General features: G+C 65.0%; 54 protein-coding genes (2 of these 54 running past the window's edge). 27 read left to right on the plus strand and 27 right to left on the minus strand.

Annotated features, from left to right (window positions below; translation table 11 throughout):
* A protein-coding gene (locus BMX85_RS18525) for a sigma-70 family RNA polymerase sigma factor (protein ID WP_090321452.1) crosses the window boundary here: on the minus strand, positions 1–527 show its 5' end (the start). It extends 766 nt beyond the left edge of the window; only the first 527 of its 1,293 coding nucleotides appear in the window; it begins with the start codon at positions 525–527; its stop codon lies beyond the left edge, outside the window.
* A gap of 165 nt (positions 528–692) precedes the next feature.
* On the opposite strand from BMX85_RS18525, the gene BMX85_RS18530 reads away from it, so the two are divergent.
* A complete protein-coding gene (locus BMX85_RS18530) occupies positions 693–1,655 on the plus strand; it encodes an MBL fold metallo-hydrolase (protein WP_090321454.1) in 963 nt (320 codons plus the stop codon).
* Between the two features lie 134 nt (positions 1,656–1,789).
* Here the strand turns inward: BMX85_RS18530 and BMX85_RS18535 are convergent, their stop codons facing one another.
* On the minus strand, positions 1,790–2,845 hold the full coding sequence (locus BMX85_RS18535) for an alkene reductase (protein WP_090321458.1): 1,056 nt from the start codon (positions 2,843–2,845) through the stop codon (positions 1,790–1,792).
* Between the two features lie 10 nt (positions 2,846–2,855).
* Positions 2,856–3,146: an ArsR/SmtB family transcription factor gene (locus BMX85_RS18540; protein WP_090321461.1), complete on the minus strand. Its 291-nt coding sequence runs from the start codon at positions 3,144–3,146 to the stop codon at positions 2,856–2,858.
* Positions 3,147–3,321: 175 nt separating this feature from the next.
* Here BMX85_RS18540 and BMX85_RS18545 point away from each other — a divergent pair, with 175 nt between their 5' ends.
* Together BMX85_RS18545 and BMX85_RS18550 are read left to right on the plus strand one after the other, a co-directional pair.
* Positions 3,322–4,383, plus strand: coding sequence for a hypothetical protein (locus tag BMX85_RS18545; RefSeq protein ID WP_090321464.1), 1,062 nt, complete (start codon positions 3,322–3,324; stop codon positions 4,381–4,383).
* Between the two features lie 97 nt (positions 4,384–4,480).
* Entirely contained in the window at positions 4,481–4,972 is a 492-nt protein-coding gene (locus BMX85_RS18550) for a DUF2306 domain-containing protein (protein ID WP_090321467.1), read from the plus strand.
* 60 nt (positions 4,973–5,032) lie between these two features.
* Here the strand turns inward: BMX85_RS18550 and BMX85_RS18555 are convergent, their stop codons facing one another.
* Together BMX85_RS18555 and BMX85_RS18560 are read right to left on the minus strand one after the other, a co-directional pair.
* On the minus strand, positions 5,033–5,644 hold the full coding sequence (locus tag BMX85_RS18555) for a winged helix-turn-helix domain-containing protein (RefSeq protein ID WP_090321472.1): 612 nt from the start codon (positions 5,642–5,644) through the stop codon (positions 5,033–5,035).
* A 102-nt stretch (positions 5,645–5,746) separates the two neighbouring features.
* Entirely contained in the window at positions 5,747–6,106 is a 360-nt protein-coding gene (locus BMX85_RS18560) for a DUF1304 domain-containing protein (RefSeq protein WP_090321476.1), read from the minus strand.
* Positions 6,107–6,223: 117 nt separating this feature from the next.
* Between BMX85_RS18560 and sugE the strand changes: the two genes are divergently transcribed.
* Entirely contained in the window at positions 6,224–6,541 is a 318-nt protein-coding gene (sugE, locus tag BMX85_RS18565; RefSeq protein WP_090321481.1) for a quaternary ammonium compound efflux SMR transporter SugE, read from the plus strand.
* A gap of 9 nt (positions 6,542–6,550) precedes the next feature.
* Here the strand turns inward: sugE and BMX85_RS18570 are convergent, their stop codons facing one another.
* The 3 genes from BMX85_RS18570 to BMX85_RS18580 all read right to left on the minus strand — a co-directional run bounded on the left by BMX85_RS18570 (position 6,551) and on the right by BMX85_RS18580 (position 11,455).
* Complete coding sequence (locus BMX85_RS18570) at positions 6,551–7,510, minus strand: M14 family metallopeptidase (protein WP_090321485.1); 960 nt, start codon at positions 7,508–7,510, stop codon at positions 6,551–6,553.
* A 310-nt stretch (positions 7,511–7,820) separates the two neighbouring features.
* Complete coding sequence (locus BMX85_RS18575) at positions 7,821–8,192, minus strand: hypothetical protein (protein WP_090321489.1); 372 nt, start codon at positions 8,190–8,192, stop codon at positions 7,821–7,823.
* A complete protein-coding gene (locus tag BMX85_RS18580; RefSeq protein ID WP_090321492.1) occupies positions 8,189–11,455 on the minus strand; it encodes an nSTAND1 domain-containing NTPase in 3,267 nt (1,088 codons plus the stop codon). Before BMX85_RS18580 ends, BMX85_RS18575 begins: the two co-directional genes overlap by 4 nt.
* Positions 11,456–11,799: 344 nt before the next feature.
* On the opposite strand from BMX85_RS18580, the gene BMX85_RS18585 reads away from it, so the two are divergent.
* The 4 genes from BMX85_RS18585 to BMX85_RS18600 are packed head-to-tail and all read left to right on the plus strand — an operon-like array spanning position 11,800 to position 14,167.
* The gene (locus BMX85_RS18585) at positions 11,800–11,997 is read left to right on the plus strand and encodes a hypothetical protein (RefSeq protein ID WP_090321498.1); all 198 of its coding nucleotides are present in this window, start codon (positions 11,800–11,802) and stop codon (positions 11,995–11,997) included.
* Between the two features lie 40 nt (positions 11,998–12,037).
* Positions 12,038–12,679 carry a DUF1906 domain-containing protein gene (locus tag BMX85_RS18590; protein ID WP_090321501.1) on the plus strand — a complete coding sequence of 214 codons (642 nt, stop codon included), beginning with the start codon at positions 12,038–12,040 and terminating at the stop codon, positions 12,677–12,679.
* On the plus strand, positions 12,679–12,969 hold the full coding sequence (locus BMX85_RS18595) for a hypothetical protein (protein ID WP_090321505.1): 291 nt from the start codon (positions 12,679–12,681) through the stop codon (positions 12,967–12,969). Before BMX85_RS18590 ends, BMX85_RS18595 begins: the two co-directional genes overlap by 1 nt.
* A gap of 37 nt (positions 12,970–13,006) precedes the next feature.
* Positions 13,007–14,167 (plus strand): acyltransferase family protein, encoded by a 1,161-nt coding sequence (locus BMX85_RS18600; protein ID WP_090322217.1) that lies wholly within the window; start codon positions 13,007–13,009, stop codon positions 14,165–14,167.
* Here the strand turns inward: BMX85_RS18600 and BMX85_RS18605 are convergent.
* The 3 genes from BMX85_RS18605 to BMX85_RS18615 all read right to left on the minus strand — a co-directional run bounded on the left by BMX85_RS18605 (position 14,164) and on the right by BMX85_RS18615 (position 16,229).
* Positions 14,164–14,628, minus strand: a complete 465-nt coding sequence (locus BMX85_RS18605; RefSeq protein WP_090321508.1) for a hypothetical protein — start codon at positions 14,626–14,628, stop codon at positions 14,164–14,166. The two genes, BMX85_RS18600 and BMX85_RS18605, sit on opposite strands and share 4 nt — an antisense overlap.
* 74 nt (positions 14,629–14,702) lie before the next feature.
* Positions 14,703–15,584: a pirin family protein gene (locus tag BMX85_RS18610; protein ID WP_090321512.1), complete on the minus strand. Its 882-nt coding sequence runs from the start codon at positions 15,582–15,584 to the stop codon at positions 14,703–14,705.
* A gap of 45 nt (positions 15,585–15,629) precedes the next feature.
* On the minus strand, positions 15,630–16,229 hold the full coding sequence (locus BMX85_RS18615; protein WP_090321515.1) for an FMN-dependent NADH-azoreductase: 600 nt from the start codon (positions 16,227–16,229) through the stop codon (positions 15,630–15,632).
* A gap of 139 nt (positions 16,230–16,368) precedes the next feature.
* Between BMX85_RS18615 and BMX85_RS18620 the strand changes: the two genes are divergently transcribed.
* A complete protein-coding gene (locus BMX85_RS18620; RefSeq protein WP_090321518.1) occupies positions 16,369–17,271 on the plus strand; it encodes a LysR family transcriptional regulator in 903 nt (300 codons plus the stop codon).
* A gap of 8 nt (positions 17,272–17,279) precedes the next feature.
* On the opposite strand, the gene asd is transcribed toward BMX85_RS18620, so the two are convergent.
* On the minus strand, positions 17,280–18,125 hold the full coding sequence (asd, locus tag BMX85_RS18625; protein ID WP_218147375.1) for an archaetidylserine decarboxylase: 846 nt from the start codon (positions 18,123–18,125) through the stop codon (positions 17,280–17,282).
* A 234-nt stretch (positions 18,126–18,359) separates the two neighbouring features.
* Between asd and BMX85_RS18630 the strand changes: the two genes are divergently transcribed.
* The 4 genes from BMX85_RS18630 (at position 18,360) to BMX85_RS18645 (ending at position 23,248) form a co-directional block, all read left to right on the plus strand.
* A complete protein-coding gene (locus tag BMX85_RS18630) occupies positions 18,360–20,618 on the plus strand; it encodes a TonB-dependent receptor plug domain-containing protein (RefSeq protein WP_229210557.1) in 2,259 nt (752 codons plus the stop codon).
* Between the two features lie 57 nt (positions 20,619–20,675).
* Positions 20,676–21,590: a LysR family transcriptional regulator gene (locus BMX85_RS18635; RefSeq protein WP_090321526.1), complete on the plus strand. Its 915-nt coding sequence runs from the start codon at positions 20,676–20,678 to the stop codon at positions 21,588–21,590.
* A 114-nt stretch (positions 21,591–21,704) separates the two neighbouring features.
* Complete coding sequence (locus BMX85_RS31080) at positions 21,705–22,253, plus strand: H-NS histone family protein (protein ID WP_229210558.1); 549 nt, start codon at positions 21,705–21,707, stop codon at positions 22,251–22,253.
* A gap of 380 nt (positions 22,254–22,633) precedes the next feature.
* On the plus strand, positions 22,634–23,248 hold the full coding sequence (locus BMX85_RS18645) for an LON peptidase substrate-binding domain-containing protein (protein ID WP_090321533.1): 615 nt from the start codon (positions 22,634–22,636) through the stop codon (positions 23,246–23,248).
* Between the two features lie 18 nt (positions 23,249–23,266).
* Here the strand turns inward: BMX85_RS18645 and BMX85_RS18650 are convergent, their stop codons facing one another.
* The 3 genes from BMX85_RS18650 to trpS are packed head-to-tail and all read right to left on the minus strand — an operon-like array spanning position 23,267 to position 25,601.
* Positions 23,267–24,226, minus strand: coding sequence for a DMT family transporter (locus BMX85_RS18650; RefSeq protein ID WP_090321536.1), 960 nt, complete (start codon positions 24,224–24,226; stop codon positions 23,267–23,269).
* A gap of 11 nt (positions 24,227–24,237) precedes the next feature.
* A complete protein-coding gene (locus tag BMX85_RS18655; RefSeq protein ID WP_090321539.1) occupies positions 24,238–24,519 on the minus strand; it encodes a DUF1294 domain-containing protein in 282 nt (93 codons plus the stop codon).
* 23 nt (positions 24,520–24,542) lie between these two features.
* A complete protein-coding gene (gene trpS / locus BMX85_RS18660) occupies positions 24,543–25,601 on the minus strand; it encodes a tryptophan--tRNA ligase (protein ID WP_090321542.1) in 1,059 nt (352 codons plus the stop codon).
* Between the two features lie 253 nt (positions 25,602–25,854).
* Between trpS and BMX85_RS18665 the strand changes: the two genes are divergently transcribed.
* Complete coding sequence (locus BMX85_RS18665; protein ID WP_090321546.1) at positions 25,855–26,139, plus strand: CCDC90 family protein; 285 nt, start codon at positions 25,855–25,857, stop codon at positions 26,137–26,139.
* 24 nt (positions 26,140–26,163) lie between these two features.
* Here the strand turns inward: BMX85_RS18665 and BMX85_RS18670 are convergent, their stop codons facing one another.
* From BMX85_RS18670 to BMX85_RS18680, 3 genes are all read right to left on the minus strand, one after another.
* A complete protein-coding gene (locus tag BMX85_RS18670) occupies positions 26,164–26,976 on the minus strand; it encodes a substrate-binding periplasmic protein (protein ID WP_090321549.1) in 813 nt (270 codons plus the stop codon).
* On the minus strand, positions 26,973–28,241 hold the full coding sequence (locus BMX85_RS18675) for a TCR/Tet family MFS transporter (protein ID WP_090321553.1): 1,269 nt from the start codon (positions 28,239–28,241) through the stop codon (positions 26,973–26,975). Before BMX85_RS18675 ends, BMX85_RS18670 begins: the two co-directional genes overlap by 4 nt.
* A 71-nt stretch (positions 28,242–28,312) precedes the next feature.
* Positions 28,313–28,972 (minus strand): HD domain-containing protein, encoded by a 660-nt coding sequence (locus BMX85_RS18680; protein ID WP_090321556.1) that lies wholly within the window; start codon positions 28,970–28,972, stop codon positions 28,313–28,315.
* Positions 28,973–29,213: 241 nt separating this feature from the next.
* Between BMX85_RS18680 and BMX85_RS18685 the strand changes: the two genes are divergently transcribed.
* A complete protein-coding gene (locus BMX85_RS18685) occupies positions 29,214–29,708 on the plus strand; it encodes a chemotaxis protein CheW (RefSeq protein WP_090321559.1) in 495 nt (164 codons plus the stop codon).
* Positions 29,709–29,781: 73 nt separating this feature from the next.
* The gene (locus tag BMX85_RS18690; RefSeq protein WP_090321564.1) at positions 29,782–31,410 is read left to right on the plus strand and encodes a methyl-accepting chemotaxis protein; all 1,629 of its coding nucleotides are present in this window, start codon (positions 29,782–29,784) and stop codon (positions 31,408–31,410) included.
* Positions 31,411–31,443: 33 nt separating this feature from the next.
* Here the strand turns inward: BMX85_RS18690 and BMX85_RS18695 are convergent, their stop codons facing one another.
* The 3 genes from BMX85_RS18695 to BMX85_RS18705 form a co-directional block, all read right to left on the minus strand.
* Positions 31,444–32,142: a ribonuclease HI family protein gene (locus BMX85_RS18695; RefSeq protein ID WP_090321567.1), complete on the minus strand. Its 699-nt coding sequence runs from the start codon at positions 32,140–32,142 to the stop codon at positions 31,444–31,446.
* 11 nt (positions 32,143–32,153) lie between these two features.
* Entirely contained in the window at positions 32,154–32,954 is an 801-nt protein-coding gene (locus BMX85_RS31500; RefSeq protein WP_307173784.1) for a hypothetical protein, read from the minus strand.
* Positions 32,955–33,189: 235 nt separating this feature from the next.
* Positions 33,190–33,417: a hypothetical protein gene (locus BMX85_RS18705; RefSeq protein ID WP_090321570.1), complete on the minus strand. Its 228-nt coding sequence runs from the start codon at positions 33,415–33,417 to the stop codon at positions 33,190–33,192.
* A 201-nt stretch (positions 33,418–33,618) separates the two neighbouring features.
* Between BMX85_RS18705 and BMX85_RS18710 the strand changes: the two genes are divergently transcribed.
* The 10 genes from BMX85_RS18710 (at position 33,619) to BMX85_RS18755 (ending at position 47,716) form a co-directional block, all read left to right on the plus strand.
* Positions 33,619–36,960 (plus strand): penicillin-binding transpeptidase domain-containing protein, encoded by a 3,342-nt coding sequence (locus BMX85_RS18710; protein WP_090321573.1) that lies wholly within the window; start codon positions 33,619–33,621, stop codon positions 36,958–36,960.
* Positions 36,961–37,059: 99 nt separating this feature from the next.
* Positions 37,060–38,415, plus strand: coding sequence for a hypothetical protein (locus BMX85_RS18715; RefSeq protein WP_090321576.1), 1,356 nt, complete (start codon positions 37,060–37,062; stop codon positions 38,413–38,415).
* Positions 38,416–38,426: 11 nt separating this feature from the next.
* The gene (locus tag BMX85_RS18720) at positions 38,427–39,014 is read left to right on the plus strand and encodes a hypothetical protein (protein WP_307173789.1); all 588 of its coding nucleotides are present in this window, start codon (positions 38,427–38,429) and stop codon (positions 39,012–39,014) included.
* 6 nt (positions 39,015–39,020) lie between these two features.
* A complete protein-coding gene (locus BMX85_RS18725; protein ID WP_090321581.1) occupies positions 39,021–40,154 on the plus strand; it encodes a hypothetical protein in 1,134 nt (377 codons plus the stop codon).
* Positions 40,151–41,209, plus strand: coding sequence for a hypothetical protein (locus BMX85_RS18730; RefSeq protein WP_090321586.1), 1,059 nt, complete (start codon positions 40,151–40,153; stop codon positions 41,207–41,209). Before BMX85_RS18725 ends, BMX85_RS18730 begins: the two co-directional genes overlap by 4 nt.
* A gap of 99 nt (positions 41,210–41,308) precedes the next feature.
* Positions 41,309–43,579 (plus strand): hypothetical protein, encoded by a 2,271-nt coding sequence (locus BMX85_RS18735; RefSeq protein WP_090321589.1) that lies wholly within the window; start codon positions 41,309–41,311, stop codon positions 43,577–43,579.
* Between the two features lie 35 nt (positions 43,580–43,614).
* The gene (locus BMX85_RS18740) at positions 43,615–45,936 is read left to right on the plus strand and encodes an SUMF1/EgtB/PvdO family nonheme iron enzyme (RefSeq protein WP_090321594.1); all 2,322 of its coding nucleotides are present in this window, start codon (positions 43,615–43,617) and stop codon (positions 45,934–45,936) included.
* A 57-nt stretch (positions 45,937–45,993) separates the two neighbouring features.
* Positions 45,994–46,338, plus strand: a complete 345-nt coding sequence (locus BMX85_RS18745) for a zinc ribbon domain-containing protein YjdM (RefSeq protein WP_090321598.1) — start codon at positions 45,994–45,996, stop codon at positions 46,336–46,338.
* A gap of 81 nt (positions 46,339–46,419) precedes the next feature.
* Complete coding sequence (locus BMX85_RS18750) at positions 46,420–46,818, plus strand: OsmC family protein (protein WP_090321602.1); 399 nt, start codon at positions 46,420–46,422, stop codon at positions 46,816–46,818.
* A gap of 4 nt (positions 46,819–46,822) precedes the next feature.
* Positions 46,823–47,716, plus strand: coding sequence for a pirin family protein (locus BMX85_RS18755; RefSeq protein WP_090321607.1), 894 nt, complete (start codon positions 46,823–46,825; stop codon positions 47,714–47,716).
* A 49-nt stretch (positions 47,717–47,765) separates the two neighbouring features.
* Here the strand turns inward: BMX85_RS18755 and BMX85_RS18760 are convergent, their stop codons facing one another.
* Positions 47,766–48,839 (minus strand): SDR family oxidoreductase, encoded by a 1,074-nt coding sequence (locus tag BMX85_RS18760; RefSeq protein ID WP_090321610.1) that lies wholly within the window; start codon positions 48,837–48,839, stop codon positions 47,766–47,768.
* A 106-nt stretch (positions 48,840–48,945) separates the two neighbouring features.
* On the opposite strand from BMX85_RS18760, the gene BMX85_RS18765 reads away from it, so the two are divergent.
* Positions 48,946–49,851, plus strand: coding sequence for a LysR family transcriptional regulator (locus tag BMX85_RS18765; protein WP_090321613.1), 906 nt, complete (start codon positions 48,946–48,948; stop codon positions 49,849–49,851).
* Here the strand turns inward: BMX85_RS18765 and BMX85_RS18770 are convergent.
* The 5 genes from BMX85_RS18770 to BMX85_RS18790 form a co-directional block, all read right to left on the minus strand.
* Positions 49,848–51,422, minus strand: coding sequence for an FHA domain-containing protein (locus BMX85_RS18770; protein WP_090321616.1), 1,575 nt, complete (start codon positions 51,420–51,422; stop codon positions 49,848–49,850). The genes BMX85_RS18765 and BMX85_RS18770 overlap by 4 nt on opposite strands.
* 138 nt (positions 51,423–51,560) lie before the next feature.
* Entirely contained in the window at positions 51,561–52,571 is a 1,011-nt protein-coding gene (locus BMX85_RS18775; protein ID WP_090321620.1) for a protein phosphatase, read from the minus strand.
* A gap of 119 nt (positions 52,572–52,690) precedes the next feature.
* Entirely contained in the window at positions 52,691–53,185 is a 495-nt protein-coding gene (locus BMX85_RS18780) for an SH3 domain-containing protein (protein WP_090321625.1), read from the minus strand.
* Positions 53,186–53,195: 10 nt separating this feature from the next.
* Positions 53,196–54,779: a hypothetical protein gene (locus BMX85_RS18785; protein WP_090321628.1), complete on the minus strand. Its 1,584-nt coding sequence runs from the start codon at positions 54,777–54,779 to the stop codon at positions 53,196–53,198.
* A 3-nt stretch (positions 54,780–54,782) separates the two neighbouring features.
* Positions 54,783–56,282, minus strand: partial view of an FtsW/RodA/SpoVE family cell cycle protein gene (locus BMX85_RS18790; RefSeq protein WP_090321632.1) — the 3' portion only. It continues 981 nt past the right edge of the window; only the last 1,500 of its 2,481 coding nucleotides appear in the window; its start codon lies beyond the right edge, outside the window; its stop codon occupies positions 54,783–54,785.

The following is a 56,282-nucleotide window of genomic DNA, read 5'->3' on the forward strand; positions in this document are numbered from 1 at the left end:
GCGCCATGCAGCTCCCGCAGCCGCGCGCCGACGTCGTCGAAGACCTGGCGGTTGGCGCGCGTCAGGTATTGCTTGACCGAGCTGGCCGACACCCGCAGGCGCGCGGCGATCTGGTCGTAGGTCAAGCCTTCGAGCTGCGCCAGCAAAAACGCCTCCTTGACGGCGCGCGGCAGGCCGTCGAGCGCGCGGTCGATTTCCTGCAGCGCCTCGATCGCCATCAGGCGCTGCTCGGGGGATGGCACGTGGGCGTCGGGCAGGGCGGCCAGCGCCTCCAGATAGGCGGTCTCCAGCACGTGGCGGCGGTGGCGGTGCGCCAGCAGGCGGCGCGCGACGGTGGCGAGGAAAGGGCGCGGCTCCCGGATATCGCCCGCGTAACCGGTCGTGATGACGTTGACGAAGGTATCCTGGGCCAGGTCGGAGGCGTCGCTGCTGTTGTTCAGCCTGCGCTGGAGCCAGCCCCGCAGCCAGGTGTGGTGATCAAGGTAGAGATTCTCGACGGGATTGGAGGTAAGCTGATCGACGGACACCGGTTGCGTTTAAATGAGAATGATTATTATTTATCATAGGCGAACGGCGGTGTTTTGTCGACAGCTTTTTGCGGCCGGCGGTGCCGGATTGCCACGGCCCGGCGCAAGCTGAGTGCATTTGAGGTATTGTAGCGATCCTGATAATTCTCACAAAAAAGGGCTCCCATGATCTCGACAACCTTGACCCAACGTGCCGCCGTCGTCGTGGCGATTGCCGGCGTCTTCGCCGCCGCGGCGGTCCAGGCCGCCGCGCCAATGGCCAAGTTCCAGGCGCCGGGCTTTTATCGCACCACGCTGGGCGACTTTGAAGTGACGGTGCTGAACGACGGCACCTTGGACCTGCCGGTCAACAAGCAGCTCAAGCAGCCGCAGGCCAAGACCGACGCGGCGCTGGCCAAGGTGTTCGAAAAGAGCCCGATCCAGACGTCGGTCAACGGTTTCCTGATCAACACCGGCAGCAAGCTGGTGCTGATCGACACGGGCGCGGCCAGCCTGTTCGGTCCGACGTTGGGGCAGTTGCTGGGCAACCTGAAGGCGTCCGGCTACAAGCCGGAGCAGGTCGACGAGATCTACATCACGCACATGCACAGCGACCACGTTGGCGGTCTGGCCAGCAACGAGCAGCGCGTGTTCCCGAACGCCATCGTCCGCGCGGGCAAGCTCGACGCCGATTACTATTTGAGCCAGGCCAATCTGGACAAGGCGCCGCCGGAAGGCAAGGACAGCTTCCAGGGGCCGATGTTGTCGGTCAATCCGTATGTGAAGGCCGGCAAGTTCCAGCCGATCGTCGCCAACACCGAATTGGTGCCGGGGATCAAGTCGTACTTCAACGGCGGACACACGCCCGGCCACATCACGTACGTGATCGAGAGCAAGGGCCAGAAGCTGGTGTTGCTGGGGGACTTGTTGCACGTGCAGGGCGTGCAGTTTGACGATCCCGGCGTCGGCATCGATTTCGACACCGACAGCACGATCGCCATCGCCGAGCGCAAGGAAGCGTTCGCGGCGGCAGCCAAGGGCGGATATTTGATCGGCGCCGCGCACCTGTCGTTCCCGGGGTTGGGCCACGTGCGCGCGCACGGCAAGGGCTATCAGTACGTGCCGGTCAATTACACCCAGCCGCGCTAATCCACCGGGGTCAAGTCTGTCATTCGGACACGAACTGGACCTCAATCCACCGGGGTCAAGTCTGTCATTCGGACACGAACTGGACCTCAGCATCGCTGAGCTCGTGTCCGAATGACAGACTTGACCCCCGGGGGTTAGGCCAAGGCTGGGTAGTCGGTGTAGCCGACGCCGTCCTGGCCGTAGAAGGTTTCCGGCTTCCATTCGTTGAGCGGCGCTTCGGTCTGCAGGCGGCGCGGCAGGTCCGGATTCGAGATGAAGGCTTTGCCGAAGGCGACCGCGTCGGCCGTGCCGGCGTCCAGCAACTTCTGCGCGGTCTGCTTGTCCATGCTTTCGTTGGCGATGTAGACGCCGCCGAATTCCTTCTTCAGCAACGGCCCCAGGCTGTCCTCGCCCACCGCTTCACGCGCGCAGATGAAGGCGATCTTGCGCTTGCCCAGCTCGCGCGCGACGTAACCGAACGTGGCCGCCGGATCGGAGTCGCCCATGTCGTGCGCGTCGCGGCGCGGCGCCAGGTGCATGCCGACCCGGTCGGCGCCCCAGACGTCGATGCAGGCGTCGGTCACTTCCAGCATCAGGCGGGCGCGGTTTTCGATCGAGCCGCCGTAGTTGTCGCTGCGCTGGTTGGTTTTGTCTTGCAGGAACTGGTCGAGCAGGTAGCCGTTGGCGCCGTGGATTTCCACGCCGTCGAAGCCGGCCCGCTTGGCGTTTTCCGCGCCTTTTTTGTAGGCGGCGACGATGCCGGCCAACTCAGCCGTTTCCAGCGCGCGCGGCACCGGATAGGCGCGCATCGGACGCAGCAGGCTGACGTGGCCCTCGGCCGCGATCGCGCTCGGCGCCACCGGCGCGTCGCCGTTCAGCAGCTCGGGATCGGAGATGCGGCCCACATGCCACAGTTGCGCGAAGATCACGCCGCCGGCCTTGTGCACCGCCGCCGTCACTTCCTTCCAGCCTTCGACCTGCTCGTCCGACCACAGGCCCGGGGTGTCGGCGTAACCGACGCCTTGCGGCGTGACCGAGGTCGCCTCGCTCAGGATCAGGCCGGCGCTGGCGCGCTGCTCGTAGTACTTGGCCATCAGCGCGTTCGGCACGCGGGCGCCGCCGATGGCGCGCGCGCGCGTCAGCGGCGCCATGATGATGCGGTTTTTCAGCGTGAGGTCGCCGATGGTGATCGGGTCGAAGAGGTTAGCCATGTCGAATTTCCTATAGTGTCATTTGGTCGATGAAGGCCTGGATGGTCGCTTCGTCGCGTTTAAAGTAGTTCCATTGCCCGACCCGGTGGGACGTGATCAGGCCCGCCTTGAGCAGAATGGACAAGTGGGCCGACACGGTCGATTGCGACAGCGCGGCGCGATGGTCGATCTGGCCCGCGCACACGCCGAACTTGTGCGGGTGCGCCTGGTCCGGAAAGTACTGCTCCGGGTCCTTCAGCCACGCCAGGATCTGGCGCCGCATCGGGTTGGCGAGGGCTTTGTGGATCGCGTCTATGTCCATCTGAGGTTTACCTGGGTCAAAAAATGAAATCGTCCTGTGACGATATATGTATCGCTTTTTTCCGATTTCAATATCGGCATCTTACGATATAAACGAAATTCGTGCTTGCGGCTGGCTTGCGGCCGAAAAATCCATTATGTTACTGGAACATTGATCGAATTCTAACGGGGGCTGTATGTCGAGTCATTATCTGGATGTGGCCATCGGCTTGTCGTACACCTTCCTGGCCGTCAGCCTGCTGTGCAGCGCGACGCGCGAGGCGATCGCCTCGTTGTTCCAGACGCGCGCCAAGGTGCTGCTCGACGGCGTGTTGACCATGCTGCACGAGTCCGCCGGCAAACCGCGTCTGCGCGGCATCATTCCATCGATTAAGCGGCTGCTGCGCGTCGACACCGGCTTCGGGCTCGACAAGCTGGGCGCCGGTTCGCTGACGGCCGCCGTCATGGCGCATCCGCTGATCCAGGGCATGGCGCAGCGCGGCCGCATGCCGTCGTACATTCCATCGACCATCTTCGCGCGCGCCTTCGTGTCGACGCTGACGTCCAAATACGGCAAGAAGCAGACGGCGGCGATGCTGCTGGCGCAGGTCGGCAACGAGGGCTTGACCCGCACCTTGCTGGCGATCATGGGGGAGGGCCCGGACGACGTGGCGGCGCTGGAAAACGCCGTGCGCATCTGGTACGAAACGGTGATGGAGCGCATCACCGGCTGGTACAAGCGGCGCTCGCAGCTGGTGCTGTTTTGCGTCGGCCTGTTCTACGCCGCCTCGATGAACATCGACGCGATCGAGTTGAGCAAGCGCCTGTGGGGCGACGACCAGGTGGCGGCCCAGCTGGCGCAGCAAGGCGCCGACGCTGTCGCCAGCGGGCGCGTGAAGCCGCCGGCGCCGCCGGGCGCCGACGCGCCGGCCGCGACGCCGATGGAACGGGCCGTCATCGCCAAAAAAGAATGGCAGACGGTGGAAAAGCTGCCGATCGGCTGGCCGTCGGCGCGCTTCGACGCCGCCGCCGGCAACGGCGCCGCCGCGTTCCTGGGCGCGCTGGCGTTCGCGCTGATGGGCTGGGTCGTCACCGCCTTCGCCTCGTCGCTGGGCGCGCCGTTCTGGTTCGACGGCATCGGCTGGCTGCTGGCGCTGCGCGGCAGCGGCTCGCGTCCGCAGACCGAAACCACGCCGGTGGTGGTGCAGACCATCGCCTTGCCGAGCATGTCCGTGGTCCAGCCACCGCTGGGGAGCTGATCTCCGGTTCACACCAATTTATATTGTTTTACTCGCGCTCCCGATGCTGCGCGCCTAACATGGCTTACCCGCGATCCCCGCGACCAAGGAGCCCACCATGTTCGGCCTGACCACACTTGGCGTCATCCATACACTTATCAGCCTGGTCGCCGTTGGCGCCGGCATCGTCGGCTTCGTCCGCGACAAGCGCATCGACCTGGGCAACGGCGCCGGCAAAACCTATCTGGTGATGACCATCCTGACCTGCCTGACCGGCTTCGGCATCTTCCAGCATGGCGGCTTCGGCAAGCCGCACGCGCTCGGCGTGATCACCTTGCTGGTACTGGCCGTGGCGTGGAAAGTCGCCGCCAAACCGGCGCTGCAGACGGTGCTGCTATCGCTAACGTTCTTCTTCCACATGATCCCGGCGGCGACCGAGACCCTGACCCGCGTGCCAATGGGCGCGCCGATCCTGCCGAACGCCGAGGCGCCCGAGCTCAAGCTCATCACCGGCGTGATGTTCCTGCTGTTCGTCATTGGCGCGACCTTGCAGGTGCGCCGGCTGAATCAGCTGGCCCGCAGGCCGATCGGTAGCGCCGCTGCGGCTTGAAGACAGCGCGGTGCGCGGACCTTGCTCAAGCCCTCATGGGCTGGCAATAATGAGCGCATGTCATCGCCGCCGCACGCCGTGACCTCGGCGGCGGCGGGTTTTTCGGTCGTCCGCGACCGGGGCGATGTCCGCAAAGTAGATGCGCGTGCCCAAGATCGGCAACAACGCCTCAGCGACCATCAGCGCGACCGCGCTGTTGTCCATGCCGCCTGCGCCGACGATGGTGATGCACTGATGCTCGTGGCAGAGCGTCGTCAATTGTTTGAGGCTGGGGTCGCGTCTGACAATCTCGCTTGGAAGCTTCAGGTCACGGGGCGCCATGGCGGCGTGGGCGGAACGGGTGACCGGCGCGACGAAACTGTAGCCCCGGCCGACGATGTTCTCAATATAGCGAAGGCCGCTCTGGTCGCCGGATAGCGCCTTGCGCAAGGTGCCGATATGCACGCGCAGGTTGTTTTCCTCGACGACCGTGCTGGGCCAGACGCGGGCGATCAGTTCTTCCTTACTGACGACTTCCCCGGCCCGTTCGAGCAAGGCCAGCAACAAGTCGAAGGCGCGCCCGTTCAGCGGAACCGTTCGGCCATCTTTGAGCAGGGTTCGGCTGGATGGCGCCAGCAAGTAAGGGCCGAATGACAGCTCCGGTTTGATTGGCGTACAACTGGCCTGTTGCATAAGCGGCTCCCGGTGCAGGTGTGCAGCGATTGTTTCATGGCTGTGTATGAAATGACAATCTGCATTTGGAGGGAGCTTCGTTGCCGAAGGTTCCGCTCGGAATCAGGCCGCGAAATGCAGCGCCAGCGCGATCACCGCCGGCAGTGTCTGGATCAGCAGGATGCTGCGCTTGACCGTCAGGCCGCCCCATACGCCGGCCACCGCCACGCAGCACAGGCCGAACACCGTGAAGGCCGAGGCGATCGCCGGATTCGGGTGGACGAAGCCGACCACCAGCGCGGCGACCAGAAAACCGTTGTAGCAACCCTGGTTGGACATCGCCGGCCGCACGATGTCGGCTTTCTCCTTGCTCAGGCCGAATACCTTGCGCCCGCGCGTGTCGAACAGCGCCGTCTCCAGCAGGACAATATAGATGTGTATCAGTGCCACGATGGCGGTGACGATCTGGGCCAGTAAAAGCATGGTCGCTCCTTTTTTTAGTTGAGCGCTGATTATCACCGAGGCAAGGCCGGCATGGACATAATTTTGTTGCAACTGGTATAGTTTCGGCTCACGGCCCTGCCGCATACTGGAGTAGCAATGACCTGGATCATCCTCATCATCGCCGGCCTGCTGGAAGTCACCTGGGCTGTCGGACTCAAATACACGCACGGCTTCACCAAGCTGATGCCGACCTTGTGGACCTTGACCGCGATGCTGGGCAGCATAGGCATGCTGGGCCTGGCGCTGCGCTCGCTGCCGCTGGGGACGGCCTACGCGATCTGGACCGGCATCGGCACGGTCGGCACCGTCATCTACGGCATCGTCGCGCTGAACGAGCCGGCCAGCGCGGTGCGGCTGGCGTGCATCGCCATGATCGTCGGCGGCATCATCGGGCTCAAGCTCACCACTACTTGATTACGATGATCAGAAGGCCGGGTTGGCGCGGGTGAGGTAGTACCACTCGCTGTTGGCGCCGGCCGCGCTGTCGGGGAACAGGATGCGGCCGTCGAACTCGGCCAGCACCGGCGTGCCGTCGGCGCGCGTGCCGATCTGCTCGTCCTTGCGGACGGGATCGAAGCTCGACCAGGCGCGGGTGAAGGTATCGTCCGCGCTGACCTTGTCGTAGACGGCGACCATGCTCAGCGCCTCCATCGCCTCGTCGGCGATCGGCTGCGGCGAGGGCGCGTCGATCAGGCCGAGGAAAGCCAATGTGTTCATGATGGCGCGGTAGGCGACCTCGGGCGCGTGCGGATCGGTGTGTTCGCCACATTCGAGCGTAAGCGCGTAGCCGCCGGTGCTGCGCATGTATTCGGTGGTGCCCATGCCGTAGCGCAGGACGGTTTCCAGTTGGCTGTCGCCGCGCAGGCGGCGTTGCACGCCGGCGCCGTAGCTGCGCAGCCAGCCGTCGACAAAGCGGCGCACGCCGAGGCGGCGCGCCATCGCGCGTTCCTGTTGTTCGTGCTTGAACGGTTCGAGCGGGCCGTCGTTGTTGCGCGGGCCGACCATGACGAACGGTTCGCCGGAGGCCTTGAACGAGTGCAAGTCGAGCAGCACGTCGTGGCGGGCGAGCAGGGGGCACAGCCAGTTGGCGACGCGGTCCTCGAAATCCTGTGGGTGCTCGTTGGGAAACAGGTTGCGGTTTAGATTGCGGTCGCCGAAGCGTTCGCTTTTGGCGTAGGCCAGGGGGTTGGCGATCGGGACAAGGGTGACGGCGCCGTTGCGGATGACGAGGGTGCAGTCGTCGAGCTCCCGCATCACGCGCTGTATGGCCTTGGTTCCGCAAGTTTCGTTGCCGTGGACGGCGCCGGTGACGATCAGGCGCGTGCCGGGCTCCAGGCCGCAGTACTCCGTGGATTTCAATTGCAATTGGTGGGTAAGATTCATTCGGTATTTATACCAGCTCAGGTCTGCCGACGCCATTCTGCAGGCATCGGCAGGGACAAAATTTTAGGCTGGTGGATGGTGGATGGTTGATGATTTGCGGACCGCCTGCCACCGTCGAGCATTCGTCCATCCGGATTACTGCAATGCGCGCCATATCCGCCGAAGATGCAATGTCTTTACCTGAGCATGTTTTTTTATCAGTGATCAAGTTGCCAAGCTAATTCAGTTTGCGAGTGAAGAACGGGATATTCATGTGTGGATCCTTATGTGAGGGCTTGAAAATTTCAAAACGGTGGTGTTACGAAAAGTTTCAGGTCTGTGGCGTGTTGATGATTTGCGGATCGTGAGCGAACTTCTCACCTTCTTTGCTGTTGTTCTTGAACTTGAGATTGATATTCAGGCCCATAGTTTCCGTATTGGCATCGCTGAAGGTGAGCATCTTGCCGCTCATACTCACCGTAGCAACACTCAATTGAGAATTAACTGATGGCTCGACGGACATGCCAGTGAAGACGATGTCATATCCGTCGGTGTCAAACAGTTGGTAGTTGATGACAGTATCGGGCTCCGTGATTATTGGCACTGCAGGCGCGGTGATGACGTCGTATTGACCCAAAGTGGCGCTGGGCTTGACAAAAACCAAAATATTGACGAACGAAGTTGATGCCGGGAATGTGCTCATGAAGTTACTTTCTTTGGGTGGGTGGATAGATAGTGCAAGTAGTTAGCGTCGCGATATTGCATGGCTTCAAGTTGCTTTTTTATGTCACTTACTTTTTCGCTCTGATTGAGACAAGCGTGTACCTTCACCCAAGGAGCTAGCAGTTGGAAGTCAGCGCTGCCACTTACCAGCGGGCTCAGTAGGGTTCGAACCGCCTCACAGTGGCCAAGCGCATTAGGATCTTTCAGCATGGCCCCCAGATCGGCATTGAGCAATAGCGCGTCAATCATCGCTTCTCGGATGGTTATATCTGCCGGAGCTACGGCATTTAGTTGTTTTAGCTTGTCTACCGCTGCTTGCAAAAACGCAGCGGCAGCACCAGGTTGTTGTTGCTCCATAAGTATTGCGGCTTTTCGCTGTTGTACTACTGCTACCGTTACTTGACGATTAAGCGTTTTGGGTTCCTGTCGGCTCAGCTCGGTGAAAATCTCTTGGAGTTTCCCTAGTTTGGCCAACGAGTGCGCTGATTTTTGATTTTTATCCGTATCGATGGACCGTAACTCGGTGATATACATTTTTCGCTGCCATGTACGGTTACTTGGATCTTTTTTTACCATAGCCTGTCGCAATAAAAATGCCTGTTGCGCGTCGGCATTGCTGCCGTGTAGGTCGCCGCGTGCCTGTTTGAGCTCGGATCGACGCGCCCATGCGCTAGCCAAATGGTCGTCCCACGCTGCGTCGTCAGGATATGTTGTATGTAGTGTTTGCAGTAACGTTAATGCACGACCGTAGAGGGATTCAGCTGTCTCAAGTTTGCCCAACTGCACATGAGAGGTGGCTTGCCACGAAAGGCTGTCGGCCAAATCGGCAGCTAACTGTTTGTCCTCCGGTGCTTTGGAGTAGGCGCGGCTTTTGAGTGTTACCGATAAGGCGAACTCGCTAGCGGCCCGTTCCGGGTCGCTACGTTGGAGCGCCAAGGTACCCAAAGTATTGTGGGCATAGGATTGTTCGATCCACCCCCCCACATCGTCAGGTGAAGCAGCGGATTGGCGGTTTGCGTAAGCGAGATATTCATTGAAATATAGCTGTGCCTCTGCCCAGTTCTTTTGATCGAAATAAATTTGCCCGAGCCAGAAAGCGTTTTCGCCTGCGCTTTTTAGCAAGGCGATATCGCTTGGTTTCGATTGCAGTTGCTGTTGCAGAATCTGGCGGCCGGCGAGGAGTGCCGTACTGGCGCCGGCTGGATCGGCGCGTGCAATGCGGACTTCGGAAATTAGCTGCAGCGATTTTGCTCTCTGTGCTAATGCCATGTCGGTATCGCTGGAGCGTGCGGTATCGGAGAGATACGATAAGGCTCGATTACTGATGCTGTCTAGTAAATCTAGCTTGCCGAGTGGGCGCAATTTTTCGACAAATTCACCAAGCATGTAGCCCATGAGACCTTCGGCCTCGGTCCGATGCGCTTCCGCTTGCGTCTGAGCCGAACGTGCGGCTAGGCCAAGACTACCCGCGAGTACCGCCAAGGTTGTCATTGCAATCATGATGCAAAGTCGTAGTCGCTCGCTGCGTTGTACACCCACCAATGAGGTCTGGACGAATTCCTGCTCTTGCTGCGTGAAGCTGAATCCCGTTGTTTTTAACAGTTGGCGCGCTTGATTCGCTTGGGTACCGGACGGCAGCAGCATGTCGCGCTTGCGGCCACTATCCTGCCAGCGTTTGGCCTGGGCGCTGATACGGCTGCGCGTTTGCAAGGCTTGCCGATGTTCGTCAATCCACGCGACCACGCGTGGCCAGCGGCGCAGCAGTGCTTCGTGGGCAATGCCAAAAGCGGGTGCTCCACCGTGTAGATCACTCACGAACAGGTGTGCGTCAACGAGTGCCTGTACTAGCTTGGTCTCATCGTCGGAGCTCAATGATGACCAAGGCACGCGGCGTGAAGTGACGGTCGATTCGTCTTCTGCAACCAAGACCAGTCGCGACAATAATTGGGGCAGGGCGGCAATCTGGGACATTCCCAATTCTGAGATTACTTGCTCGGCACGCGCTCCGATGGCGCCGTCCAAGCCCCCCATATCGTGATATGCCTGGTGACTAAGCTCACCGTCGGGACTGCGCTGACGATATAGCTCTTGCAGGCAGTATTGCAACAGCGGCAACGTGTCCGGCCCGGCCTTGGCGGCGTTCATCAGCAGTTCGTCCAGGCTTTCGCCGTGTCCATCGACCGTGTAGCGCAACTGCGCCACCTGCGCCGGATGGCGGATGATCTGCGCGATATCGGCGCTGCCCGGCGGCGTGAGGTCGAAGTGGCCGCCGCGCAGTTTCATGTTCATCAGCGCGGGGTAGGCCGTCAAGTGCGGGTAGAAATCGTTGCGGCAGGCCAAAATCAACAACACGCAGCCGGAGCGCGCCAGTTGATCCAGCACGTTGATGAAGGCGGCGCGCTCTTGCTCACTTATATGTGGCAGCCGGAAGATGGCTTCGAAACGGTCGATGAACACCGCCAGCCGTATCGTTGGTAAGCGTTTTTGCAACTGTTCGATCAAACCCGGCAAATCCTGCGTCATGTACTGGGCGAGGGCAGCGGCGCTGGTGTTTTCAAACAGCAGGCGGTCGTCGATTTCGGCGTCGAGCAACACGCTGGCCAGCGTTTCCAGCAGACCCGACTGGCCCATGTCGGCGCAATCGAGCTGCACATGGTCGCTGATCGTCAGCCCAGATTCCGCCGGCGCGGCGCCGGCCTTGAGCGCGGGAATCAGTCCGGCTTGGACGAGGGAAGTCTTGCCGGCGCCGGACGGGCCGAGGACCAGCACCATCGAGCACGCGGCTTGGACCTGGGCCACCACCACCTGCACCAACTGATCGACGCTGAGCTTGCGGCCGAAGAAGATGGCCGCGTGTTGTTCCTCGAAAGCTTCCAATCCGCGGAACGGGGAGGCGTGCAGCCAGCTGCCATTACTGACATCGTCGTCGTAGCTGAGCTCAGCTAATAGACGATAACCACGCTTACGAATAGTTTCGATATAGCGCGGCTCGGCGGCCGAGTCGTCGAGCGCGCGGCGCAGCTGGGTGATGATTTTGTGAACCGCGTTGTCGCTCGCCGGGGTGTCGCCCCAGCAGGCGTCCAGCAACTCGTCGGCCGAGACGACGTCGTGCGGATGCTTGCAGAAATGTAACAAAACATCCATTGCGCGTGGTTCCAGCTGCCTGCTGAGCACGCCAAAACTGAGCGTGTTGGTGGCCGGATCGACGCGCCACTGACCAAAACGAAAGCTTTTACGGTTCACACTAACCTTCTTCGCCTATCAATAACAACCTTTAAGTCAACGAGTTAGCAATCCGAAGGTTTCCAGAAGGCCATTTCTGTAGCTAATGAGTACAGTTGCTTCAAATCTGTACCTTTAGTGAATATTAACATTAGGCTGGGGAAACTATTAAACATTCTGCTTGCACTGTTGTGTCTTCGCGCAGTCGGTACGCTGGCGCTGCATCCGCTCCCCATCCGAATGATGTGCGGGCCGAGTTGCGCCGCATTGCGGTTAGTCGCACCTTTGCCGCGTCACAGCGCTGTTGCGCGCTACTAGACCACCTAGTTCGGGATCTTGGTAACCAAAAGTATCAAGGCGGCATTATGGCGATCACGCCCGGCAGCCGTTCCAGGGCGGGTTCCGGTTTTGGCATGAACCTGGCCGCCGCAGTCCAGCTGGCCCGTTTGCGCAACCGGCTGAGTGATTATTACGAGGTCGAAGGCCAGCAAAATCCGTTGCGTATCCGGGTGCCGGACGACGGTTATCAGGTAAGCATCGAAGTCGCCGAGCCGGCCCAATGAACATGAATTCCGACATCACCCTGCACCCCACGGAGGCCCCATGGTTGTTTTAACCGGCGTGAAAGCGCCATTCGAGCTGACCCAGCACGCGATACCAATCAAACAACAAGGAATCGATTTTGCGATTCGCTACTACAGTCATCAGGCCGGCAAGAACTTGTCGCTGGCCGAGGCGAGGGCGCTGACCGACGCCGGCATCCAGATCGGCGTGGTCTGGGAGACCATTGGCGCGCATTTGCATTCGTTCAGCCGGGCGCAAGGATTGGCGGACGGCGCCGCCGCGTATCTGATGGCGCAATCGGTCATTACGCAGCCGTCGGGGTCGGCCATCTATTTCGAGGTCGACTGCCATCCCACCGCCGAGGATATCGCCGGTCCGATCACGCGCTATTTCGAAGGTGTGAATCAGGCGTTCAACGCGGCACGGCCGGGCGAGCCGCGTTATCAGATTGGCATCTATGGGTCCGCCGCCACGTGCCAGGCCATCATCGCCAGCGGCCTGGCGTCGCTCAGCTGGCTCTCGCCATCGGAGGGGGCGGCCGTTTTGAGTGGCGGCTATGCCGGCTACAACCTCCGGCAACTCTCTCAGAGCGTGTTGCCCGTCGATGACGGCAAGAAAATCCATGTCGATCTGGCGCGTAGCAACGACGGCTTGCCAACCGGCTTATTCAGGGTGCTTTAGTGGCGACCATTCAATTTACCGACGTACCAACGCTTAAGACTGTCAAGCCGTCCAAGACCGTTTTCCTGAATAACACCGGGCAGGACGTGGTGCTCAAGTTCGTCACCGCGCCGGATTTGATGCTGCCGGCGTACACCATCAGCACCCGCATCAGTGCGGCGATCGATTGTATTTGCCTGGGGGCGACCAATTATTATTCGACGCACAGCCAGAACTACGCGATCGCCGAGGATTGCACTGCCGTGCTGACCTTGGCCGGTCAGAGGCTGTTGATGGTGATATCGCCCTGACTTTGGGAAAACGGCGCGGCGCTGTAAGATGCGGGGCATGAATCTTCAGCTTACTGGCCGCGACCATGGCCGCAATTCCGGGCTCGACACCTTGCGCGCGCTTGCGATCGTTTTGGTGTTCATGAATCACTACATGATCTTTGTCAGCTTCCGCCCGACCTTCGGCTGGATGAGCGAGGTCGGCTGGACCGGTGTGGACCTGTTCTTCGCGCTGAGCGGCTATTTGATCGGCAACCAGATCCTGTCCGGGATACGGCGCCAGCAAACGGGACCCGAGCGGTTTTCGTTGGCGCGTTTTTACGCGCGGCGCTTCCTGCGCACGCTGCCGAATTTTTACTTCGTGCTGGCGCTGTATGCCTTATGGCCATATTGGCGCGGCGACGCCGTGCTGCCGCCGCTATGGAAGTTCATTACCTTCACGCAAAATATCCATCTGACGCCCGGTACGGCCTTTTCGCATGCCTGGTCGTTGTGCGTCGAGGAACAGTTCTACGTGTTGCTGCCGGCGGTCGCGCTATTGATCGCCGCTTGCCGCAAGTCCCTGCTGTGGGCCTGGGTGGCCGTGGTCGGCGCTCTGCTGGCGGGCATGGCGGTGCGCGGCTACTTGTGGAACGAACAGGCCGGCGCCGGCGGCCTCTATTACTACACCAATATTTATTACGCGTCCTGGTGCCGCTTCGACGAGCTGGTGTTCGGCGTGGCGCTGGCGCTGGTGAAAAACTATCACGCGAACGCCTGGAAGGTTGTCACGTCGCGCGGCAACTGGGCGCTGGCGGCCGGCGCCGGCATGCTGGCGCTGACCTGGTCGATGTTTCTAAAGGATCACTACGGCTACATGATGACGGTGTTCGGCTATCCGATGCTGGGCGTGAGCTTCACCTTGCTGCTGATCGCGGCGTTGAGCTCCGGATCGGTGTTGCAGCGTTGGCGTGTGCCGGGCGCGGCCAGCATCGCGCTGTGGTCGTATGCGATTTACCTGACGCACAAGCAGTTATGCGTGCTGCTGCGCGTGCCGTTGCGCGGCTACGGCTGGGGGCCGGACTCGTGGCAGGCGATCGCCGTCATGGGCTTGGCCAGTATCCTGGTCGGCTGGCTGCTGTTCCTGCTGGTGGAGACGCCGTTCATGAAATTGCGCGACCGCTTCGTTCCAGGCAATTTCGCCCGGCCGAAGGTGGCGCCTGAAGCGGTGGCCGCCTAGTTCATCTCGATGACATCGAACGGCGATTGCGTCGAGCCGAGGAAGGCCATGACGCTGCGCGCGCGCTCGCCCACGTCTTCATGACGCGTGCCGGCGATGGCCGCGCGCAGGCCGGGGATGATTTCGGTGATGTGCGGGCTGTCGTAGGCGTCGACCAGCAGCACGGCCAGTTCGCTGGCGCGGCCACGGTTGTTGCGCATGCGTTCTTCCAGCATCGCCAGCAAGGTGCGCTGCATGCGCGGCGTGGGATTGGTGATGTAGCCGAACACTAGCGGCGTATTGCTGATGGCGTCGCACAGGCGGCTTTCGATCTGGTCGGGCTTGACGTCGGAGGCGATGTCGAAATAGGCGCCGTTCCAGCGCGTGCGTTCGTACGGGTGGCCGGGCGGGAAGGAATCGGCCGTCTCGAAGCCAAGGATGTGGCTGAGATAGCGTAACCATTTAAGAATAGTGGGCATCATGGCAGCATTTTAACCCAGCCGCAGACGGGGGAGGCCGCCCCGGGCAACGCGTGCCCGGTGGCGGTTGTAACGGTTCAGGCTTGTGCTTCCTCGCCCAGTTTGCCGGCGCGGAAATCCTCGACGGCGGCGAACACCTCGGCTTGCGTGTTCATCACGAACGGGCCGTATTGCGCGATCGGCTCGTTGAGCGGCTTGCCGGCGACCAGGATGAAACGGCTGGCGTCGGTTGCATGGATGTTCACACCGTCGGCACCCTTCGTGTTGGCCAGGATCGCCATCTTGCCCGACGCCACATCCTTGTCGCCCACGCGTACCGCGCCGCGATAGGCGAAGATGAAGGCGTTGTGGCCTTCCGGCAGCGCCTGGCTGAACGAAGCGCCGGCCGGCAGATCGACATCTATATAGATCGGCTCGGTCACTGCGCGCTGCACGGCGCCATCGACGCCGTGGCTGCCGCCGGCGATGACTTTCACCTTCGCACCGTTTTCAGTGGTGAAGGCGGGCACATCGTCGCCGTTGAAGTCGCGATACCAAGGTTCGCGCATTTTGTCTTTGGCGGGCAGGTTCAGCCACAGCTGGAATCCCGACATCATGCCTTCCTCCTGTTCCGGCATTTCCGAGTGGATCACGCCGCGGCCGGCGGTCATCCATTGCACGCCGCCATTGGTCAGCAGACCTTCGTTGCCGCTGCTGTCCCTGTGGCGCATGCGGCCTTCCAGCATGTAGGTGACGGTTTCGAAGCCGCGATGCGGATGGCTCGGGAAGCCGGCCAGGTAGTCGCTGGCCTGGTCGCTGCCGAAGTTGTCCAGCATCAGGAACGGGTCGAGGCGGCGCTGCAGGGATTGGGTCAAGACACGGTTGATCTTGACGCCGGCGCCATCGGACACGGCCTGGCCGGTGATGATGCGTTCCACCGTGCGTTCTTGTTGTACGCGATCGCTGTTTACATTGTTCATGACTCACTCCTGTGCGGACCGCGCCTACCGGCGCGGTCGGTTAATTTAGACCAGTACGGCGTTGATGTCGGCGTCGGCCTGGGCTTGCGCCTTGGCCACCGCGTCCGGGCCCATGCCCATGCCTTCGGCGAAGAAGAACTGGACGTCGGTCAGGCCGACAAAGCCCAGGAAAGTCTTCAGGTGCGCCAGCTGGATGTCGCTGGGCGCGTCCTTGTGCATGCCGCCACGGGCCACGGCGACGTAGACTTTTTTGCCGGTCAGCAGGCCGACCGGGCCGGTCGGGCCGTATTTGAACGTCACGCCGGCGCGGGCGATGGCGTCGAACCACGATTTCAGTTGCACGGTCACGCCGAAGTTATACATCGGCGAACCGATGACGATGGCGTCGGCCGCTTGCACCTGGGCGATCAGGGCGTCGTCGAGGGCCACGCGGGCGGCTTGCTCGGCGCTGCGCTGGTCGACCGGGGTGAACAGCGCTTGCAGCGTCGGCTCGTCGAGCACCGGATGCGGGTTTGCCGCCAGATCGCGGCGGACCACCGCCGCGCCGGGATTGCCGGCTTGCAGTTTAGCGACGATGGCGTCGGCCATACGGGTCGATTCGGAACCGGTGCTGCGGGCGCTGGAGTTGATTTGCAAGATGTTCATGGTGTTGCTCCTGTATGTGGTTGTTTGCTTTGTTCAGTTATTTGCTGCGATGGAGTTACTTTAATCGTTTCAAAACCAATGCGGAAGCCGTTAAAATGGATAACATTAATCCATTGATGGAACAATCAAGGAGCGTGGTATGGAACTGGACCCTGGCGACCTGCTGCTATTCGCCCGTATCGTCGAGTGCGGCAGCTTCAGCCTGGCGGCGGAGCGGGTGCAGTTGCCCAAATCGACAGTGTCGCGCCGGATTTCGTTGCTGGAGGCGCATCTGGGCGAACGCCTGCTTCAGCGCACCACCCGCAAGCTGGTGTTGACCGAGTTCGGCGCCAGCCTGCTGGAGCACGCGCGCAAGGTCGCCGACGAGACCGAGGCGGCCGGCGCGCTGGCGCAGCACCGGCAGGGCGCGCCGAGCGGGTTGCTGCGGGTGTCGATGCCGGCCGACTTCGCCAGCGTGGGGGTCAGCGAAATGATGGCGCAATTCATGCACCGCTATCCGGCCATCTCGCTGGAGCTCGACTTGTCGCCGCGGCGGGTGGACCTGGTGGCCGAGAACTTCGACCTGGCCATCCGCATGGGCAATCTGCCGGACGACGCCTCGCTGGCCGCGCGGCGCATCACCTTCAGCTCGCTGGCGCTGTACGCCTCGCCGCGCTACACCAGCCTGCGCGGGCTGCCGGAGCATCCCGACGATTTATTCAAGCACGATTTGCTGAGTTTGCCGCCGAGGGTCAACGGCTTGATCCGGTGGACGCTGTTGCGCGCCAAGGTGCGGTGGGAGCGCGAGTTGCCGGTCAGGTTGCTGGGCAATTCGCCGGAGATGATCGTGCGCATGGTCAGCAGCGGCGTGGGCATCGGCGTCTCGACCGAGGCGATCGCGGGGCCGTTCTTGAAGGCGGGGACGCTGGTGCGGGTGCTGCCGGAATGGTCGTTCCCCGAGGTGACGGGGTGGGCGGTGTTCCCGGGCAGGCGCTTGATGCCGGCCAAGACCCGGGTGTTTCTGGATATGCTGGAGGAGGCGTTCGAGCGGCAGCTGGCCTGAGCCGCCACTTATTTCAAATTGGCCATCATCTCGCCGAGCTTGACCGGTCCGGCCGGTTGCCAGGCGGGGTTGAAGCTCATCGTATCTTTCGGGAACAGCATGACCACGGTCGACCCCAGCAGGAACCGGCCCAGTTCATCGCCTTTTTTCAGCACGATGTTCTGATCGTCGTACTTCCATTCGCAAATCTGCGGCGCGCGCGGCGGGTTGACCACGCCGTGCCAGACCGTCGCCATGCTGCCGACGATGGTGGCGCCGACCAGGGTCATGACGAACGGGCCGTTGGCGGTGTCGAACACGCACACGACGCGCTCGTTGCGGGCGAACAAGCCCGGAATGCCGCGCGCGGTGGTCGGATTGACCGAAAACAACTCGCCCGGGATATAGATCATGCGCGTCAGCCTGCCGTCGCACGGCATGTGGATGCGGTGGTAATCGCGCGGGCTCAGGTACAAGTTGGCGAAGCTGCCATGCTGGAACTTGGCGGCCAGCGCGGCGTCACCGCCGACCAGCGCAGTGGTGCTGAACTTGTGGCCCTTGGCCTGGAAGATCTGGTCGTCGTCGATCGCGCCGAACTGGCTGATGCGGCCATCGACTGGACAGATGAAGTCGGCGTTGGCGAGCGGGCGGGCGTCCGGGCGCAGCGCGCGCGTGAAGAACTCGTTGAAGCTGGCGTAGCTGGCAATGTCCGGATTGAGCGCTTCATCCATGTTGACGTTGTATTTGCCGACGAACCAGCGTATCAGGCGTGTCGTCATGGCGCCGCCCTTGGCCCCGGCCACGCGGCCGGCGAAGTTGGTCAACGCTCCTTTGGGAAGCAGGTATTGCGGCAAAACGGCAAGGCGGTCGGACACGATGGAATCCATACAAAATAGCGATCGAGCATTATAGCGCCGGAGCGGCGCTATTCTGCTATTCCCGGCCATGCGCATGCGTATTCATTTTTTCACTATTTATGTTTATGAAATTTCGCTAAACGGGCACAAGTTATCTTGGATTAAGGAAACTTTTCGTCGAATCAGGGCATAATAGCCGCTCTCCCTTCGTCTCCCCGATTGCCATTTATGATGCCTGCCCGCCAACTCCGTTTGACGCAGACCGCTGCCGCCGTTGTTTGTCTGTGTTTCGCCGCCGGCGCCCACGCCGACATCGTCTCGACAGCCGCCGACGGCGGCGAGGCCGCCACCCCCGCCGACGGCAAACCGGCGCCGGCCCAGGCGGCGGCGCCGATGCAGACGGTGCGCATCAAGGGCAGCGCCGCCAGCTACGACGCGCGCCGCGATGACACCGCCAGCAAGATCGTCGTCGGCAGCGAGGAAATCCAGAAATACGGCGACACCTCGGTTAACGACGTGCTCAAGCGGCTGCCCGGCATCACCATCGGCGGCGCGGCGGGGCGCCAGGGCGGCGAAATCCGCATGCGCGGCCTGGGCGCCGGCTATACCCAGATTCTGATCAACGGCGAACGCGCGCCGGCCGGTTTTTCCATCGACAACTTGGCGCCCGACGTGATCGAGCGCATCGAGGTGCTGCGCGCCGCCAGCGCCGAGTTCAGCACCCAGTCGATCGCCGGCACCATCAACATCGTGCTGAAAAAAAACGTCAAGCTCGATCAGCATGTGCTCAAAGTCAGCGGCGCCAAGGGCAGCAAATTCAGCTCGCCGAGCGCCAGCATTCAAATGTCGGACAAGCGCGACAACATGTCCTACTCGCTCGGCGCCAACGCCTGGCGCTATATGTACAACCGCATGACACCGTCGACCGAGACCGGCACCGATGCCGCCGGCAGGCCGAACGTGGACCGCACCGCCACCTGGCAGGACCAGGGCCGCTCGGACGGCATGAATCTGTCGCCGCGCATCAACTGGACGCTCGCCGGCGGCGACACGCTGACCTCGCAGACCTTTTTCAATCTGAACAGGTTCGAAAGCAATAGCCACGGCCGCACCACGGTGAACCTGGCCGGCGACGAGGGACCGAACTATGACCGCATCGACAACACCTTCAGCAGCCACAACGGCTACGGCCGTACCGATCTGAACTGGGTGCACAAGATGGCCGAGGGCGCCAAGCTGGATATCAAGGTCGGCGTCGCCAAGAACCGCAACACCGGCAAGTCGCTGCAACTGGGCGGCAACCGCGACGGATCGCCGAACTTGTACCGCACCGTGGAGTCCTACAGCGGCGAGACCGGTTTCAGCACGCAGGGCAAGTACTCGACGCCGCTGACCTTCGGCACGCAGCCCGAGGGTTCGGACGAAGCGCCGACCGAACACGCGCTGGCGCTGGGCTGGGACGCCGGCGTCATCGACCGCGACGACACCCGCGTCCAGCGCGAGCTGCCGATCGCGGGCAGTCTGCCGCCGGACAACAACGACGAGGATTTCTCGGCCAGGGCGACCCGGCTGGCCTTCTACGGCCAGGACGAGTGGAACGTCACGCCGCAATGGTCGATTTATACCGGCGTGCGCTGGGAAGGCTTGCAAACCGAGATCGAGGGCGCCAATCTGGAGCGCGTCACCCAGCGCTCAAGCGTGCTCAGCCCGCTGTTCCAGACCCTGATCAAGCTGCCGAACAAGAAGGACCAGCTGCGCCTGGCGCTGACCCGCACCTACAAGGCGCCGTCGACGGCCAACCTGGTGCCGCGCCGCTTCACCTCGGCCAACAACAGCCGCCTGGACCCGGACCGCCGCGGCAATCCGCGCCTGAAGCCGGAGGTGGCGCTGGGCCTCGACGCGTCGTTCGAGCACTATTGGGGCGACGGCGGCATGCTGAGCGCGAGCGCGTCCATCCGCCGCATCGAGGATTATATGCACCAGGGGCTGGTGCAGGAGGGCGACCGCTGGGTGTCGACCATGATCAACGACGGCCGCGCCGAAACGCGCGGCATCGAGCTGGAGGTCAAGTTCCCGCTGCGCGTGCTCATGGACAACGCGCCGGGGATCGACCTGCGCGCCAGCATCAGCCGCAACTGGTCGGAGGTCGACAGCGTGCCCGGACCGGACAACCGCCTGGACCAGCAGGTGCCGCTGAGCGCCACGCTCGGCGTCGACTACAAGAGCGCGGACGGCATGCTCAGCACCGGCAGCAGCCTGAGTTTCCGTAACGGCGGCATGGCGCGCCTGAGCGAAACGCAGAGCGCCTACAACGCGGTGCGGCGCGACCTCGACGTCTACGCGCTGGTAAAACTGGACGCGCAAAACAGCTTGCGCTTCGCCGTCTCCAACCTGCTGGCGCAGGACTACACGACCGAGAGCATCTACGCGGACGCCCGCGGTACGCTCAACCGCGCGTCGGTGGCCGACGGCGAGGCCCAGTTCCGGGTGACGGTGGAACGGCGCTTCTGATCCGGGCGCCGGGGCCGGTGGTATGATTCTTCGCTGAACTTCAGGCGCGGAACACCGATGAAAATCCCCAAGAGCACGCTGGAACAATGGCAGGTGCTGCAAGCGATCGTCGAATGCGGCGGCTACGCGCAGGCGGCCGAGGCCTTGCACCGCAGCCAGTCGTCGGTCAGCTACATGGTCGCCAAGCTGCAGGAGCAGCTGGGCGTCGAGCTGCTGCAAATCGACGGCCGCCGCGCCCGCCTCACGCCCAACGGCAAGGCGCTGCTGAACAAGGCGCGCGAGCTGCTCGGCGGCGCCTTCCAGCTCGAACAACTGGCCGCCAGCCTGGCCGAGGGCTGGGAGCCGCAGGTCAGCATCGCCGTCGACAGCCTGTTCCCGGTCCAGCTGCTGGTGCAGGTGCTGCGCGAGTTCGAGCCGTGGGCGCGGCACACGCGCGTCAATCTGGAAGAGACCGTCCTGTCCGGTTCCGAAGACGCGCTGGTGGAAAAGCGTGTCGATATCGCCATCGCCAGCCGCATTCCGGTCGGCTTCCTCGGCGACGCGCTGATGGATATCGATTTTGTCGCCGTCGCCCATCCCTGCCATCCATTGCACGCGCTGGGCCGCGAGCTGGAGGTGGACGACCTGACCCGCAATCTGCAAATCGTCGTGCGCGATTCGGGCACCCTCAATCCGCGCGACCACGGCTGGCTCAACACCGATCAGCGCTGGAGCGTGACCAGCCCGCAAACGCGCATGGAAATGATCTGCAACGGTATCGGCTTCGGGTGGCTGGCCGAGCATAAAATGCAGGCGCAGCTTGAGCAAGGCTTGCTCAAACCGCTGCCGCTGCGGGTGGGGCAGCGCCGCAAACTGTCGCTGTCGCTGATCGTCGCCAATCCGGAGGTGGCCGGTCCGGCCACTTGCAGGCTCGCCAATCTGGTACGCAAGGTGGTGGCCGAAGGCATCGAGCTGCCTCCGTTGTGCGCCTAACCCGGTCTGATAATTAATCGGGGCCGGCAAGCGCCCGGCCGCCGGTTTCTTCCCGGCTTATTCCCAACACATTCCCACCACATTCCCAACACATTCGCATCCCCCAAGGCGCCAATGGGTATGGCGGCGGCGCGCCGTCACTATTCTTTATTACTGGACTTTCGATTCGGTTATTCGCCGGCGACTGCTGAATTCGTGGGGTTTTCGATTACGGAGTTGTGGAAAATATTCTTTTTTATCGTTATATTGGTATTTCTCACGCATATGTCTGGAGAATCAAGGCAAAGTTATGGTAAATTGCGCTTTATAAAATTCTCACACATTCTCACATGTGGTTTTTTAGAAACTAACCAGCCGATAAGAGGAAATAAGATGACGACTTACCAAGAATACAAAGCAAAGATCGCCGAACTCGAAAACCTGGCGGAGACCGCGCGTAAAAACGAAATCGCCAAGGCTAAAGAGCAAGTCACCGCCATCATGCGCGAGTATGGCCTGACCGTGGCGGATCTGGGCGCTGTGACCAAGGTCAAGCCGATCAAAACCCGCGCGCCGGTGCCGACCAAATATCGTGACGACGCCACCGGCCAGACATGGACCGGCCGCGGCCGTGCGCCAAAGTGGCTCGAAGGCAAAGACAAGAATCAGTATCTGATTAAGTAATTCAACGCAAGCCGGTGTCTGGGGTTTATATCCGATAAGCCCGGCACCGGCTTTCTTTTGCGTGCACCGTTCCGCCGGATGACGCCGAGCCGCCGCATTGACGCGGTTCGCCGAACGCGGTTATTCTCGCGCGCTATCTTGCTGTTTCTCCCGGTTGATACGGCGCCGCTGGTCCCACGCGGCATAAGCGTTTCCAGCTCGACCGCGCCCGAATACTCCGCCGTCGTATGCACCAACTGCGCCGGGCGCCGGCGCGGCTAGCAGTGCGCCCACGCGCGCGCGTTGCTTTTGTGATGAAAGGAGCGGTGCTTTCCCCCGTCTTTCACGCGTCCAGCAAGTCATGCCTGCCGACCCCGGCTGTTTCATGAGATGATAATCGCATGTCGTCAATTCCATTATTCCCGCTGAATACCATTCTGTTTCCGGACGGACATTTGCCCTTGCAAGTGTTTGAAGTGCGTTATCTCGACATGATCAAGCGCTGCATCGCGCGCGGAGAAGAATTTGGCGTGGTCCCGCTGGTCGAGGGGACCGAAATTCGCGTGCCGGACAAGCAGGAAACCTTGTCGGACGCGGGCACCATGGCGCGCATCGTCGAGTGGACCGCGCCATTGCCTGGGCTGTTGCAGATATCGTGCATCGGCACCACGCGCTTCCAGATCAAGTCGGCCGAACAACTCAAGCACGGGTTGTGGATGGCGGAGGTCGATACCGTCGCCGAGGACATGGTGGTGCCGGTGCCGACCGAACAGCAGGATGTCGCCAACGCGCTGGGCGCGTTGATACGCTCGCTGCAAAAGAAGCAGATCTCCACCGCCAAGATGCCGCTGGCGCCGCCGTATCGGCTCGACGAAGCCGGCTGGGTGGCCAACCGCTGGTGCGAGCTGCTGCGGCTGGATCTGGAAGAAAAGCAGCGCTTGCTGCTGCAGGAAAACCCGGTGCTGCGGCTGGAGCTGATCCAGGACGTGCTGAGCGAGAACGGCCTGCTCGATTGAGCGCCACCGCGCGGCGGATCAGCCGGCGTGCGCGCCGCTGGTATCGTCGAGCGCGTGGATGCGCACCGACCACATGACCCCGACCGCCAGCAGCACCATCGCCGCCACCTCGAGCCCGCGCGGCAGCTGCTGTTTGTAGATAAACCCGTACAGCAGCGCGAACAGCGTCTCGAACAGGATGAGCTGGCCCGACAAGGTCAGCGGCACCTTGCGGCTGGCGACATTCCACAGATGGTTGCCGATCACCGACGCGCCCAGCGCGAGCAGGCCGTTGACGATCCAGAACAGCGTCCAGTCGCGCCCGCTGGCGGCCGCGCCGGCGCCGGTGACGTCGGCATGGTACAGCGCCAGCGCCGGCAGCGCGACGGCCAGCGCGATCAAGCCGCTCGATACGCCATACAGGGCCGACCACTCGCCGCTGCTGAAATGGGGATTGCGTTTCAGGTAGCGCGCGTTGTCGACCGAATACCAGGTCCAGCACAGCAGCGCGCCGACCGCGCACATCACGCCGAGCAGCTTGTCGGCCAGCGGCGCGCCGTGGCCGGGGTCGTGCGTGAAGACGTCGACGTTGATGCAGGCGATGCCCGCCGCCACAAGCAGCAGCGGCAGCATCAGCTGCTTGAGCGGCACCGAGCCGTGATCCTTTTGGCCCATCAGCGTCACCGATATCGGCAGCACGCCGATGATCAGCGACGTCGCCGACACGCCGGCCAACCGCACTCCCAGCGCGAGCAGCGTGTAATAGACGATGTTGCCCGCCAGCGCGTGCTTGATCATCGCGGCGACGTCGCCGCGATCGAGGCGGCGCAGCAGCGCGGGCAGGCGTGGCAGCATCAGGCCGGCGGCGATGACGCCGTAGGCGATGTAGCGCCCGCAGGCCATCTCCAGCGCCGTGAAGGACGTCAGGAACGCCGGCACGATGAACACCATGCCCCACATGGCCCCGGCCAGCAAACCGCATAAGACGCCTTGCCACATCGCTCGAATCCTCAGTAGACAGTGCACAGCCACCAGACGGCGGCCACGTTGGCGGCGACGCCGCACCAGAAGGCGACCTGGAACCGGGTCTTGGCGGTTTTGTGGCGCAGCCAGCGCTGCGCGAGCAGGGCGCCCGGCCAGCCGCAGGCCAGCCCCAGTAGCAGCAAGGTGCGTTCCGATACGCGCCGGCGGCGTCCGACGGCGGCCGATTTGTCGGCCGCGTAGACGATGAAGCACACCACGCTGGCGAGGCCGTACAGCGCCGCCAGCCAAAGCCATGGCGGCGGCGGCAAGGACGACGCGCCGTCGGGCGGGATCAGAAGTAGCGCAGGCCGAGGGCGGCCTTGACTTCATCGGCGGTCTGCGAGGCCACTTCGCGCGCGCGCATGGTGCCTTCCTTCAGCATCTGCATGATGTAGCCGTGGTCCTTGGCCAGTTCCTCGCGGCGCGCGCGGATCGGCGCCAGCATCTCCTGCAGCACCAGTTCGAGGCGCTTCTTGACGATCGAGTCACCCAGGCCGCCACGCACGTAGTGCGCCTTCATTTCGGCCAGCTTGTCCTGCTCGGGATCGAAGGCGTCCAGGTAGGTGAAGGCGACATTGCCTTCCAGGTGGCCCGGATCTTCGACGCGCAGGTGCAGCGGATCGGTGTAGACCTTTTTGACGGCGGCGGTGATCTCGGCGGCGGTGGCGCCCAGGTTGATCGTGTTGCCCAGCGATTTGCTCATTTTCGCCTTGCCGTCGGTGCCCGGCAGACGGCCGATCTCCGGCACCAGCGCCTTGCACTCGACCAGGATGTCCCGGTTGGCGATGCGGTTGAAGCGGCGCACGATCTCGTTGGTCTGTTCGATCATCGGGATCTGGTCTTCGCCGACCGGCACGAGCGAGGCCTTGAACGCCGAGATGTCGGCCGCCTGCGAGGCCGGGTAGGTCAGGAAGCCGGCCGGGATGTCGCGCTCGAAGCCGCGCAGCGCGATCTCGGTCTTGACGGTCGGGTTGCGCTGCAGGCGCGCCACGGTGACCATGTTCAGGTAGTAAAAGGTCAGTTCGGCCAGTTCCGGGATCTGCGACTGGATCAGGATCGTCGACTTGGCCGGGTCGATGCCGACGGCCAGGTAGTCGAGCGCCACTTCCACCACGTTGCGGTGCACCTTGTTGGTGTCGTCCATGTTGTCGGTCAGCGCCTGGGCGTCGGCCAGCATGATGAATTGCTTGTAATCGTGCTGGTAGGCGACGCGGTTGCGCAGGCTGCCGACGAAGTGGCCCAGGTGCAGGGGGCCGGTCGGGCGGTCGCCGGTCAGGATCACGGTCGGACCCTTGGCGGCGGTGGCGGCAGGCGCGGAGGCGATAACTTGGGACTGGTCAGGCAGACTCATCAGGGGTTCCTTTACGTTGCCCCATCCGGCGCGACGAATAAAAAACGCCACCAGGAGGGGGCGGCGTTGATAAAAATATCACATCACTATGGGTAGACAGTGGCCGCGCGCTAGGAGCGGCGCCAAGTCAGGCTGGCGTGAGGTGTGGTGAAAAAAATCATGCGCGTATGGTTGCAGTTCGGCGGCGGTCTGTCAAGGTCCGGCCGGGAACCAAACGTGGGCGGAGCTGGTCTAGACTGAAAAGGAAAATAACATGGAGAACAACTTCAATTCGGTCGACTTCATGGATACGCTGATTGGTGGCGGCTTTACGGATCAGCAAGCAAAGGCTGTGACGTCGGCGGTGTTGAAATTGATCGATAGTCACTTGGTCACGAAGGACTATATTGACATGAAGCTGGTCGAACTGCGTTCCGCGTCGCGCGTCGAATTTCGTTCGGCCATTTCCGACCTCAAGGCCGAACTCATCAAATGGATGGTGTCCATCCTGATTGTTCAAACCGGCGCCACCGCATTGATGTTTACATTCCTGCACTGAAGGCTGTTGGACTGCGCGGCCCCGTCAGCGCGCCCGCACGTTGCCGTTCAGTAACTCCGCGCTGAAGTAGCGCAGATAGGCATCCATCACCTGGTTCGACTTGGCCATTTTTTCCAGCGCCTCGTGCAGCGTGCGCTGGTCGTCCTTGCCCAATGCGTGCGAGATGTAGGCGCCGCTGTGCTTCCACGGCAGCTCGGGTATCGCCTCCACCCGCAGCCGCTCCGCCATCCCCTGCACGCGCGGCTCGCCGCGGATGGCTCCGGCGATCAGCGTCGGCCCCAGGATGGTCAGGTCGACCGCGCCCGCGTGCAGCAGGCGCGCCACCGCCGTGGTATCGACCTCGCTGAACAGGCGTCCTTGCTTGCCCAACTCGTTGACCAGCGCGGTGTATTCCTCGCCGTAGTCGAAGCCGCGCACCACCGCCACCCGCAACCCGCGCCGCGCCAGCAACTCGCCGGCGTTGGCGATCGGCGCGCGGTCGCCGGCGATCGAGACGAGCATCGGGCGGTTGTTCACCAGCGGTACGAAGGTGCCGAGCTGGTCGCGTTCCGGCGTGCGCGTGGCGGGCATCAGGATGTCGGCCCGGCCGATACGGTACAGCGCCACCAGGCGCGCGCGCGGCACCACGGTGAAAACGAATTTGCAGCCGGTCTTGCGCGACATCTCGCGCAGCAGATCGGGGAAGATGCCTTTGATCTGCTGCCCCTCGACGATCACGCCGGAGCCGCTGGCGGCGACCGGAACGGCGATGTCGCGCGAGCAGCCGGCCGCCGCGTTCAGCGGCAGCAGTGCGGCCAACAACGCCGCCAACGCGGTCGCGAGCAGGCGCCGCGTCATGGCTTGGCCTCCATGTGGTGGTTGCTGAAATACCGGCGCGCCACCACGATGGCCGCCGCCTGCATCGCCGCGCAGACGAAGAAGGTGGTGCCGATGCGCCAGTCGCCGGCCGGCAGGTGGCTGACTTTGCCGAGGATGGCGGCGCCGATCAGCGGCATGAAGATGACGCCGATGCTGCTGATCGATTGCAGCGATCCCATCAACTCGCCCTGTTCGTCGTGCGGGGTCTGTTTGGAGATGATGGCCTGCAGCGCCGGGCCGACGGCGAAGGCCAGCACGTTACACAGGATCAGCACATACATCATCCAGCCATGCGTGGCGAGGCCGTAGAACAGGTAGGTCAGGCAGCCCGAGGCCAGTCCCATCAGCGCCAGGCGGACCTCGCCGAAGCGCTTGATCATCACGCCCAGCAAGCCGGCCTGCACCACGGCGGCCGTGACGCCGACGCAGAACAGCGCCGCGCCGTTCTGGCCCGGCGTCCAGTCGAAGCGGAAGGTGGTGTACAGCACCCAGGTCGTCTGCAGCATCATCTGCGCGCAGGTGACCAGCGCGAAGGTGACGATCAGGCCGCGGATGTCCCGGCGGCGCGCCAGCTTGACCAGCGCCGCGAAGGGATTGATTTTGGCGATGCTGAACGGCGCCCGGCGCGATGCCGGCAGCGATTCGGGCACGGCGAAGTAGCCGTAGGCGAAATTGGCCGCCGACAGCGCGGCGGCCACATAGAACGGCAGGTGCAGGTCGACGCTGCCCAGCAGGCCGCCCAGCATCGGGCCGCAGATGAAGCCCAGGCCGAACGCCGCGCCGACCTTGCCGAAGCTCTTGGCGCGGTTGTCCGGCGTCGAGATGTCCGAAGCGTAGGCCGACGCCACCGACATGCTGGCCGACGACATGCCGCCGATGACGCGGCCGATGAACAGGCAGGCCAGGTTCGGCGCCCACGCCGTCGCCAGGAAATTGACGCACATGCCGGCCATCGAATACAGCAGCACCGGGCGGCGTCCGACACGGTCGCTGAAGGCGCCCAGCATCGGCATGAAGATGAACTGCATCAGGCCGAAAGTGGCGCTCATGATGCCGAACCAGTAGGACTGGTCGTCGCGCGAGCCGGTGAATTCGCCGACCAGCAGCGGCAGCACCGGCACGATCAGGCCGATGCCCAGCATGTCGATGAAGACGCAAATCAGGACGAAGTTCAGATTGCCCGGCGCCGGCGGCGGCGCGGCGGCGGGCGCGCCGGCGGGCGCGGCGGAGTCAGGGGCGGTCATAAGCATGGGACGACGCGAAGTCGGGGCGCAAAGTCATCGGGTAAGGTGGTGGGACAGGATCATCGCGCCGGTCAGGGTGCCGCCGGGCTGGCGGCCCATTCGGCGATGAAGTTGTCGCGGAAGGCCGTCAGCTCGTTGAGGCGCGTCTGCGCCTGGCGGCGGCCGGCGGCGGTCTGCATCTTGCCGGGGAGGGTGGCCAGCTTGGTGTCGATGTGGTCCAGCGCATAGGCTTTTTCATCGAGCTCGCGGTGCAGCGCCATCGGATCGTCGGCGTGCGCCAGCGCGGTGCCCATGCGTCCGGCCGTGTAGAACAGGCGCGCCAGGCCGACGGCGCCAAGGGCGTCGAGGCGGTCGGCGTCCTGCACGATCTTCGCTTCGATGGTCTCGGGGCGGATGCCGGCCGAAAAACTGTGGCTTTCGATGGCGTGGGCGACGGCGGCCAGCTTATTGGGCGGGAAGTCGAGTTCGGCCAGTTGGCGGCTCGCCAGCAGCGCCGCCTTGCGCGAGGCCAGGTGGCGTTCCGGATCGTTCTTGGGCAGGTTGACCAGATCGTGCAGGTAGCAACCGGCCAGCACGATCAGCGGGTCGGCTTCGGGATGGTCGTCCAGCAGCAGCGTGGCGTTGCGCCAGACGCGGTGCAGGTGGTTGGTGTCGTGCGCGCCATCGGCCCCCTGGGCGGCGCTGGCCAGGGCGACCAGGCGGGGGTGCCAGCTGTTGAGCAAGCTATTCATCGTTCTCCCATCACGTATCAGACGCTTGATTTTTTAATCATACAGCGTGCCGCCGTGGTTGTGCAGCCGAACACGGATCGGGACAAAAATTGTTTGCTTGCCAAGTCGTCGCGATACTTATAAGAAACCTAATTTTGAAAAAGCAAGTGTCTTATTTGTTGCTGTGCCGCATTTTTTTGGTGCTATAAATCTTGACTTGAGGTAACATTGGTGCCATAACTTTAGCAATCAAGGAACTCAAATGTCCAGTAACGTCAGCGAATTGCGCGCCAACATTCCCGCCAGCGAGTACCTGGCTTTTACTCTTGGTCAAGAAGAGTACGGCATCGATATACAAAAAGTCAGCGAAATCCGCAGCTATGAAACCCCGACCCGCATCGCCAACGCGCCGGAATTCGTCAAGGGCGTGGTCAACCTGCGCGGCATCATCGTGCCGATCGTCGACATGCGTATCAAATTCAATCTCGGCACGCCGACCTACGACCAGTTCACCGTCGTCATCATCCTGAACATCGGCCACCGCGTGGTGGGCATGGTGGTGGACCGCGTCTCGGACGTGACCACGCTGCTGCCCGAGCAAATCAAGCCGGCGCCGGAAATCGGCTCGGCGCTCAACACCGACCATATCGTCGGCCTGGGCACGCTGGACGAACGCATGCTGATCCTGGTCGACATCGACAAGCTGATGTCCAGCGCGGACATGGGCCTGATCGAAAACACCGCGCTGGCGGCCTAAGACAGCCCTTCACGCCGGCATGCGACGATGCTGACCTAATTTGCACTATTGTTTTTGATTAAGAGGTACAAGAATGAATATGTTGGAAAATATCAGCATCGGCAAACGCCTGGCGTTCGGCTTCACCGTCATCCTGGCGTTCGCGATGCTGATCACCGGCATCAGCGTCTGGCGCCTGCAGGGCGTGGCCTCGGCCACGGCCGACATGATGCAGGTGCCGCTGGCCAAGGAACGGCTGATCGGCGATTGGTCGAGCAATATTGATAGCGCTATCCGGCGCACCACCGCGATCGCGCGCAGCACCGACACCACGCTCGGGCCGTATTTTGCCGACGAAGCGAAGGCCTCGTCGGCCAAGTCGAGCGACTACCAGAAGAAGATCGAGGCGTTGATCACCGACGCCGACGAGAAGGATCTGTTCGCGCGCATCGGCGAGCAACGCAAGATCTATTTGTCCTCGCGCGAGAAGCTGACCAAGTTGAAGGCGGCCGGCGAGCTTGAGGAATCCAACAAGGTGTTCGAATCCGTGTTCCGTCCCTGCACGGCCGCCTATCAGGCGCTGGTCGGCGACCTGCTGAAAATGCAGCGCGCGAAGATCGACGCCACCGCCGCCAACATCGACGCCGTCGCCGCCAGCAGCCGCAATTTGCTGTACGTGCTGGCCGCGCTGGTGCTGACCTTCGGCGTGGTGTGCGCCTGGCTGCTGACCACCGGTATCGTCCGTCCGCTGCGCGAAGCGGTGGTGGTCGCGCGGCGTGTCGCCAGCGGCGACCTGACCGGGCATATCGACGCCAGCGCCAGGGACGAAACCGGCCAGTTGCTGGCCGCGCTCAAGGAGATGAACGCCAGCCTGCTGGGCATCGTCACCGAGGTGCGCAGCGGCACCGACCATATCACCACCTCGTCGAGCGAGATCGCCGCCGGCAACCAGGACCTGTCGCGCCGCACCGAGCAGCAGGCCGGCGCGCTGGAGGAAACCGCGTCGTCGATGGAGGAATTGACGTCGACCGTCAAGCACAACGCCGACAACGCCCGCCAGGCCAACCAGCTGGCCGCATCGGCCGCGCAGGTGGCCGTCAAGGGCGGCGCCGTGGTGGCCGAGGTGGTCGGCACCATGGACTCGATCAACGAATCGTCCAAGCGCATCGTCGACATCATCTCCGTCATCGACGGCATCGCCTTCCAGACCAATATCCTGGCGCTGAACGCTGCTGTGGAAGCGGCGCGCGCCGGCGAGCAGGGTCGCGGCTTCGCCGTGGTGGCGTCGGAAGTGCGCAACCTGGCGCAGCGTTCGGCGTCGGCCGCCAAAGAGATCAAGGCGCTGATCGGCGACTCGGTCGACAAGGTCAACCAGGGCAGCCGCCTGGTCGCCAACGCCGGCGTGACGATGGAGGAAATCGTCAGCAGCGTGCACCGCGTCAGCGACATCATCTCGGAAATCACCGCCGCCAGCTCCGAGCAAAGCGCCGGCATCAACGAGGTCAACCAGGCCATCGGCTCGATGGACGCGGTCACGCAGCAGAATGCCGCGCTGGTCGAGCAGGCCGCCGCCGCCGCCGAATCGATGCAGCAGCAAGCGGCGGCGCTGGCGCAGGTGGTCAGCGTCTTCAAGGTGAACGACTCGGGACGTCCATACCTGAAGAGCAAGGCCACTGCCCCCGCGCGTCGGCTGGCTCAGGTCGGGCGCATTAGCGCAGCCTGATCGGCCACGCATGCGCCGTCGCCGGCGCATGCGTCATTCGATCGGGGAAGCGGGCGACGGCCCGCCGACCGCCAACTGCGACAACCGGTCCGCGTCCCCGTTGCGGTGGCGCGGCACCCACCGCAGGCTCACGGTGCCCAGCCGCGCCAATAATTCGGTCACGCGCGCCCGATGCGCCTCCAGGCCCTTCGCGGCGCGTCCCGCCGCAACCGCCTGGGCGCTGAGGTTGACGTCATCGACCACCACCCGGCTGTCGCCGCACACCACCAGATCGTGCGCGCCCGATCGCACCGCCGCCTCCAGCAGCGCGGTCAGCGCCAGATACTCGGCCTCACCGCTATTGCCATGCCCCGCGCGGCGGCTGATCTCCAGCCGTTCGCCCGCGGGACCGCAAAGCAGCGCGCCGATACCGATCTGTCCCGGATTGGGATGCGCCGAACCGTCGAACCACCCGCGCCAGGCGTCGCCCGGGGGCTGCGTGCGCGCCAGGCGTAGCGCCTCGCGCCGCGCCTTCTCCTGCGTCTTCGCGGCGCGCAGCGACTCATCGCGCGAACGCGCCCGCGCCCGCTCGTCGAGCAAGCGATCCAGGCCGGCCAGGCCCGCGACCCCGGTCAGCACCTGCCGCAGCGCGTCGTCCTCCGTCAAGCGCATCCGCGCCGCCAAACGGCGCGCGGCCGCGCGCTCGCCCTTGTAGGCGGCCGTGGCGAGCGCTTCGAACCCTGTTTCACGCATCGGCACGTCGATCAGTCGCGGCGCGGATTGTCGGGACGGCGATCGTAGCGGTTCGGGACCCCGTCGCCATCGCGGTCGCGGTCATGCCGGTTCGGCACGCCGTCATGATCGCGGTCGCCATGGCCGCCGTGGCGATAGTCGTTACGGTAATCGTTGCGGTGGTCGCCCCGATGGTCGCCGCGGTAGTCACGGTTGTCGTGACGGTCGTAGCGGTTGGGGATGCCGTCATGATCGCGATCGCCGTTCGGACCGCGCTCCCAGCGGCCGTCCTGTCGTTCCCATCGGCCGCCATGGTCGATCCAGCGCGGCTGGGTGTAGACGTAGCCGGGGCGGGCGCCGACCCAGTTACCGCCGACCCAGATATGACGGTTGCCGCGCCAGTCCCAGTAGCCGGGCGCCCAGATATAGCCGGCGCGCGGCGGCGGCACGACCTCGTAACGTGGCGGCGGCGGGGCGACGGTCACATAGTCCACTTGCACCGGGCGCTGGTCCACGGTGATCCAGCCGCCCCGGTCGAGGCGCCAGCCGCCGTTGTCGCGTATCCATTCGGCGCGGCGGTACTGGGCGCCACGGCGCTCGGCTTCCCAGCGGCCGGCGGCCCACACGTGGCGGGAGCCGTCCCAATTCCAGTAACCGGGCGCCCACACATAGCCACGCCGTGCGACCGGCACGCTTTCGAAGCGCGGTGGTGGCGGGGCGTCCCCGATGACGATGCTCAGGCCGACCTGCGCGGACGCGGTGGCGGGAGCGAAAGCGGCGGCGCTCAGCGCAAGCATGGCGGCGGCGAAGATGGTGTGCGAGCGTTTGATCATGATGTTCTCCTTGACTGCGTCGACTGCGGCGCATGGACGAACTATATCAAGCGCCCAGGGCGGTCGCGCCGAATGATGCAACTTTTTACATATGACACAAACATGCGGAGGCGATTTGTACGCTGGCGTACGGATAGGGACGTGCGTGGGGGTGTGGCGGAGGAAGGGGAGGCGGGCGGCTTCGCCTGTTACGCGCCGGAGGAGACGGGCGTACAGGCGAAGGGGCGGCGCGGGTTCAAATCTTGGTCGACGTGGTGACGTCGGTGGCCAGCGTGGTGCGGTTTTCATCGATGAGCATTTGCTTCTTTTGATCAGCCGTCAAGCGTTTGGCGCTGACGACGACCACTTGCATTTCCTGTGCCGCGACCTGGTCTTGTACGGGCGCTTGCAGCGCGAAGTCGGCGGCGAAGACCAGGCCCAGGGTGATGATGAATGCGGCTTCGAAGTTTTTCAGGACGTTCATTTTGCTTCCTTTCGGTGGTTAAAAGTGTGTTTCGATGTGCTCACTTTAGGCAAAGCCCCGTCAAGGCGCCATGGGATTGCGACGAGCCGCGTTTTTCGCGGGGCGAACTGCGAATAGGCGCGATAAACCCGCTGAGCCCGCTAGTTTTCGCCGGCCCCCCGCTAAGGCCGGGGAGACACCGACCACCAGCGCGAGGGGCATATGCCGCCATTCATCAGCACTTTTCTGCAAGCTTGGGCCGAGCGCCGCCGCGCGCGCCGCCGGCGGGCCAACCTGCGCGCCGGTGCGCGCGACGGTGCGCTCACGCCCGGCCGCCCGGCGCTGACGCTGATACGCTCCGGCGCCGACACCGCTCCCGTTCCTCCCAAGGGCGGGTCGCGCCGCGCCGTCTGGATCGTGGCCGCCGCCGTCTGCGTCGCCGCCGGCGGCGGCGCGGTGATCGCCGGCCACGCGCGCCATCTGGCCGCCACCACGGCCAGCACGCCGGAAGCGGCCAACAACGTGCGCGCCGCCAATGCCTATCAATCCGTCCTGCCCGGAATCGCCTTCACCGTGCCGTCGCGGCCGGGCATCGCCACCAGCCTTCATCCGGGCGGCGCTTTGCTGGTGGCCGCTGGCATGCAAGCCTCGCCGGCGGTGCGGGTGGACCTGTGCAGCCAGCTGCGCAGCCCCACCGGGAACGACGCGCGCCTGCTGCCGCTGCGGATCGGATACCGTTTCGACGACGTCAAGCGCTGGGTCGCGCGCAATCAGGAGGCCAACGTGCAAATCGCGCTGCGCAATGTGCTGCTGGTGTCCGACAGCGGCGCGGGAGCGAATGCGATGCCCGAGGTGCAAATCGAGGGCACGGCGCGCGCCGACTTCAGCGATCCCCTCGGCGAACCGCTGCGCTTGAAGTGGAGCAGCCGTCGCGCCGACGTGCGCTGGTTGAGCGACGCCAGCTTGGGCCAGGTCGAGCAGGGCGCCAGCGGCCAGGTCGCGCTGCGCCAGCAGGGATGGCTGCTGTGGGGCGCGGCGTCGGCGTTGCGCATCGAGCGGCGGGCGAACGTCCTGTGCCCGCAGGCCGGCGAACTGCTGGTGCAGATGTACCGGCCGGCGGCGGATGCCGCCGCCACTGCGGATACCGCGCTGGTTACCGCGTTTCCGGCGCGCGGCAAGGCGGTCGGCGCGTACCTGGCCGCTGGCCGCTATCAGGTTCCCGCAGCGGCCCCCGGCGCGCTGGAGGACCAGGCGCTGTTCCTGGCGCTGCAAGAGCACGGGTTGGTGCGGTTGAGCGCCGCCGGCACCATCGAGCTGGCGCCGCGCGATCTGCCGCAATGGCTGGCCGCCGACGCGCCCGCGCGCGCCGCGGAGCTGGCGGACTGGAAGCAGGTCAAGGCCGATGCCACCACGACGAAATTATTCAAACGCCTGTACCACCAGGCCGACGGCGCTTACGTCCGCCAGCAAATCGACATTTACAATAGCGAGCGCCGGCTGCTGGCATGGCGTGTCAAGGCGCCGGCCGGCATGGTGCTGGACTGGAACGCCAGCGTGGCCGGGCCTTCGAGCGCCGGCGGCGCCCCCGTGATGGTGTCCACCACCAGCCAGATGCCGGTAGCCGCGTCGCGCCTGTTCGCGTCGTTGCCGCAGGGCTGGCAGCCGTGGACGCGTGTCGCCCGTTGGCCGCAAGCCGGCGAGACGCCCGGCGGCCGGCCGGTGCTGCGTCTGACGCTGGCGCTGCCGCGCCCCGCAGCCGGCGGCGAGGTATTGCGGATGATGGTGGCGGGCCGGGTCGACGGCGGCGTCTCCGGCGCCAGCGTGCAAACGACGGCCGCCTGCACCGGCCGCGCGTGCGCCACCAAGGGTGACGTGCAGGAGCTGACGCTGGCGCTGCAGGCCGGCGTCCGCAGCGTGTCGCTCGATCTCCGGCCGCTCGACTTCAAGGCGCCGGAAGACCAGAAATATCGTCATTTGCGGCTCGCTGGCGGCCGTGTGGCTTGGCAGGCGCTCGCGGCGACCGACGGCGTGGCCAATCCTTCCCGCGTCGCCGCGCCCGCGCCGGTGCGGCTGGAGGACCGCAACGGCACGCCGCTGTGGAACGATGGCGCCCCCACGCAGCCGGCCATCGACGCCGGCCTGGCGCCGCTGCTGGGCATAGGCCCGGAGCACGCCAACAGCGTCGCCGGCATGCTGGCGCGGCTGCCGTCGGCCGGCGCGCAGATCGACGCCAGGCTCACGCTCGATCTGCCGCTGCAGGCGCTCGGCCAGCGCATCCTCGATTGCGTCGGCATGCGCCAGGGGCGCTGGGATGGCAAGGCTTGCGTCGGCGGCCAGGCGGCTCCCGAAGGCCGTCATGCGGGACTTGTGATCCTCGATACCGAAACCGGCGACGTGCTGGCGGCGGCCGGCGCCGGCGCGGGGGAGCTTAACAGCGGCAACTGGGCCGAGGTGCGCGATTTCGACCGCACCAGCCCCGCGCGCAGCCCCCTGCGGCTGCCGGCGTTGCAGCACGACGGCGGCGCCCATCAAAGCCCGGGGTCCACCTTCAAGGTGGTCAGCGCGCTGGGGCTGGAAATGGCCGCCAAAACCGATCCGCAGATCGATGCGCTGTTGGGCGGCATGCCGCTGCCCGCCATCAATCGCCTTGCGATGCAGCGCGGTTTCGGCTTCCAGACCGATGCCGCGACCTATCCGCTCAATCCCAAGCTGGCGCACATCACCAACTATCGCGAGCAAAGCCTGGACCGGCGCGCGCAGGAGGGGCGCCTGGGACTGGCGCAGGCGCTTACCTACAGCCTCAATACCTGGTTCGCCTGGTCCAGCGAATTGAGCGACCATAGCCTGTTCGGCCGCGCCGACGGCGGCGCCCCCGATCTGCAGGCGCTGGACGCGGACGCCCTCGATGGCGTCAGGCCGATCGTGGCGGCCGCACACCGCCTCGGTTTCGAGCAGGCCATGCGCCTCGACGGCGGCTTGCTGCCGGCGGACTTCAACTGGCGCAGCTGGGATGCGCTGCAAGCGACGCCGGCCCACATCGACACCATACACACCCGCCACGAGCTGCGGCAGATGGCGATCGGCCTGCGCATGCAGGTGACGCCGCTGCAAATGGCGCTGGCGTCGGCGGCGGTCGGGCAGGGCAATGTGGTGGCGCCGCGCATGTTGCTGTCGCTCGACGGCGCGGACAGCGCGGTGCCGGCCATGAAACCGGTCGGCGTCCGCCTGGACCGCATCAGGGCCGGCATGAAGGGAGTGGTCGATGTCGGCACCGGCGCCGGGGCTTTCGGCGGCGCGGCGCTGGCCTCGGTGCGCCCCGGCTTGTATGGTAAAACCGGTACCGCGCCCACCGGCGACGACACCGCCACCGTGTGGTTCACCGGCTGGCTGGAACCGGGCAGCCTGCCCGGCCAGACCCACCGGCTGGCGATGGCGGCTTTCGTCAGCCATTCCGACGTCACCGGCGGCGCCCATGCGGCGCCCGTGGTCGCGGCGGTGCTGGCCACGCTGGCGCAGCAGGGGGATCAGAAGCGCGAGCAGAAGCGGGAACAGAAGGGGAAATAGGCTTGTAAACGGGATAATGAAACCGGTCGGTCTGTGGCATCATTTACAAGCGTGAGCCATAGCGCCCATTTTTGTTTTTCCATCAATTTACAGGACCTTATGCGGTTGCCAGGAACCCGGTATCAGGAGCACGGCTGGGAACAAGTGCGCAAGCTGTTGGGACACTGCTCGTTGCAGGCGTTCCGGCGGATTGAGATGCACCGGATGCTCGAACCAAGCGCGCACGCGGAGCTGCTCGACAGCTATACCGACGCCGCGGCGGCGGCCCTGCACGCGGGCGCGCGCTCGGCCCGTGGCGAGGCGGAAGGCAACAGCTACGGCGAAACCGTCTACGAGCTGTCGCTCGGTTTGTTGTGCGAATTGCAGGCGCATCCCGGCTTCTGGCAAGCGTTCGTGGCCACCGTGGCCGTCGAACACGCGCGCGGCGGCGCCTTCTGGCTCGACCCGGCCGCCGATGGGGTGATGCGCAAAAAGGTCAACGACATGTACGCCGGCTTGCGCGACAAGGTCGATGCCGACAATTACATCGTCACCACGGGGCGCGACTGCTCGCCCAACAAAATCTACACGTACCGGATGCTGGACACGGCCTATCGCGAGATCGCCACCTTGTTCGCCGCCTGGAAGGAACACGGCGCCCAGGTGGGGGCGATACTGGGCCGCCCGCTGGAAGGCAGCCCGATCGAAGTGCGGCAGATGAAGTCCATCGGCGCTTGCAAGGCGGAGTGGATCATCCGCTGGAGCGAATCGCTGGAGCGCTTCGGCGGCTCCCCCGGTCCGCTGCATACCCGCTCCAAGCGCTTCGCCAGTCTGAAAAACAGTCCCGAGAAAATTGCGGCGATGTTGGCCGAGATCGGCGACTATGAAGAACTGTCGTCGAATATGGACCGCGTGGACGACTGGCGAAGCGAGGCCGGGGAGGCGGCGCTGTGGCTGGAAGACTACTGGCGCGTGACCGGCGAATCCGAGCGACTGGAGGCGCAAGGCGGTGTATTCGACGACGATCGCATATTGGCCGCCGCCGCGCCGGAAGGATTGGAGGCGGAGGAAGAGGTCGGGGGCGGGGGCGGGGACGCCGGTCCGGTGGGCGGCGGGGAAGACCCGCCGATCCCGGAGCCGGCCGTTGCGGCGGCGGAGCGGGAGGCCGAGCAAAAGGCGGCCGGCGCGCTTTCCCTGCCCCCCCGCTACATGGAGTTGGCGCGGGCCGCGCAGCAAACCGGCAGCTGGATGCTGCGCGTTCTGCGCGACGAGTCGCTGCCGATACGCCTGGCGGTGTATCACAAGCTGCTGGGCGCCGCCGACGATACCTATCCGGATGCCTGGCTGGACCCGGCCACCGGCGAACTGCCGACATTGCAGCAGTTGGCGGCGCTGGACCGGATTTCGATGCCGACGCTGCGCAAGCGCCGCAACGAAGCGATCGACAAGCTGCATGCCGCCAGTGCGGCGGAATGAAGGAGAACGAATTGAATTCAGCAAAAGATGAGCAGGACGCCAAGGCGCTGGACGCGCGGCTGCGCGAGCGCGCGCTGCTGGCCCGCGGCGTGCCTGACGACCGGCTGATGCTGGCCGATACGACGCTGCTGGCGGCCCTTGACGGCAGCCGGGCGCTGACGCCGAACGAGCGCCAGGCGCTGGCCGCCTCGCCGCTGACGCTGCGCCGCTTCCGTCACTTGTCGCTGGAACGCCGCGCGCTGCTCGCCCCGGCGGCGAACGACGCGCAGTGGTTCGGTAGCACCGGCATGCTGCGCGCCGCTTCCAGCACGGCGGCGCTCGAGGCGCTGGTCACCGACGACAATTACTGGACACTGCAGTTCCTGCCGCACGATGGCGGTTGGCAGGTGATTCTGTCGCTGTCGGCGCAGGCGCCTTTCGCCGCCAGGCTGTTGAGCGAACAGCCGCAGTTGCGGGTGATCGACGGCGGCGGCGCCATCGTGCTGCAAGGCCGGCTCGACGCCGACGGCGAGTGCGAACGCGCCTGGCCGTTCGAGACCGCGCCGGCGCCGCATTTTCACATGTACGGCGCCGGTTTCTCCGTCGAGCCGGTCGCTTAGCCGCTTATGGGTTTCTTCACGCGCCGTCGCAAACAGCCCGCCGATACCGATGCACTGGGCGTGGCCCTGATCGCGCTGCGGCTCGATCAGGGCGATGTCGCGCCGGCCGGCAGCACGGTCGTCGTCTTCGATGCCGCCGGACAGGCGCGGCGCGCGGCGTCGGGCAAGGTGGCGTGCGGGCAGGGCGAATCGGTGTTCTGTTTTCATCCCGGACCTTACACGGTGGATTTGATACCGTTCGCCGCCGCGCCCGAGTGGGGCCTGCGCTTGCGCTTTGTCGTCGACGCGGCCAATCCACGCGTGTCTCAGCAGCGCTTCGACCTGTATTTGTACAGCGAGACGTCGGGGCGCTTGCAATTGGCGGGCTTCGGCGCGTCGGTGGAGGCGGCGTTGCAGGCGGAGCTGGCGCAAGGCGCGCTGGATCTGCCGCCTTGCACGTCGCTGGATGAATGGCATGCTTTCCGCGCCGGCCTGAATCAACTGATGTACACGCGCTACGGCGTGACGGTCGACGACTGCGTGCCGGTCGATCTGGGCGAACAAGTCGATTTCGCCGACATGCTCAAAGTCCGCGCCATGCGCGCGGCCGAAGTTGAGCGTCTCGCCGCAGACCCGCCGGCGCCGGCCATCGATGCACCGGCGCCGGTCGAATCACATGTGCTGGGGGAGGTGGCATCCGGCCCGCGTCCCACGCCGGCCGCCGCCCCCTCGCCGCGATCGCCGCCCGTCGCGCAGGCCGATGCGCAAGCTTTACGACGCCTGTTCCTGGAGCTGCCCGCCGTCAGCCGCGAACTGCGATTGCTGCGACTGCCCGAAGGCCTGCCGGTATTCGAGCGGCACCAGGCGTTGCTGCTGCGCCTGGGCATGGCGAGCCTGAACGTCACCACCATGCCGGCGCTGGCCTGGGCCGCGCCGGACCGGCCGCTGGCCGAAGAAGACCAGCATCGCCGCAGCCGCCATACGCTCATCGCGCGCGACGCCCTGGACGAAGCCTGGTCGCTGCTGGCGCGCCTGCAACTGGCCGGTCGCGAGGAATGGCCGCAACTACTGGACGAGACGGACCGCATCTGCGCCAACCTGGAAACCGGCCTGTCGCTGCGCCGCGCGCCGCACGCGGATCGGGTGGAGCCATCGCTATGACCGTCCTGTCCATCACCACCACGCCGGCGATCGCCGAATGCCGCAGCATCCTGGCCGACGGCCGCGTGCTCACCATCACCGCCAGCCGCCGTCCGCGCGCCAACCGCGCCGAGGTCAAATGCAGCGTCCCGGGGGCGCCGGCGGTCGCCGAGCGTATGCGGGAAGTGGTCCGCCTGGCGCGCCACACCGAGGCGCGTTTCGACAGCCGCGACCAGGTGGTCCTGAGCATGGATATCGCGCCGGGCGACACGGAGCGCGACTGGGAACTGGCTGCGGTGCTGGCTGACCGCTCGGTGCGCGGCCTGTTCCATCCTGCGGCGGGCGCGCGAACCGTCGCCCATGGCTGGTCCGACAACTGGCATCTCGGGCGGCTGTGCGGCCGCGCCGATGGCGGCGCCGCCACCGTCGGCACGATGCAAGTTACCCATTTGGGTGCGCTGACCGGACACGCCGACCCGTCGGCCGCCGTGTCGACGGTGCGCGCCTGGTTCCCGCTGCACAGCGGGGGCGTCAACGATGAACTGGCGTGGGTCGAGGTCAGCGTGTTCCCGATCGACGCCGACCCGGCGACCGCCGATGTATCGGCCAACGCCACGCACACCGCCGCCGTCGACAGCGAGGAGGACAGCATCGCCGCACCGGGGCTGGACCTGGGCGCGCAGCAGGATATCCGCCAGACGCTGGCCGGCGCGCGTCATTTCGACGGCAAGGGGCTGGGCCGCTGGCGCAGCGTGGTGCGCTTCGGCCAGCCGCGCTTCCAGGGCGGATCGTACCAACTGGCGCTGGTGATGGCGGACCGCCTCGCGCGCGGCCGCGAATTCGTGCCGCGCGGGCGCATCATCGCCACCGGCTGCTCGAGCGCCTGGCACGCCGGGCGGGTAGACACCGTCGAGGGACGCGAACCGAAGCTGGAGTTAATATTAAGGCAAGTCGGCGCGGGTGACCGGGTGCTGCTGCCCAAAGCCTGGGAAGAGGGGCTGCCACCCGGATTCCAGGCCGATTTGCGCCAAAAAGGCGCGACATTGGCCTGTATAGACCGTATTGGCATGATTTAAGCTAGCGCTGAATCGTGCGCAGGAATGAAACCGGCTCGCCCTGCTAAAATCGGCGCATGACAGGGCGGCCCGGAAGATGAATCGAAGAAGGAGTCTGACATGTTCCAAATGTTTGGTTTTGGCGGCGTTAAATGCCCGCGTTGCGAGCACAAAAACGATGACCAGTCGGGCTACTGCAAGCATTGCGGTTTGACCCTGGGCGCGCCGCGCAACGAGCCGGTCCTGCGCGACAACCGCTGGATTCCCGGCGACGACGAACTGGCGGTGTATTTCGGCGTCAGCGCCTTGTCCGGGATCTTTACCAAAACGCTGCGCGTGCCGGCCACCTCGCGCGCCTACATCCTGCAGGCCGACAAGGCGACCGAAGTGCCGCAGGGCGAATACGAGATCGAAGGCTTCTTCACCCGGCTCAATCACCTGCTGCGCAACCAGAACGCCGAAATCCTGATCACCCGCAGCGCGCCGTTGCCGGTCGAGTTTTCGTTCAGCGACCTGCAAACGGCCGAACACCTGAAAGTCTCGGCGCGCTTCACCGTCGCCATCCGGATCGAAAACGTACCGGCCTTCGCCCAGCACTTCATGACCGTGCCCGGCGTCGTGAGCACGCTGCACCTGCACGAATTGCTGTCGCCATCGGTGCGGCAACTGGCGGCCGAATTTGTCGGCGGCCGGTCGATGCGCGACATGGCGCAAAACGCCGATTTGCGCTTGCAACTGGACGAACGCCTGCAGGCTGCGCTCAAACTGCGGCTGGCCGCCTACGGCCTGGCGGTCGAGCGGGTCGAGACGGCGGCGCTGCGCCACGATAAGTTCGACCATAACCGCGAGCGCATCGGCACCCTGTGGCTGGTGGCCGACGAGCGCCACGTGCAGCTCGAGCATGTCAAGCAGCTCGACCAGATCTACGATGAGGAGGAATGGCAGGCCATCTGGCGCGAGGAGCAGAAGATGCGCTCCGATTTCCGCCGCGCGGAGCTGCGCCAGGACGCCAGCGTTGACAAGGCCGAACTGACGTTGAAGGAAAGCGAGCGGCTACAGTCGCTGCGCGCGCGCGAAGTGGAGCTTTACAGCCGCGTCATGGAATCGAAAACCCGCAAGGTGGCGCTGGACAAGGGGGCCGGCACCATCCTGGCCGACCTGGAACACGAACTGGCCAAAAGCAAGTCGCACCGCGCCGGCGAGCAGGCCGACTGGGAGCACGTGCGGCAGCTGGCGCAGATCAAAATGCGCACCGAGCTCGAAGTGCTGCAGCAAACCGCCGCCGAGCAGCGCCAGTTGGCGCAGCAGCGCTTGTCGCACCAGCTGCGCCAGCAGGCGATTGAAAACCAGATCGCCCAGGCGCTGCTGATCGAGGACGAATCGCACCGGCGCAACGAGCTGGCGGCGTTGCGCCAGCGCGAAAAGGACGAGAAGGCGCGCGAGCTGCAAGTGGAGTCGGAGGCGCACGAGGCGCGCATCCAGGGCATGACCCTGGCCGGCGCCGCCCGCCGCCGCGAGGCCGAGCGGGTGCAGGAATGGGAAGACCAACTGGCGTTGGCGCGCCAGCGCGAACTGCTGCGCGGCGACGCCGTCAAGGACGCCGCCAACGCCGCGCAGGTGGCCGAGATCAACCAGAAGATCGAGGAGTTGAAGCGCGCCGGCGCGCAGGCCGATTCCATCGCGCAGTACGAAAAGCTGCTGCGCACGATCGAGGCGGACGGCATCCACGCGCGCCAGAACCAGGCCAACAGCAAACAGGCGTTGCTGGACCAATTGGCGGTCGACGAGCAGCGCCAGATCCTCAAGCAAAAGGAGCAGGAGGCCGAATGGCAGCGCGAGCTGAAAAAGCTGGAGCACGAGCGCGAAGAGAAATTCGCGCGCTGGAAGGGCGAATACGACGTGCTGCTGGCGCAGCAATCGCATGAGATCAAGCGCATCGAAACCATCGGTGGCTTGAGCGACACCGGCAAAGTGGCCACCGCCGCCGAGCCGAACGCGCAGGCGCTGTCGCAGATCATGAAGATGCAGATCCAGGGCGGCATGTCGGCCGAGCAGATACAGGCGTTGGCGCAGGTGGTGGCGGCCGAACATGGCATGACGCCGGCCGAAGCGTCGCAGCAGGCATACCAGCGGGTGCTGGAGGAACGCGCGCACCGCGACGCGGAACTGGACAAGGATCGCCGCCACCAGCTTGACCTGCTCAATGTGCAGAACGCCGCCAGTGCCAGCGCGCTGACGACCCAGAGCCAGTTGGGCATCGGTGTCGCGCGCGCGGGCGTGCCGCTGCCGGCGACGCCGAAGGGCGTGGGTTACTGCGTCAACGGCCACCCGACGCGGATCAACCACCCCGATGACAAGTTCTGCGCCCAATGCGGCGTACCACTGACCTAAAACGCCAAACAGCAGGAACGGTTACACTTCAGTCAATGATGCAAACGGCAAGAGACAAGATCCGCGAACTGCGGGCCTTACATGATGACGGTCTGTTGAGCCTTCAAGAGTTCGACCGTCGAAAGAACGCCATCCTGGATGCGGAGTACGCGCCGCCGGGAGGCAGCGTCACGGCCGCCCCGATGCCGGTGCGCCAGGGTACGGAACTGGGGTTGATGTCGGGTCAGGAGATCGGCCCGCAAAACCGCCGCTACCGGCTGGAGCGCCTGATCGGCATGGGCGGCATGGGACAGGTTTGGCAGGCCACCGACCTGGCCACGCACGCGGAGCTGGGCCACAGCGAGATGGTGGCGCTGAAAATCCTGCCGCCGCAGCTCACCCAGAGCGCCACCCACGCCAAGCTGTTGATCGAGGAAGCGACCCAGGCGCGCAAGCTGGCGCACGAGAACATCGTCCGCGTCTACGAATGGGCGCAGGACCCGGCCACCTCCAGCTACTTCATCATCATGGAATACCTGGAAGGCCAGGACCTGGACGCCTATCTGGCCGCGCAAGGTCCGCTGCCGCTGGAGGCGGTCTTCCGGCTGCTGTCGCCGGTCGGCGACGCGCTGCAATACGCGTGGGAGAAGCACAAGCTGGTCCACCGCGACATCAAACCCGGCAACGTCTTCCTGACCCAGCGCAGCGAGATCAAGCTGCTCGATTTCGGCATCGCCTCGCGCGCGCGCAGCGCCGGCAGCAGCCTTGGTCTGCAAACGCCCAATGCCGGCACCGCGGGGTATCGCGCGCCGGAAGCGGGCACGCATCAACGCCAACCGGCGCCCAAGCTCGATGTGTACGCGGTGGCCGTGATGATCTACCAGCTGCTGGAAGGGCGCATGCCGTTCGACGACATGCGGCCCGCCGATTTTCATCCGTCGCCGCCGCACGGCTTGAACGAGCGCCAGTGGCAGGTGCTGCAAACCGGCTTCGCCTACCAGCAGGAACGGCGCCCGGCGTCCGTCAACGAGCTGCTGGCGCAGCTGCGCCGTGCCACCGGCCCGACCGACGAGGAGCTCGCCGCGCAGGCCGCGCAGAAGGCCGCGCAACAGGAGAAGGAGCAGCAGGAGCAGTTGGAGCGCGAGCGCCAGCGCAAGAAGGAACTGGCTGCGCAGGCCGAGCAAGCCCGCCTGACGGAACAGAAACGGCAGGCGCAGGCGGTGGAAATGGCCGCGCGGCGCGAGGCCGAGGCCAAGGCGGCCGCGCTGGAAAAGGTGCGGCTCGATCAGCAGCGCCGCGCGCTCGAGGCCAAGCAGCGCGCGGAAGCGGAAGCCGCCGCGCTGGCGCGCAAGCAAACCTTGCGTGAGCAACTGCAGGCGCGCCGCGACGCCGACGCCAAGAAAGCCCGCGACGAGCGCGAGGAACTGCAGCGCAAGGCCGCGCAGCTGAAAGCGGAAGCGGCGTACCGCTCGGAACAGGAACGCCACCGCAAACAGCAGGCCGAACGCAACGCCGCGGAACTGGCCGCGCTGATGCCGACGGCGGCCAGCCCCGTGGCCGATCCAAGTGGCGTGCTGCGCGACCGCTTCATCGACGGCACCGGTGTCGGTCCCGATCTGGTGCTGATCCCCACCGGTCGCTTCCAGATGGGGTCCCACGAACACGAACACGCGGTGGCGATCAAGGCCGGCGCGCAGAAAAACTGGCTCGACCGCGAGACGCCCCAGCACTGGGTCGGCATCGAGCAGCCGATCGCGATGGGCCGCTTTCCGGTCACGGTGGGGCAGTGGCGCCAGTTCGTCCGCGCCACCGGCTGGGAATCGCAATCCGACACCGACTGGCGCGCGCCCGGTTTCGCGCAGGACGACGATCACCCGGTGATCGGCGTCAGCTGGATGGACGTGCAGCTGTATCTGCGCTGGCTGTCCGGGAAGACCGGCCAGACCTACCGTTTGCCGAGCGAATCGGAATGGGAATACGCGTGCCGCGCCGGTACCAAGACGGCCTTCAGCTTCGGCGACAGCATCACCACCGAGCAGGCCAACTACGACGGCAACTACACCTACAACGGCAGCGCGCGCGGCGCCTTCCGCCAGGGGACCAGCAAGGCCGGCACCTTCCCGCCCAATCCCTGGGGCTTGTTCGACATGCACGGCAACGTGTGGGAGTGGACCCAGGACGTGGTCCACGACAGCTACCTCGGCGCGCCGGTCGACGGCAGCGCGTGGGAAGAGGGCGGCGATAACGTACGGCGGATACTGCGCGGCGGCTCATGGCTGTACAACCCGCGCTACCTGCGGTCCTCGGTGCGCAACGGCTTCTCGGCGGTGCTGGCCAACGATATCGTCGGCTTCCGCGTGGCCCGCAAGCTGGTCTAGCAACGGATCGGGGTGTATACTGCCGCCTTCTTTGCAGCACAACCACCAGGACCCCCGATGAGCGCCTTGCCCCCATGCCCGAAATGTAATTCCGAATTCACCTACGAAGATGGCGCCCAGCTGGTGTGCCCGGAATGCGCGCACGAGTGGAGCGCCACCGCCGGCGAGGCCGCCGACGAAGGCGCGCGCGTCTACCGCGACTCGGTCGGGAACATTCTGCAGGATGGCGACACCGTCACCGTCATCAAGGATCTGAAACTCAAGGGCGGCGGCGGCACCGTCAAAGTCGGCACCAAGGTCAAGAACATCCGCCTGGTCGACAGCGACCACGATATCGACTGCAAGATCGAAGGCTTCGGCGCCATGAGCCTGAAGACCGAATTCGTCAAGAAAGTGGTGTGACGCTTCCCCGTTTAGGGGAGGCGAAACTCTGCTAAACGGTGTAAATTGGGGGTTCTGATTACCGCCCACGAGGAACACGGAATGACTATCAAAGTATTGCGCGATCAATCGCTGCCGATGCGCCACATCGTCCATGTGCGCAACCACATCGTATCGACCGACGGTTCGGTGGAGGAGGGCGGCAACGACGCCGGCCCGTCGCCGCACGACCTGTACGACGCGGCGCTGAGCGCCTGCAAGGCGCTCACGGTGGTCTGGTTCGCCAAGCGCAAGAACATCCCGCTCGAACATGTGGAGGTGAGCATGGAGCGCGACGCCAGCGAGGAGCGCCAGGGCGTCTACCGCCTGGCCGCCACCTTGCACCTGACGGGTAATCTGAGCGAGACCCAACGCGCCGAGCTGCTGGCCGCCGCGCAGAAATGTCCGATCCACAAACTGATGACGTCCGTGACCACGGAAGTCACCACCGTTCTGGGGTAAACCGATGACGATTTCGAATCTGTTGAAGGGCCATGAAAAGGATCTGGGCGGCGGCTTCGTCGTGCGCCGTTATCTGCCGTCCGCCATCAAGCAGGCCGTGGGCCCGTTTATTTTCTTCGACCATTTCGGCCCGGTCGATGTGCCCGTCGATGCCAATCATGACGTGCGTCCGCATCCGCATATCGGCCTGGCGACGGTGACCTATTTGTTCGAGGGCGCGATGGACCACCGCGACAGCATCGGCACCTTCCAGCGCATCGAACCCGGTGCGATCAACTGGATGACGGCGGGGCGCGGCATCGTCCACTCCGAGCGCACGCCGAAGGATTTGGTCGGCAAGCCGCACCGCACGCACGGGCTGCAGCTGTGGACCGCGCTGCCGGTGGCGCACGAGGAGGACGAGCCGGGTTTTTGCCACACGCCTTCGGCCGACATCCCTGAGCTGATGGTCGATGGCGCCCGGGTGCGGGTGCTGATCGGCACCGCGTTCGGCAAGACCTCGCCGGTCCAGACCTTCAGCCGCACCTTGTATCTGGATGTGATGTTGAAGGCCGGGCAGGAGTTGGCCCTGAGCGGCTTGCCGGAGGAAGCGGCGATCTATCCGGTGGGCGGCGATCTGGAGATCGACGGCACGCCGCTGGAGAGCAACAACATGGCGCTGCTGAGCACAGACAGTACGCAGCTGGTGAAGGCGACATCGGATGCGCACTTCGTGGTGATCGGCGGCGAGCCGCTCGATGGGCGTCGCTTCATGTCGTGGAATTTCGTCTCGTCGAGCAAAGAGCGCATTGTCAAAGCCGGCGAGGACTGGGAGGCGCAGCGCTTCGACAAGGTGCCCGGCGAGACCGAGTGGATACCGCTGCCGGTCAAGAAGCCGGCGGGCGGGCAATACCTGTAGCGAACACGCGCGGCCGGCACACCCCTGTCCTTGGGGTGTGCCGGCATTGTTACGCGCGGTCTGGAATGATGCGCTCCGCCTTCAACCGCTCGAACAAATCAAAGAACGCATCCGGCGTGCTTTGATACGCCAGGAACCCCGCCTTGCGGCTCTTGGTCATGTCCGCGAGGACTTCCATCGGCCGGCCCAGATCCGCGTCGGTATGCCACCACGACGCCAGCTTGCCGATATCCGCCTCCGCCAGCCCGTGCATGGCCGCGATGGCGGTCCACGCGCCCGGCGCGTCGTCCATCCTGTCCTCCAACGGCTGGACCACGCCGTCGAACGGCGCCGCCTCGATACCGAAATACTCCGCCAGCTTGGGCCACAGCCACTTCCACCTGAACACGTCGCCATTGACGACGTTGAAGTCCTCGTTGGCGCCGGCCGCGCTGGTCGCCGCCCATTCCAGATGCGCCGCCAGCAGGCGCGCGTCGGTCATATCCGTCAATCCGTTCCACTGCGCCGCCGATCCCGGGAACACGAACGGCGCCCCGGACTCCTTGCACAGCGCCGCGTACACGGCCAGCGTCAACCCCATATTCATCGCGTTGCCCACCGCGTAGCCGATCACCGTATGCGGCCGGTGCACGCTCCAGCTGTAGCCGCCGCGCTCCGCCGCCGCGAACAGGCGGTCTTCCTGCTCATAGTAGAAATTGTCCACCTGTTTGCGTCCTTGCTCCTCGCGGAACGGCGTCTCCGGAACCGCGCCGGTCGCATACGCTTCGAAGGGCCCCAGGTAATGCTTCAATCCCGTCACCAGCGCCGCGTGCTTCAAGGTCGCCGCGCCGTGCAGGGCATCGAGTACATTGCTCACCATCGCGCCGTTGACGCGGATGTTTTCCTTTTCGTTCGCCTGGCGCGCCCACGCGGTGAAGAACACGTGGGTGACGGCGCGTCCGGCCAGCGCCTGGGCTACCTCGTCGCGCGAGGTCAGGTCGGCGCGTATCGGTTCGACGCCAGCCAGCAGCGGCGTGCGGCCGCGTGACAAACCAAGAACGGACCAGCCGTTGCGCAGCAGCCGCTCGGCCAACGCGCTCCCCGTGACGCCACTGGCGCCGACGATCAATGCGGTATTTTTCATGCGAACTCTCCTTAAATCAAACGATAAGGAATGATAATCGCGAAAGGAATTCGTATTTGCGATAAGATTTCAATCAATTCATGAAATTTTTTCCGCCCACCGACCCATGCACGCTTCCGACCACCTCAAGGACATCGCTTACTTCGTGCAGGCCGCCGATGCCGGCAGCTTCACCCTCGCCGCCGCCCGGCTGCAACTGAGCAGTTCCGCCGTCAGTAAAAGTCTCGCGCGGCTGGAGGCGCGCCTGGGCGTCAAGCTGTTCGAGCGCAGCACCCGCAGCCTGACCTTGACCGACGCCGGCCGCAAATACCACGAGACCTGCCGGCGCGTGCTTCTGGAACTCGGCGAGACCGAAGCGGCGCTGGCGCAGGATGCCGAACCTGCCGGCCGCCTCCTGCTCGGCTTGCCGGCGACCTTCGGCCGCATGCGCGTGATGCCGGAGCTGCTGCGTTTCTGCGGGCAGTACCCCAATCTGCGTCCGCAGGTCGCGTTCACCGACCGCTTTGTCGACGTCCAGGAAGAGGGGCTGGATCTGGCGGTGCGCATCGGCGGTCCGGCGCATTGGCCGGCGTCGCTGGGGCACGTTCATCTGGGTGACGAACGCCTGATCTTCTGCGCCACGCCGGCCTATCTGGCCGGACGCGGAACGCCGCGCTCCATCGCTGACCTGGCGAGTCACGATTGCGTCGTCTACGGACGCGCCGACGGCACCGCCAGTCCATGGCTGTTCGCGTCCGCCGGCGGGCAGACCGAGCGCCGCACCATGGAGCACCGGATCATGGCCGGCGACGGCGAGGCGCAGATGACGGCGGTGCTGGCGGATATGGGCGTGGCGCAGCTGGCGACGTGGCTGGTGCGGGAGCATCTGGCGTCCGGCGCGGTGGTGGAGGTGATGGCGGGACGCGCGATCGACGGGCTGCCGCTGCACATTGTCTGGCCGCTGGCGCGCCCGATGTCGCCCAAGGTCGCGGCGCTGCTCGACCAGTTGAAGGCGACGCTGAAAATACGTTAGGCGGTGTGCATGTCGCGCGCTGCGACGGTGTTGTACATGTCGGCGGCGCCGGTGCGGATGATCCAGTGCTCCGGATACGGATCGCTGGCGAAGCGGCTATGGCGAGGGACGCGGCTCAGTTTATCCAGCGACACGCCCGGCGCCAGCGCGGTCTCCTTGCCGGTCAATTGGTCCAGGTGCCAGAAGCCGCCGTCGCGATGCAGCAGTAGCGGCAGCGCGGCCGCGTGCGGCGCGGCGGCGAACGATTTGACCGGATAACCGGGATGCGTTTCCGGCATCAGCACATAGAAGCATTCCGCGTTAGCGCCCTGGTCGACGCGGTGCAGGATCACGCCATGCGGCATGATGGCCGACACCGACAGCACGACGATGCCTTTGATGCTGGCGCTCAGCTCAATGCGCATGCCGAGGCGCAGCGTGGTCGGTTTGTGCTTGCCCGGCCAGACGCCGTCGAGCAGGATGCCGTAGCGGGACACGTCTTCGATCTCGAAGCCCTGGCCGCAGCGGCGGATCACCGCATGGCGGCCGGACAGGCGCCGCGTCAGGCCGTTGGTGTCCTGGCCATCGGCGCTGTAATGGGTCAGCATCACGTCGGATTCCGGATCGACCAGTTCAAAGCGTCCCAGCACGCATTCTTCCATGGCGAACAGGCGGATCTGGCGTTGCGCGCCGCTTTCCGGCGCCGCGTTGACAAAGCTGGCCGCGCGGCTGGCGTGCGGATGGACGGCGTTGGTGACGGGGATGTCGATCTCGATCAGGTCCTCGTCCCAGGCGATCGTCGTGAAGCCCAGGTCCACTTTGCCGGCCGGCGCGTTCAGGTCCAGATGGGCGATGCCGGCGTTGCGGGCGGTGACGTCGATATCGAGGCTGTCACCGCCCTGGGCGCTGACGCGGGCGATGGACGCGTCGTCCGCCATCACGCGCACGTTCTTGTGGGTGCTCAGGAAGATGCGGTGGATCTCGGTCAAGGTCGCGTCCAGGCGCGGCACCAGGATGACGAAGGTGCATACCCATTTGCGGGCCGCCATGCCGGTGTGCTGGCTAAGCAGCTCGATGCTGATCTGGTATTGGCCGTGCTCTTTGCCGCGCGACGAGAATTCGGCAAACACCGGGCGCCATTCGCCATTGGTGGCGCGGACAAACTGCTGGCGCGCGGCGCCGTTGGGGATCAGGTCCGACTGCAATTGCAGCGTCAGTTGCGGCGCGCAGGCGTCGGGCATGCCGCGCAGTTCCATCTTCAGCGTTTGACGGCCGCCGGCGGCGCGCGGGTCGAAGCCGCTGATGTGCAGCTGCGGGCGTTCCGATTGGGCGCGCTGCAGCGGACGGGCGTAGCCCGTGGGCGCGGTAGCGATCGGGGAAGATGCGGCGAACAGCGGGGCCGCGATGCTGGTGTCGGATGGCTGCGCGACAGCCAGCGTCGCCGCCGGACCACCGGCGCGGGCGCTGCGCGCGGCACTCAGCAGGTCATAGCTGGAAGGCTCGGCTTGGGCGTGACCGCCTTCGCAAGCTTGTTCTCCAGACATGACCCAGTAGGTGCAATGCGGATGCTGGGCATTACTGCATTTTTTCATGGCGTACCGACCGATGGAATACCTGTCAGTTTATGCGGTTTACGCCGTCCTTGGCAATCAAACGCGCATCTGATCGGCATATTTTTGCCCTAAGGCACATCCGGCGATCAGGACGCAACACTTACCCCTCGTCAAGGCTCAAAAATGCGGCGGGATTGATGCGGCCGGTAGTGCCGTTTCGTCAAGATTGCGGATCTCCGGCGGCGGTGCCGGTTGTGCAAAACGCAGCACAATGGCGGTCACGTTGTCGATGTGGAGGTTGGCCGGCGGATGGTCGGCGTAATCATTGAACAACGCATCGAGCGCGGCGCCGGCGGAGTGGCCCGGCCCGACCATCAGCGCCGGCCAGCGCGCGGTCCAGGGCAGCGGGCGGCCGCACGACCAGAAGCCGTCGGTGGCCAGCAAATAGGTGGCGTCGGCGCGGACCTCGACCGCGCGGCGGTCGGACAGCCGGCGCAGGAACGGCGGCAGGTTGGCCGCGTCCAGCGGCAGCAGGCCGTCCTCCAGCAGCTGCGGGTTGGCGAAGGCGTTGCCGAGGATGTAGGCCTGCGAGATTTGCGGGCGGTGCTCGCCGTGCACCTGCTGCCACCATTCTTGTTCGCCCAGCAGTCCGTGCATCGCGAAGCAGGTGGCCGGCACATGGTCCACCGTCAGCGGCCGCACGGTTTGGGCGGTGATCTCGTACAGCCGCGAATCGCCGGCGTGGTACAGCATCGGCGCCTGGCCGGGCGGGATTTCCAGCAGCGTGAGCGTGGTGCCCGGACGGCGGAAGCTGTCGGTATCGCCGGGTTGGCAAAAGCGTTTCTGGAGTTGGTCGTGCAGCCGGTCCAGGTGCGCGCACAGTTCCTCCAGCGTGCCGCACGCGGGTACGCGCAGCAGTCCGTCGGCGACCGCCTCGGCGGCCTCGCGCCCGTGACCGTGGCCACCCATGCCGTCCATCACGGCCACGCGCACATGGCCCTGCGGCCATTCCTCGATAATAGCCGACTGGCCGGTTTGGTCGCGCAGGAACACCGCGCGTCCGGCGGCGTCGACGACCAGTAGGTTGTCCTGGTTTTCCGGCACTTGCAGCTTACTGATGCTGGCGCTGCTGCGGGCCGCGATATCGAGCCCGGGGCCGAAGTCCAGCATGTCGGTGATTCTTGTCATCGTGGCGGGCGGCGCGGCGCGGAGTCCGAAAGGCCACAGCTTAGCTGAAAAACCCACGCCTGCGGACGCGGGTGGTGAAGCGTGCGCGGACTGCAATGAAGGCTCGATGCGTGGAGGCGTCATTCGCCGCCCCGGCGCAGCCACAAGCTGCTGACCCAGCCCGTTTGTTCACGGCCGTTCGCGCTGGTGGTGACCTGCCACCAGTCGCCTTCGCGCACGCCGGTGGGCGTGACGGTGGCGCCGGCAGCCACGGTGGTCAGCCGCGCCGCGCTGACGCCGGAGGCGGCGCGCACGTTCAGGTCGCGGTGCACCTGGAAGGCCCGGCCGGCGATGAGTTCGGGCGGAAGTGACGCAGGCCCGGATGTCGTCGCCGACGCGGCGGCCGGCGGGTGATTCGTGGCGCCGTCCAGCGTGCCCGCCGCAACCGGCCGCGTACCCTGCGCCGCGTACAGGATCAGGCTACCGAAGCCCCATGCGCCGACCACCATGATCAGCAGCGCGCGTGCATTGGCGCGGCGCCACCATTGGCTTGGCGTCAGGTAGGCGGCCAGGAAAAGCGTGATCGCCAATCCCGTCGCGAACGCGCAGACCGTGTAGAGTTTTGCCGTTTCCATCGGGGGCCCCCTAGGCGTCGAAGCGCAGCACGTAGTGGCCCGCCACCAAATGATGACCGGCTGGCAGCGTATAGGGCGCGTCGGCGCCCGTATCGCCGATGCTGGCGACGAACTCCATCTTTTCGTCCAGGTGATACAGTCCTTGGGTGGCGGTCAGCCGGCCGATTTTATAGCCCTCCGATGTCGCTTCAAAACTGAAAGCGTTGCGCGACAGACCGATGCGATCGGCACTGGCGGCGTTGACGCCGTCGGCGCGCTTGATGAAACGGGGCGAGTCGAGCAAACGCAGCGCCGACAGCATCGGCGAGTTGCGTCCGAAGGTAAAGCGCGCGCCGCCGGCGACCGCCGCGCCAACCGGCTGGGCGAGACAGAGCAGGGCGCGATAGCGATCGGCCATTTCGGGCGCCGCCGGCAGCAGCCGGATCGCGCGCCCGTCGACCGGGGAGAACGTCGACGGCGCGTCGATGCGCTGGCGGCCTTCGGCGGTGCAGGCATACAGTTCGTCGGCCGCGTCGACCAGGAAACTGATGACCGGCGCGGCGTCGGCCGACAAGGCCAGCGAGCGGTCGAACGGCAGTTCCAGCGTCTGCGCGCCGGTGTCGCGGTAGCGGCTCAGGCGGGGCAGCGCCAACGCCACCAGGCTGACGCGTTGCCGGGAGACCGGCGCGTAGGTGGCGTCGCTCTCTCCCGGCTTGTTGACCGGCTTGTGGCTGACCGGGACGGCCGTCAGCTCCAGCGGGGCGCCGTCGGCACGGCTTTGCCAGACCGCCGGCTTGGCCGGCGTGGCGTGGGCGGCAGGCGCCTGCGCGGGCGCCGGGTTGATGCGGAAGCCCTCTTCGGCGCTGGACTGCACGCCGACGGGCGCGCCCGAGGCACGGGCGATCTTGAGCATCAGGCGTGGGCTGCCGCCCGGCGCCTCGCGCAGGGATTTGACGGTGTAGTAGCCGCTGCGCGGATCGAAGCGGCATTCGAAGGCATCCTTGGGGCGCATCTGCACCACCGGCGCCGCATCGGGACCGTCGTTGATGATCAGGATCGCGCCTTCGGGGCCGAACGGCCAGCCGGTGGCGGTCACGCTGGCCGCGCCGCCTTCGCCGCCGATCAGCGCCAGGCGCTGGTTCGGATAGATCGCGCACACCGGATGCCAGATCGCGCTGTCGCGCGAAACGCTGACGTTGAAGAGGATTTTCTCGTCGGCCGCCGGCAAGTACACGGCATGGCCGAACTTGACCTCGATCTCGCCCGCCGACAGCGCCTCGGTGCCAACGACGTCGTAGCGTACCTGGTCGCCGCCCAGCAGATCGCCGAAGTCCTTCTGATGCAATGCCGTCAAGGTCTGCGCCAGGTCGCGGGCGCGGGCGCCGCGCGTGAGGTGGTAGTCGTCGTCGACATCCTCCTGCGGCAGCATCAGCGTCACATGGGAGAAGCAGCGGGTGGCGGCGCGGCCTTTGTGCTCGCGCGGGCTGCGTTCCAGCAGGTCGCGTAGCAGCGGACGGCGCGAGAACAATGCCAGGCCGGGAGCCTGCCAGATCGCCTCGCCGTTGAAAACGTCGGGAATACGGCCCAGGACTTCGTGTTGGACATAGATCGGCATGATTCAGTCTCCTTCTAAAGATTGCGCGCTGATGGCACTAAACGCTAGCAGGGGGCAGAGGAAAAACAGCAGGTGGCTGCCGCCGGCCGACAGAAAACTCATCGGCTGCCCCATGATCGGGAAGATCGCCAGGTTGGTCCCCCACGACAGCAGGAAGTGACCGAGCACGAAGGCGCCGCCGCCGCACAGCGCGAAATAGCGGAAGCGGCCGGACCACGCCTGGCGGAAGTTGCGCGCCGTGGCGCCGGCGTGGTGGGCGCGCAGCGCGGTCAGCACGATACCGGTCAGGAAGGCCGCCTGCACGCCCCACAGCAGCAGCGCTCCGGCCAGGCCGTGGCGATTGATGAAGAAGGTGGCCGCGAAGTCGTCCTGCACGGCGGGGATCTGCACCACGCCGCCGGCCGACTGGCCCAGCGCGCGCAGGCCGAGCCAATGGTCCGCGCCCAGCCAGCCGCCTTCGCCGATGGCGCGCGCGCCGAGCAGCAGCTGCTGGCCGGTGTGGGGATGTTCGGCGGGATTGAGCCAGACAAGGAAGCGGTCGGCATAGAAGCCCCAGCGGATCAAATCGTCCGTGCCGGCCAGGCGCAGATAGGCCACGGCGCCTACGGCGAGCAGCGATACGGCGATCAGCGCGGCCGTCAACAGGCGGTGGCGGGCGGCGAGGGCATAGGCGAAAGCCATGGCGGTGCTCCAGACCAGCAGCAGGATCAGCGGCGAGAAGTCGTCGATCTGCACCAGCGACAGGCCGAGTAGCGCGACGAAGAGCAGGGCCGGCGCGATCAATTGCAGCCAGCGTGCCCGGTGGTCGGCCGGATGACGGGTTTCGCTATGCCAGCCGAAACGCAGCGCGAGGCAATGCGCGGTCAGCGCGGTCAGCGCCAGTTTGGCCAGTTCCACCGGTTGCAAGTCGAAGACGCCGGTTTCGTCGCCCCACAACACCTGCGCGGCCAGCGCCGCCAGCGCGATTGCGGCGAATATCGCCAATACCCATTCGATGGTGCGCTGCTGCAAATGGGCGGCGCGCGCGGCCTGGTATTGCGCCCACAGGCGCAGCAAGCCACCAAGGCCGGCGCCGATCGCCAGCATCGCCGCGCTTTTCTGGTAGTAGCGCAGCCACGAGGTTTGCGGCGCGCCGAGGCCGAGTTCCAATTGCGCCAGCAGGCCGGTGGCCAGCAGCACGACGCCGGCGGCGGTCAACAGCGTCAGACGGCCGGGGAAGGCCAGCCAAAGCAGCAGCGCGCAAGCGCCCAGCGCCATCGACAGCGCGGCGCCGGGCGGGATTCCCGCGCGTTGCGTAATCAGCGCTGCGGCGCCGGCGATCAGCAGGATCGTCGCGCCCAGAAATTTGGCGCCCGTGGCGGCGTGGCGCGGCCACAGGCCGGCCGGCGAAATCGCGCACGCTGCGCCAATGGCTACGCAGGCCAGGCAACCGGCGACGGCGAACCACAGGGCGTTGGCATGGCCGCTATTCCATAGGGAGCGCTGTTGCCACTGCCAGCTGAC

Origin of the sequence: Duganella sp. CF517 (assembly GCF_900110275.1) — a bacterium.
Taxonomy (GTDB): Bacteria; Pseudomonadota; Gammaproteobacteria; order Burkholderiales; family Burkholderiaceae_D; genus Rugamonas.

Excerpts from the sequence above, each read along its gene's own strand:
- BMX85_RS18530 (WP_090321454.1), top strand. The coding sequence starts at position 693 with ATGATCTCGACAACCTTGACCCAACGTGCCGCCGTCGTCGTGGCGATT.
- BMX85_RS18535 (WP_090321458.1), bottom strand. The coding sequence starts at position 2,845 with ATGGCTAACCTCTTCGACCCGATCACCATCGGCGACCTCACGCTGAAA.
- BMX85_RS18540 (WP_090321461.1), bottom strand. The coding sequence starts at position 3,146 with ATGGACATAGACGCGATCCACAAAGCCCTCGCCAACCCGATGCGGCGC.
- BMX85_RS18545 (WP_090321464.1), top strand. The coding sequence starts at position 3,322 with ATGTCGAGTCATTATCTGGATGTGGCCATCGGCTTGTCGTACACCTTC.
- BMX85_RS18550 (WP_090321467.1), top strand. The coding sequence starts at position 4,481 with ATGTTCGGCCTGACCACACTTGGCGTCATCCATACACTTATCAGCCTG.
- BMX85_RS18555 (WP_090321472.1), bottom strand. The coding sequence starts at position 5,644 with ATGCAACAGGCCAGTTGTACGCCAATCAAACCGGAGCTGTCATTCGGC.
- BMX85_RS18560 (WP_090321476.1), bottom strand. The coding sequence starts at position 6,106 with ATGCTTTTACTGGCCCAGATCGTCACCGCCATCGTGGCACTGATACAC.
- sugE (WP_090321481.1), top strand. The coding sequence starts at position 6,224 with ATGACCTGGATCATCCTCATCATCGCCGGCCTGCTGGAAGTCACCTGG.
- BMX85_RS18570 (WP_090321485.1), bottom strand. The coding sequence starts at position 7,510 with ATGAATCTTACCCACCAATTGCAATTGAAATCCACGGAGTACTGCGGC.
- BMX85_RS18575 (WP_090321489.1), bottom strand. The coding sequence starts at position 8,192 with ATGAGCACATTCCCGGCATCAACTTCGTTCGTCAATATTTTGGTTTTT.
- BMX85_RS18585 (WP_090321498.1), top strand. The coding sequence starts at position 11,800 with ATGGCGATCACGCCCGGCAGCCGTTCCAGGGCGGGTTCCGGTTTTGGC.
- BMX85_RS18590 (WP_090321501.1), top strand. The coding sequence starts at position 12,038 with ATGGTTGTTTTAACCGGCGTGAAAGCGCCATTCGAGCTGACCCAGCAC.
- BMX85_RS18600 (WP_090322217.1), top strand. The coding sequence starts at position 13,007 with ATGAATCTTCAGCTTACTGGCCGCGACCATGGCCGCAATTCCGGGCTC.
- BMX85_RS18605 (WP_090321508.1), bottom strand. The coding sequence starts at position 14,628 with ATGATGCCCACTATTCTTAAATGGTTACGCTATCTCAGCCACATCCTT.
- BMX85_RS18610 (WP_090321512.1), bottom strand. The coding sequence starts at position 15,584 with ATGAACAATGTAAACAGCGATCGCGTACAACAAGAACGCACGGTGGAA.
- BMX85_RS18615 (WP_090321515.1), bottom strand. The coding sequence starts at position 16,229 with ATGAACATCTTGCAAATCAACTCCAGCGCCCGCAGCACCGGTTCCGAA.
- BMX85_RS18620 (WP_090321518.1), top strand. The coding sequence starts at position 16,369 with ATGGAACTGGACCCTGGCGACCTGCTGCTATTCGCCCGTATCGTCGAG.
- BMX85_RS18635 (WP_090321526.1), top strand. The coding sequence starts at position 20,676 with ATGAAAATCCCCAAGAGCACGCTGGAACAATGGCAGGTGCTGCAAGCG.
- BMX85_RS31080 (WP_229210558.1), top strand. The coding sequence starts at position 21,705 with ATGGGTATGGCGGCGGCGCGCCGTCACTATTCTTTATTACTGGACTTT.
- BMX85_RS18645 (WP_090321533.1), top strand. The coding sequence starts at position 22,634 with ATGTCGTCAATTCCATTATTCCCGCTGAATACCATTCTGTTTCCGGAC.
- BMX85_RS18650 (WP_090321536.1), bottom strand. The coding sequence starts at position 24,226 with ATGTGGCAAGGCGTCTTATGCGGTTTGCTGGCCGGGGCCATGTGGGGC.
- trpS (WP_090321542.1), bottom strand. The coding sequence starts at position 25,601 with ATGAGTCTGCCTGACCAGTCCCAAGTTATCGCCTCCGCGCCTGCCGCC.
- BMX85_RS18665 (WP_090321546.1), top strand. The coding sequence starts at position 25,855 with ATGGAGAACAACTTCAATTCGGTCGACTTCATGGATACGCTGATTGGT.
- BMX85_RS18670 (WP_090321549.1), bottom strand. The coding sequence starts at position 26,976 with ATGACGCGGCGCCTGCTCGCGACCGCGTTGGCGGCGTTGTTGGCCGCA.
- BMX85_RS18675 (WP_090321553.1), bottom strand. The coding sequence starts at position 28,241 with ATGACCGCCCCTGACTCCGCCGCGCCCGCCGGCGCGCCCGCCGCCGCG.
- BMX85_RS18680 (WP_090321556.1), bottom strand. The coding sequence starts at position 28,972 with ATGAATAGCTTGCTCAACAGCTGGCACCCCCGCCTGGTCGCCCTGGCC.
- BMX85_RS18685 (WP_090321559.1), top strand. The coding sequence starts at position 29,214 with ATGTCCAGTAACGTCAGCGAATTGCGCGCCAACATTCCCGCCAGCGAG.
- BMX85_RS18690 (WP_090321564.1), top strand. The coding sequence starts at position 29,782 with ATGAATATGTTGGAAAATATCAGCATCGGCAAACGCCTGGCGTTCGGC.
- BMX85_RS18695 (WP_090321567.1), bottom strand. The coding sequence starts at position 32,142 with ATGCGTGAAACAGGGTTCGAAGCGCTCGCCACGGCCGCCTACAAGGGC.
- BMX85_RS31500 (WP_307173784.1), bottom strand. The coding sequence starts at position 32,954 with ATGATCAAACGCTCGCACACCATCTTCGCCGCCGCCATGCTTGCGCTG.
- BMX85_RS18705 (WP_090321570.1), bottom strand. The coding sequence starts at position 33,417 with ATGAACGTCCTGAAAAACTTCGAAGCCGCATTCATCATCACCCTGGGC.
- BMX85_RS18710 (WP_090321573.1), top strand. The coding sequence starts at position 33,619 with ATGCCGCCATTCATCAGCACTTTTCTGCAAGCTTGGGCCGAGCGCCGC.
- BMX85_RS18715 (WP_090321576.1), top strand. The coding sequence starts at position 37,060 with ATGCGGTTGCCAGGAACCCGGTATCAGGAGCACGGCTGGGAACAAGTG.
- BMX85_RS18725 (WP_090321581.1), top strand. The coding sequence starts at position 39,021 with ATGGGTTTCTTCACGCGCCGTCGCAAACAGCCCGCCGATACCGATGCA.
- BMX85_RS18730 (WP_090321586.1), top strand. The coding sequence starts at position 40,151 with ATGACCGTCCTGTCCATCACCACCACGCCGGCGATCGCCGAATGCCGC.
- BMX85_RS18735 (WP_090321589.1), top strand. The coding sequence starts at position 41,309 with ATGTTCCAAATGTTTGGTTTTGGCGGCGTTAAATGCCCGCGTTGCGAG.
- BMX85_RS18740 (WP_090321594.1), top strand. The coding sequence starts at position 43,615 with ATGATGCAAACGGCAAGAGACAAGATCCGCGAACTGCGGGCCTTACAT.
- BMX85_RS18745 (WP_090321598.1), top strand. The coding sequence starts at position 45,994 with ATGAGCGCCTTGCCCCCATGCCCGAAATGTAATTCCGAATTCACCTAC.
- BMX85_RS18750 (WP_090321602.1), top strand. The coding sequence starts at position 46,420 with ATGACTATCAAAGTATTGCGCGATCAATCGCTGCCGATGCGCCACATC.
- BMX85_RS18755 (WP_090321607.1), top strand. The coding sequence starts at position 46,823 with ATGACGATTTCGAATCTGTTGAAGGGCCATGAAAAGGATCTGGGCGGC.
- BMX85_RS18760 (WP_090321610.1), bottom strand. The coding sequence starts at position 48,839 with ATGAAAAATACCGCATTGATCGTCGGCGCCAGTGGCGTCACGGGGAGC.
- BMX85_RS18765 (WP_090321613.1), top strand. The coding sequence starts at position 48,946 with ATGCACGCTTCCGACCACCTCAAGGACATCGCTTACTTCGTGCAGGCC.
- BMX85_RS18770 (WP_090321616.1), bottom strand. The coding sequence starts at position 51,422 with ATGAAAAAATGCAGTAATGCCCAGCATCCGCATTGCACCTACTGGGTC.
- BMX85_RS18775 (WP_090321620.1), bottom strand. The coding sequence starts at position 52,571 with ATGACAAGAATCACCGACATGCTGGACTTCGGCCCCGGGCTCGATATC.
- BMX85_RS18780 (WP_090321625.1), bottom strand. The coding sequence starts at position 53,185 with ATGGAAACGGCAAAACTCTACACGGTCTGCGCGTTCGCGACGGGATTG.
- BMX85_RS18785 (WP_090321628.1), bottom strand. The coding sequence starts at position 54,779 with ATGCCGATCTATGTCCAACACGAAGTCCTGGGCCGTATTCCCGACGTT.